At 63.3% G+C, this 56498-nt stretch carries 50 protein-coding genes and 1 tRNA gene; 21 read left to right on the top strand and 30 right to left on the bottom strand.

Going from position 1 to position 56498, the window contains the following annotated elements; translation table 11 throughout:
* Window positions 1-51 precede the first annotated feature (51 nt).
* From NKI41_RS00255 to hisS, 4 genes are all read right to left on the bottom strand, one after another.
* Window positions 52-1818 carry an AMP-binding protein gene (locus NKI41_RS00255; RefSeq protein WP_352680855.1) on the bottom strand — a complete coding sequence of 589 codons (1767 nt, stop codon included), beginning with the start codon at window positions 1816-1818 and terminating at the stop codon, window positions 52-54.
* Window positions 1819-2219: 401 nt separating this feature from the next.
* Entirely contained in the window at window positions 2220-2921 is a 702-nt protein-coding gene (hisG, locus tag NKI41_RS00250) for an ATP phosphoribosyltransferase (RefSeq protein ID WP_352618466.1), read from the bottom strand.
* Entirely contained in the window at window positions 2918-4036 is a 1119-nt protein-coding gene (locus NKI41_RS00245) for an ATP phosphoribosyltransferase regulatory subunit (protein WP_352680853.1), read from the bottom strand. The genes hisG and NKI41_RS00245 overlap by 4 nt, the downstream gene beginning before the upstream one ends.
* Before the next feature lie 171 nt (window positions 4037-4207).
* Window positions 4208-5767 carry a histidine--tRNA ligase gene (gene hisS / locus NKI41_RS00240; protein ID WP_352680851.1) on the bottom strand — a complete coding sequence of 520 codons (1560 nt, stop codon included), beginning with the start codon at window positions 5765-5767 and terminating at the stop codon, window positions 4208-4210.
* Between the two features lie 336 nt (window positions 5768-6103).
* Here hisS and NKI41_RS00235 point away from each other — a divergent pair, with 336 nt between their 5' ends.
* The gene (locus NKI41_RS00235; RefSeq protein WP_352502096.1) at window positions 6104-6355 is read left to right on the top strand and encodes a hypothetical protein; all 252 of its coding nucleotides are present in this window, start codon (window positions 6104-6106) and stop codon (window positions 6353-6355) included.
* A gap of 4 nt (window positions 6356-6359) precedes the next feature.
* Here NKI41_RS00235 and NKI41_RS00230 read toward each other — a convergent pair whose 3' ends face one another.
* Window positions 6360-6995, bottom strand: a complete 636-nt coding sequence (locus NKI41_RS00230) for a DNA-3-methyladenine glycosylase I (RefSeq protein WP_352472682.1) — start codon at window positions 6993-6995, stop codon at window positions 6360-6362.
* A gap of 222 nt (window positions 6996-7217) precedes the next feature.
* On the opposite strand from NKI41_RS00230, the gene NKI41_RS00225 reads away from it, so the two are divergent.
* A complete protein-coding gene (locus NKI41_RS00225) occupies window positions 7218-7952 on the top strand; it encodes a L,D-transpeptidase (protein WP_352472683.1) in 735 nt (244 codons plus the stop codon).
* A 261-nt stretch (window positions 7953-8213) separates the two neighbouring features.
* A complete protein-coding gene (locus NKI41_RS00220; RefSeq protein ID WP_352618472.1) occupies window positions 8214-9134 on the top strand; it encodes a bifunctional 5,10-methylenetetrahydrofolate dehydrogenase/5,10-methenyltetrahydrofolate cyclohydrolase in 921 nt (306 codons plus the stop codon).
* 9 nt (window positions 9135-9143) lie between these two features.
* On the opposite strand, the gene NKI41_RS00215 is transcribed toward NKI41_RS00220, so the two are convergent.
* The 6 genes from NKI41_RS00215 to NKI41_RS00190 form a co-directional block, all read right to left on the bottom strand.
* The gene (locus NKI41_RS00215; protein ID WP_352680849.1) at window positions 9144-10151 is read right to left on the bottom strand and encodes a hypothetical protein; all 1008 of its coding nucleotides are present in this window, start codon (window positions 10149-10151) and stop codon (window positions 9144-9146) included.
* Window positions 10152-10182: 31 nt separating this feature from the next.
* Window positions 10183-11484, bottom strand: coding sequence for a glycolate oxidase subunit GlcF (gene glcF, locus NKI41_RS00210; RefSeq protein ID WP_352502093.1), 1302 nt, complete (start codon window positions 11482-11484; stop codon window positions 10183-10185).
* Between the two features lie 68 nt (window positions 11485-11552).
* Window positions 11553-11936, bottom strand: a complete 384-nt coding sequence (locus NKI41_RS00205) for a DUF4870 family protein (RefSeq protein WP_352502092.1) — start codon at window positions 11934-11936, stop codon at window positions 11553-11555.
* On the bottom strand, window positions 11933-13189 hold the full coding sequence (locus NKI41_RS00200) for an FAD-binding protein (protein ID WP_352680847.1): 1257 nt from the start codon (window positions 13187-13189) through the stop codon (window positions 11933-11935). The genes NKI41_RS00205 and NKI41_RS00200 overlap by 4 nt, the downstream gene beginning before the upstream one ends.
* Before the next feature lie 224 nt (window positions 13190-13413).
* Complete coding sequence (locus tag NKI41_RS00195; RefSeq protein WP_352680845.1) at window positions 13414-14910, bottom strand: FAD-linked oxidase C-terminal domain-containing protein; 1497 nt, start codon at window positions 14908-14910, stop codon at window positions 13414-13416.
* A 136-nt stretch (window positions 14911-15046) separates the two neighbouring features.
* Complete coding sequence (locus NKI41_RS00190; RefSeq protein WP_352680843.1) at window positions 15047-16381, bottom strand: DUF3422 family protein; 1335 nt, start codon at window positions 16379-16381, stop codon at window positions 15047-15049.
* A gap of 212 nt (window positions 16382-16593) precedes the next feature.
* Here NKI41_RS00190 and NKI41_RS00185 point away from each other — a divergent pair, with 212 nt between their 5' ends.
* From NKI41_RS00185 to NKI41_RS00175, 3 genes are read left to right on the top strand one after another with little or no spacing between them, the layout of a single operon-like run.
* Window positions 16594-17397 (top strand): FadR/GntR family transcriptional regulator, encoded by an 804-nt coding sequence (locus tag NKI41_RS00185; protein WP_352680841.1) that lies wholly within the window; start codon window positions 16594-16596, stop codon window positions 17395-17397.
* 56 nt (window positions 17398-17453) lie between these two features.
* Window positions 17454-18590, top strand: coding sequence for an alpha-hydroxy acid oxidase (locus NKI41_RS00180; RefSeq protein WP_352680839.1), 1137 nt, complete (start codon window positions 17454-17456; stop codon window positions 18588-18590).
* Window positions 18591-18628: 38 nt separating this feature from the next.
* Complete coding sequence (locus NKI41_RS00175; protein WP_352681198.1) at window positions 18629-19399, top strand: metallophosphoesterase; 771 nt, start codon at window positions 18629-18631, stop codon at window positions 19397-19399.
* A 28-nt stretch (window positions 19400-19427) separates the two neighbouring features.
* Here the strand turns inward: NKI41_RS00175 and NKI41_RS00170 are convergent, their stop codons facing one another.
* Window positions 19428-19568, bottom strand: coding sequence for a hypothetical protein (locus tag NKI41_RS00170; protein ID WP_292664785.1), 141 nt, complete (start codon window positions 19566-19568; stop codon window positions 19428-19430).
* Between the two features lie 292 nt (window positions 19569-19860).
* Window positions 19861-20559: a type 1 glutamine amidotransferase gene (locus tag NKI41_RS00165; protein ID WP_352680837.1), complete on the bottom strand. Its 699-nt coding sequence runs from the start codon at window positions 20557-20559 to the stop codon at window positions 19861-19863.
* A gap of 74 nt (window positions 20560-20633) precedes the next feature.
* Here NKI41_RS00165 and NKI41_RS00160 point away from each other — a divergent pair, with 74 nt between their 5' ends.
* The 4 genes from NKI41_RS00160 (at window position 20634) to NKI41_RS00145 (ending at window position 24764) form a co-directional block, all read left to right on the top strand.
* Entirely contained in the window at window positions 20634-21281 is a 648-nt protein-coding gene (locus NKI41_RS00160; protein WP_352680835.1) for a hypothetical protein, read from the top strand.
* Between the two features lie 31 nt (window positions 21282-21312).
* Window positions 21313-22047, top strand: coding sequence for a 16S rRNA (uracil(1498)-N(3))-methyltransferase (locus NKI41_RS00155; protein ID WP_352681196.1), 735 nt, complete (start codon window positions 21313-21315; stop codon window positions 22045-22047).
* Between the two features lie 185 nt (window positions 22048-22232).
* The gene (locus NKI41_RS00150; protein ID WP_352541776.1) at window positions 22233-23606 is read left to right on the top strand and encodes a glutamate--cysteine ligase; all 1374 of its coding nucleotides are present in this window, start codon (window positions 22233-22235) and stop codon (window positions 23604-23606) included.
* 102 nt (window positions 23607-23708) lie between these two features.
* On the top strand, window positions 23709-24764 hold the full coding sequence (locus tag NKI41_RS00145) for a DUF937 domain-containing protein (RefSeq protein WP_352680833.1): 1056 nt from the start codon (window positions 23709-23711) through the stop codon (window positions 24762-24764).
* A 175-nt stretch (window positions 24765-24939) separates the two neighbouring features.
* Here the strand turns inward: NKI41_RS00145 and NKI41_RS00140 are convergent, their stop codons facing one another.
* Window positions 24940-25230: a DUF1127 domain-containing protein gene (locus NKI41_RS00140; protein ID WP_352450947.1), complete on the bottom strand. Its 291-nt coding sequence runs from the start codon at window positions 25228-25230 to the stop codon at window positions 24940-24942.
* Window positions 25231-25464: 234 nt separating this feature from the next.
* Between NKI41_RS00140 and NKI41_RS00135 the strand changes: the two genes are divergently transcribed.
* From NKI41_RS00135 to NKI41_RS00125, 3 genes are all read left to right on the top strand, one after another.
* Window positions 25465-26421: a LysR substrate-binding domain-containing protein gene (locus tag NKI41_RS00135; RefSeq protein WP_023680469.1), complete on the top strand. Its 957-nt coding sequence runs from the start codon at window positions 25465-25467 to the stop codon at window positions 26419-26421.
* 70 nt (window positions 26422-26491) lie between these two features.
* Complete coding sequence (gene xseA / locus NKI41_RS00130) at window positions 26492-28057, top strand: exodeoxyribonuclease VII large subunit (protein ID WP_352472698.1); 1566 nt, start codon at window positions 26492-26494, stop codon at window positions 28055-28057.
* A 7-nt stretch (window positions 28058-28064) separates the two neighbouring features.
* Window positions 28065-29192: a DmpA family aminopeptidase gene (locus NKI41_RS00125; protein WP_352680830.1), complete on the top strand. Its 1128-nt coding sequence runs from the start codon at window positions 28065-28067 to the stop codon at window positions 29190-29192.
* 63 nt (window positions 29193-29255) lie between these two features.
* On the opposite strand, the gene NKI41_RS00120 is transcribed toward NKI41_RS00125, so the two are convergent.
* The 4 genes from NKI41_RS00120 to NKI41_RS00105 form a co-directional block, all read right to left on the bottom strand.
* Window positions 29256-29510 carry a DUF768 domain-containing protein gene (locus NKI41_RS00120; protein WP_023677464.1) on the bottom strand — a complete coding sequence of 85 codons (255 nt, stop codon included), beginning with the start codon at window positions 29508-29510 and terminating at the stop codon, window positions 29256-29258.
* Between the two features lie 508 nt (window positions 29511-30018).
* Complete coding sequence (locus NKI41_RS00115) at window positions 30019-30363, bottom strand: Atu4866 domain-containing protein (RefSeq protein ID WP_352680829.1); 345 nt, start codon at window positions 30361-30363, stop codon at window positions 30019-30021.
* Entirely contained in the window at window positions 30363-31091 is a 729-nt protein-coding gene (locus NKI41_RS00110; RefSeq protein WP_352680827.1) for an SDR family oxidoreductase, read from the bottom strand. Before NKI41_RS00110 ends, NKI41_RS00115 begins: the two co-directional genes overlap by 1 nt.
* Window positions 31092-31183: 92 nt before the next feature.
* Window positions 31184-31936 (bottom strand): SDR family NAD(P)-dependent oxidoreductase, encoded by a 753-nt coding sequence (locus NKI41_RS00105; protein ID WP_352680825.1) that lies wholly within the window; start codon window positions 31934-31936, stop codon window positions 31184-31186.
* 136 nt (window positions 31937-32072) lie between these two features.
* Between NKI41_RS00105 and NKI41_RS00100 the strand changes: the two genes are divergently transcribed.
* Entirely contained in the window at window positions 32073-32981 is a 909-nt protein-coding gene (locus NKI41_RS00100) for a LysR family transcriptional regulator (RefSeq protein ID WP_352680823.1), read from the top strand.
* Between the two features lie 60 nt (window positions 32982-33041).
* Here NKI41_RS00100 and NKI41_RS00095 read toward each other — a convergent pair.
* A tRNA-His gene (locus NKI41_RS00095) sits at window positions 33042-33118 on the bottom strand.
* A 339-nt stretch (window positions 33119-33457) separates the two neighbouring features.
* Window positions 33458-33916: a phasin gene (locus NKI41_RS00090; RefSeq protein ID WP_352680821.1), complete on the bottom strand. Its 459-nt coding sequence runs from the start codon at window positions 33914-33916 to the stop codon at window positions 33458-33460.
* Window positions 33917-34169: 253 nt separating this feature from the next.
* Here NKI41_RS00090 and NKI41_RS00085 point away from each other — a divergent pair, with 253 nt between their 5' ends.
* Complete coding sequence (locus NKI41_RS00085; protein ID WP_352680819.1) at window positions 34170-37916, top strand: PAS domain S-box protein; 3747 nt, start codon at window positions 34170-34172, stop codon at window positions 37914-37916.
* Between the two features lie 281 nt (window positions 37917-38197).
* Here NKI41_RS00085 and NKI41_RS00080 read toward each other — a convergent pair whose 3' ends face one another.
* Complete coding sequence (locus tag NKI41_RS00080) at window positions 38198-40156, bottom strand: acetoacetate--CoA ligase (RefSeq protein ID WP_352680817.1); 1959 nt, start codon at window positions 40154-40156, stop codon at window positions 38198-38200.
* Between the two features lie 283 nt (window positions 40157-40439).
* On the opposite strand from NKI41_RS00080, the gene NKI41_RS00075 reads away from it, so the two are divergent.
* The gene (locus NKI41_RS00075; RefSeq protein ID WP_352680815.1) at window positions 40440-42290 is read left to right on the top strand and encodes an AsmA family protein; all 1851 of its coding nucleotides are present in this window, start codon (window positions 40440-40442) and stop codon (window positions 42288-42290) included.
* 9 nt (window positions 42291-42299) lie between these two features.
* On the opposite strand, the gene NKI41_RS00070 is transcribed toward NKI41_RS00075, so the two are convergent.
* The 7 genes from NKI41_RS00070 to NKI41_RS00040 all read right to left on the bottom strand — a co-directional run bounded on the left by NKI41_RS00070 (window position 42300) and on the right by NKI41_RS00040 (window position 50438).
* On the bottom strand, window positions 42300-43118 hold the full coding sequence (locus tag NKI41_RS00070; RefSeq protein WP_023677454.1) for an ABC transporter permease: 819 nt from the start codon (window positions 43116-43118) through the stop codon (window positions 42300-42302).
* Entirely contained in the window at window positions 43115-44083 is a 969-nt protein-coding gene (locus NKI41_RS00065; protein ID WP_352502073.1) for an ABC transporter permease subunit, read from the bottom strand. The genes NKI41_RS00070 and NKI41_RS00065 overlap by 4 nt, the downstream gene beginning before the upstream one ends.
* Before the next feature lie 9 nt (window positions 44084-44092).
* Window positions 44093-45232 (bottom strand): ABC transporter ATP-binding protein, encoded by a 1140-nt coding sequence (locus tag NKI41_RS00060; RefSeq protein ID WP_023677452.1) that lies wholly within the window; start codon window positions 45230-45232, stop codon window positions 44093-44095.
* Between the two features lie 73 nt (window positions 45233-45305).
* On the bottom strand, window positions 45306-46403 hold the full coding sequence (locus NKI41_RS00055) for a polyamine ABC transporter substrate-binding protein (protein ID WP_352472707.1): 1098 nt from the start codon (window positions 46401-46403) through the stop codon (window positions 45306-45308).
* Window positions 46404-46755: 352 nt separating this feature from the next.
* The gene (locus NKI41_RS00050) at window positions 46756-47709 is read right to left on the bottom strand and encodes a DMT family transporter (RefSeq protein ID WP_352680813.1); all 954 of its coding nucleotides are present in this window, start codon (window positions 47707-47709) and stop codon (window positions 46756-46758) included.
* A 268-nt stretch (window positions 47710-47977) separates the two neighbouring features.
* Window positions 47978-48790, bottom strand: a complete 813-nt coding sequence (locus NKI41_RS00045) for a DUF2167 domain-containing protein (protein WP_352680812.1) — start codon at window positions 48788-48790, stop codon at window positions 47978-47980.
* A 196-nt stretch (window positions 48791-48986) separates the two neighbouring features.
* Window positions 48987-50438 (bottom strand): helix-turn-helix domain-containing protein, encoded by a 1452-nt coding sequence (locus tag NKI41_RS00040; protein WP_352680810.1) that lies wholly within the window; start codon window positions 50436-50438, stop codon window positions 48987-48989.
* Between the two features lie 238 nt (window positions 50439-50676).
* On the opposite strand from NKI41_RS00040, the gene aceA reads away from it, so the two are divergent.
* Both aceA and NKI41_RS00030 read left to right on the top strand, forming a co-directional pair.
* Window positions 50677-51966, top strand: a complete 1290-nt coding sequence (gene aceA, locus NKI41_RS00035; RefSeq protein WP_352680808.1) for an isocitrate lyase — start codon at window positions 50677-50679, stop codon at window positions 51964-51966.
* 78 nt (window positions 51967-52044) lie between these two features.
* On the top strand, window positions 52045-52287 hold the full coding sequence (locus NKI41_RS00030; RefSeq protein ID WP_023719402.1) for an SMc00767 family acetate metabolism repressor: 243 nt from the start codon (window positions 52045-52047) through the stop codon (window positions 52285-52287).
* 65 nt (window positions 52288-52352) lie between these two features.
* Here the strand turns inward: NKI41_RS00030 and NKI41_RS00025 are convergent, their stop codons facing one another.
* Window positions 52353-52814 (bottom strand): RidA family protein, encoded by a 462-nt coding sequence (locus tag NKI41_RS00025; RefSeq protein WP_352472712.1) that lies wholly within the window; start codon window positions 52812-52814, stop codon window positions 52353-52355.
* Window positions 52815-53241: 427 nt separating this feature from the next.
* On the opposite strand from NKI41_RS00025, the gene NKI41_RS00020 reads away from it, so the two are divergent.
* Window positions 53242-53631, top strand: coding sequence for an ANTAR domain-containing protein (locus NKI41_RS00020; RefSeq protein WP_245274728.1), 390 nt, complete (start codon window positions 53242-53244; stop codon window positions 53629-53631).
* A 32-nt stretch (window positions 53632-53663) separates the two neighbouring features.
* On the opposite strand, the gene NKI41_RS00015 is transcribed toward NKI41_RS00020, so the two are convergent.
* Entirely contained in the window at window positions 53664-54380 is a 717-nt protein-coding gene (locus NKI41_RS00015; protein WP_352472713.1) for an HAD family hydrolase, read from the bottom strand.
* Between the two features lie 169 nt (window positions 54381-54549).
* On the opposite strand from NKI41_RS00015, the gene NKI41_RS00010 reads away from it, so the two are divergent.
* A complete protein-coding gene (locus tag NKI41_RS00010) occupies window positions 54550-55983 on the top strand; it encodes a glutamine synthetase family protein (RefSeq protein ID WP_352457076.1) in 1434 nt (477 codons plus the stop codon).
* Window positions 55984-56041: 58 nt separating this feature from the next.
* The gene (locus NKI41_RS00005; protein ID WP_352502066.1) at window positions 56042-56410 is read left to right on the top strand and encodes a four helix bundle protein; all 369 of its coding nucleotides are present in this window, start codon (window positions 56042-56044) and stop codon (window positions 56408-56410) included.
* The last annotated feature ends 88 nt before the right edge of the window (window positions 56411-56498 follow it).

Genomic DNA, 56498 nt, shown 5'->3' with positions numbered 1-56498 from the left:
ATGTTGCCCAAACAACGCCTCCGTCACGCGTAGGCACAAACGGAAGCCTTTTCACGCCGTCTTCTGCGTCACCAGTCCCAGCTCGTCGACCATCGCCTGACGCATCAGGAATTTCTGCGGCTTGCCGGTCACCGTCATCGGCAATTCGGTGCGGAAGCGGATGTAGCGCGGGATCTTGAAATGGGCGATCTGGCCGGCGCAGAACGCCTTGATCTCCTGCTCCGTGGTGATCTGGCCGGGCTTCAGCACGATCCAGGCGCACAGCTCCTCGCCATATTTCGGGTCGGGAATGCCGAACACCTGCACCTCCTTGACCTTGGGGTGGCGATAGAGAAACTCCTCGACCTCGCGCGGATAGACGTTCTCGCCGCCGCGGATGACCATGTCCTTGACCCGGCCGACGATGTTGCAATAGCCCTCGGCATCGATGGTGGCGAGGTCGCCGGTGTGCATCCAGCCGTCGGCGTCGATGGCCTCGCGGGTCTTCTGCTCGTCGTCCCAATATCCCTTCATCACGGAATAGCCGCGCGTGCAGAGCTCGCCCGGCGCGCCGACCGCGACGGTGGCACCTTCGGCGTCGACGGCCTTGACCTCGACATGCGGATGGACGCGGCCGACGGTCGAGACGCGCTTTTCCAGGGGGTCGTCGACGCTGCTCTGGAACGACACCGGGCTGGTCTCGGTCATGCCGTAGGCGATGGTCACCTCCGCCATATGCATCAGCGACACCACCTTCTTCATCACCTCGATCGGGCATGGCGAGCCGGCCATGATGCCGGTGCGCAGGCTGGTGAGATCGAAGGAGGCGAACTCCGGATGGTCGAGCAGGCCGACGAACATGGTCGGCACGCCGTAGAGCGCGGTGCAGCGTTCCGTTGCCACCGCCCTCAGCGTGGCGCCGGCATCGAACCCCTCGCTGGGGAAAACCATGGTCGCGCCCTTGGTGACGCAGCCCATCGTGCCCATCGACATGCCGAAGCAATGATAGAGCGGCACCGGGATGCACAGCAGGTCGTCGACGGTGAGCCGGATTGCCGCGGTGACGAAATTGCCGTTGTTGACGATGTTGTTGTGGGTCAGGGTCGCGCCCTTGGGCGCACCTGTCGTGCCGCTGGTGAACTGGATGTTGATGGCGTCGTCCGGTTTCAGCCCCGCTGAAATCCGGTCGAGCTTGTCATGCTCGTCGCGGCCGGCCATCGCCAGCACGTCGGCGAAATTGAACATGCCCGGCGAATTCTCCTCGTCCATGCGGATGACGATCTTCAGTGCCGGCAGCTTGTTGGCGTCGAGCTTGCCCGGCGCAGCGTTGGCGATCTCCGGCGCCAGCGTTTCGACCATGCCGAGATAGTCGGAACTCTTGAATGTGGCGGCGGTGACCAGCGCTCGGCAAGCGACCTTGTTCAAGGCATATTCCAGTTCGACCAGCCGGTAGGCCGGGTTGATGTTGACCAGGACCAGGCCGATGCGGGCGGTGGCGAATTGCGTCACCAGCCATTCCCAGCGGTTCGGCGACCAGATGCCGACGCGATCGCCTTTCTCGAGGCCGAGCGCCAGGAAACCGGCGGCGAGCGCATCGACAGTCTCGGACAGTTCCTCCCAGGTAAAGCGCTTGTCCTGCTCGACGAAGACGGCGGCATCGAGCGTGCCGTATTTGCCGACCGTATCGGCAAACAGCGCCGGGATGGTCAGGTTGAGCAGCGGCACGCTGCGCTCGCCCGCCACATGCGCCGTGCCGTCGACCGGCGCAATGAACGAGCCGCCATCGCGCTTGGAGCGCAAATTGCTGGCATTCTTCAACTCGTCGAGATTGATCGGCATCGCCGTGTCCTCCGCAGACAGGCCGAGCCTATCAGCCCGGCAGGGTGGTGGAAATCCCGTCGATGGTGGGGCTGGGTGGGAACTCGCCTGTAAAGGCGAAAATAAAAAACTCGCCTCGGCGGGCGGGTCTTCGGGGCCAATTGGCACCATAGCGAAATTAGTAGCATAGCTGCCGGCACAAAGCAAGAACAAAATTGCTGTACGTCAAGAAAATCGCTTCAGGTTGGCACTGCGGCCAAGCTGCCAATCTCCCTTCTTGAGGGGGAGATGGCCGGCAGGCCAGAGGGGGTCGTCTCGCGTGGAGCACCAGCCTGCCGTTAGGAGAGTCGCGTCAAGACGTACCCACCCCCTCTGTCGCCTTCGGCGACATCTCCCCCTCAAGGGGGGAGATCGGCTGGTCGTCAGCCTGCGTTCACCGATGCCATCCTGCCCGCAATATCGCGCAACACGGCCTCGTCCGTCGCCGAACGCATCTTCCTCGACGCGACGAGACAGGCCTGCGAGCGCAGGATGACGCCGTCGGCCAGCACCTTGAGATGGTTGGCGCGCAGCGTCGCGCCTGACGTGGTGATGTCGACGACGATATCGGCCAATCCGGCCGCCGGCGCGCCTTCGGTGGCGCCAAGGCTTTCGACGATGCGGTAGACCTGGATGCCGTGCTTTTGCGAAAAGAACTGCTGGGTCAGGCGCCAGTATTTGGTGGCGATCCTGAGCCGGCGGCCGTGGCGCTGGCGGAAATCGGCGGCGACGTCGTCGAGGTCGGCCATGGTGTCGACATCGAGCCAGATGTCGGGCACGGCGACGACGACATCGGCATTGCCGAAACCGAGGCGGGCGATGATTTCGGCGCGCGTCTCGCAATCGGCGAGGTTTTCGCGCAAAAGGTCCTCGCCGGTGATGCCGAGATCGACCGACCCCTGGCCGATTTCGCCTGATATCTCCGAGGCAGACAGGAATGCTATCTCGACGCCGTCAAGGCCGTCGATGCGGGCGCGATATTTGCGCTCGTCGCCGGGCAGGCTGACGGCAAGCCCGGCCTTGGCCAGCACCTCCAGCGCCTGCTCCTTGAGCCGGCCTTTCGACGGGATCGCCAGCGTGATCATGGCGCCGTCTCCCGCAGCGCCTCGATGCGGTCGAGCCAGACGGAAAAACCGACGCCGGGGATCGGCGTTTTGGCGCCGAGCAGCGTCAGCAGCCGGTCGTAGCGGCCGCCACCGGCGAGCGGCCGGTCGCCATCCTGGGCCGCGATCTCGAAGACCAGGCCGGTGTAGTAATCGAGCGGCCGGCCGAAGGCGGCGTCGTAGCTGATTTCAGACATCGGCAGGCCGAGGCTTTCTATGGCCGCGGCGCGGGCTGCGAAATTCTCCAGCGCAGCCCCCAGTGAAAGCCCGGCATCGGCTGCAAAACGTTCGAGCGCCCCGGCGGCGCTGTCGAGCGGCACGTCGATGGCCAAAAAGCTCTTCAGCGCCGCAAACGCCTCGTTCGACAGCCGCACGCTGCGCAGTTCAGCCTTCTCGATCAGGCGCCGCGCAATCTCGGACGGCGAACGCCCGGCCGTTGCCGACAGGCCAGCCTCTTCCATGCCACCGGCGACATGCGCCGAAAGACCGTCAAGATCGCCGTCGAGGACAAGGGCGGCGACCGCGCCGGCAAGCTGGCTGTTGCGCGGCGGATTGGCGAGGTCGGCAAGGGCCGCCTCAAGCATCGGCGCCGAGCCGAAGGCGCGCGCCAGCCTCATGCGCCAGCCGCGCGGCAGGCCAAGCGCTGCCAGCACCGCCTCGAAAATGGTCTGGTCGCCGAGCGTCACCGCCAGTTGCCGGCCGGGCAGCACCAGCGACAGCAGCGCATGCGCATCGGCCAGCGAGCGGGCGTCGGCGGCGGCTGTGTCGCGGTCGCCGAGATCCTCGATGCCGGCCTGGAAGAACTCGTTGCCGCCCTCGCGCCGCTGGCGAAACACCTCGCCGAGATAGGAATAGCGGCGCGGCGTGCCGGCCTGGCTGGCGATGTGGTCGAGGCAGACCGGAATGGTGAATTCCGGCCGCAGGCAAAGCGTCTGCCCGGTCTCGTTTTCGGTGAGAAAGATGCGGCGCCGCAAATCCTCGCCGGCCATGTCGAGGAACGGATCGGCCGGCTGCAGCACAGCAACCTCGACCGCATGGGTGTCGCGCGCGGCGAAGAGCTTGGTGATGTCGGATGCGATGGCGGGGCGCGAGGTCATGGCAGGCGCCCTTCCCTTCTCCCCCTGTGGGAGAAGGTGGATTGGCGCGAAGCGCCAAGACGGATGAGGGGTGCCGGAAGAAATGAGGCGTCGGCGTTCCCTGGAACACCCCTCATCCGACCGAGCTTCGCTCGGCCACCTTCTCCCCCAGGGGGAGAAGGAAGCGGCGCCCTACTTGCCACGCGCCCGCTCCTCGGCCTGCGCCGCCAGTATCTTCTTCACCTCGGCGACCAGATCGCCTTGCGACACGGTCACCTGCGCCGGTCGTGCGGCGCGCCATTCGGCGTTGTCGGCGATCTCGGCCGACATTTTCGCGCCTTCGATCAGGTCCTTGATCTGCACCTCGCCCTTGGCGCGCTCGTCGCCGCCCTGGATGACGGCGACCGGGCTGCCGCGGCGGTCGGCATATTTCAACTGCGCCTTCATGCCGGCGCCGCCGAGATACATTTCCGAGCGGATGCCGGCGGCGCGCAGCTCGGCCACCATCTTCTGGTAGCGGCCGAGGCTTTCCGTGTCCTTGTCCATGGTCAGCACGACGACCGGCGCGATGACATCGGAAGTATCGAGCTTGCCGAGGTTCTTCAGCGCCGTCATCAGCCGCGAGACGCCGATCGAAAAACCGGTCGCCGGCACCGGCTCGCCACGAAAGCGCGAGACGAGGCCGTCATAACGTCCGCCGCCGCCAACCGAGCCGAAGCGCACGATCTGGCCGTCCTCGTTGGGGATTTCGGCCAGCAGCTCGGCCTCGTAGACCGGGCCGGTGTAATATTCGAGGCCACGCACAACGGAGGGATCGATGCGAATGCGATCCTCACCGTAGCCGCTTTGTGCGACCATGGTTCTTATCTGCTCCAGCTCTGCGAGACCCTCGACAAACGAGGCGTTCGTGATGCCGAGATGTTCGAGTTTCCTTTCCTCGACAAGATTGCTGAGCCCTGGGGTGATAGATCCCAGTGTCTGGACAATTTGTTCGGGATCATGCTGCGCCATGACTGTGAAATAGCTGATCACAACATCGATTTGCGCGTTACCCAGCCCGGCACCTTTGGTGAAATCACCGCTCTCGTCCTTGCGCCCCGCGCCCAAAAGCAGGCGCACGCCCTCGACGCCCAGCTTGTCCAGCTTGTCGATCGCCCGCAGCACCTGCAGCCGGCGGCCAGCGTTCTCGTCGCCGCCGAGGCCGATCGCCTCGAGCACGCCGTCGAGCACTTTGCGGTTGTTGACGCGGACGACGTAATCACCGCGCTTGATGCCGAGCGCCTCCATCACGTCGGCCATCATCATCGCCATCTCGGCATCGGCGGCGACACCCGGCGTGCCTACCGTGTCGGCGTCGAACTGCATGAACTGGCGGAAGCGGCCGGGACCGGGCTTCTCGTTGCGGAACACCCAGCCGGAGCGATAGCTGCGATAGGGTTTCGGCAGGCGCTCGAAATTCTCGGCGACAAAGCGCGCCATCGGCGCGGTCAGGTCGTAGCGCAGCGACAGCCATTGATCGTCGTCGTCCTGGAACGAGAACACGCCCTCGTTCGGCCGGTCCTGGTCGGGCAGGAACTTGCCGAGCGCGTCGGTGTATTCGATCAGCGGCTGGTCGACCGGCTCGAAACCGTAGAGCTCAAAGACCGAGCGGATCGTCGCCATCATCTTCTCGACGGCGCGCAGATCGTCGGCGCCGCGGTCGACAAAGCCGCGCGGCAGCCGCGCTTTCATCTTTTCGGATTTGTCGGCCATGGGATGGGTACTTTGCTATGTAAACGGTGACTTATTTCGGGTCGGCGTGTCCTACCGATGCAGCCCGGAGAAGGCAAGGGTTTGCGGCTCTCCTTCTCCCCTTGTGGGAGAAGGTGGCCGAGCGAAGCTCGGTCGGATGAGGGGTGTTCCAGGGAACGCCGACGCCTCATTTCTTCCAACACCCCTCAACCGTCTCGGCGCTGCGCGCCGAGCCACCTTCTCCCACAAGGGGAGAAGGAAAGGCGAAAAAGAAGCTGAAACAATTGTGCCATGCGCGCGGCATCGTGCCGACACAATCCGGGCCGATAAGCGCGCCGAAACAAGGGGTTCGGGGCCATGGCCACGCTACAGAAGTTCGACATCATCGATAGCGGCGCACGCGACGCCTCGGTCCGGCTGCGGCCGGCCGATGGTTATGCGCCGAATACGAAGCAAATCGCCGGACCGTTCGAGATCGCGGCGCAACAGCGCAGCGGACCGACGATGCGCGACGTGCTGATGACCGGACTGCTGGTGATCTATCCGGTGTTCGCCGCGCTGGCGGCCATCCTTGCCGGGTTTTTCCTCGCCGGCGCCGGCGGCGCCTGAGCCGCTATTTCGGCCGCTTGAACGCTTTCCGTTCCGCCTCGACCGGTTCGCGGCAGACGCAGCCCTCGAGATGGTCGTTGACCAGCCCCATCGCCTGCATGAAGGCGTAGACGGTGGTCGGGCCGACAAAGCTCCAGCCGCGCTTCTTCAGCTCTTTCGAAATGCGGACCGAGACGGCCGTCGTCGGATTGGCGCGCAAATGCGCGAGGTCGACGATCTCGGGCCGCTCGTGCGGGCCGGGCTCGAACTTCCAGAACCAGGCGGCCAGCGAGCCGGCCTCGTCGATGAGTTCGCGGGCGCGCTTGGCGTTGTTGATGGTCGAGACGATCTTGCCGCGATGGCGGATGATGCCGGCATTGCCGAGCAGGCGATCGACATCGGCGTCGGTGAAGGCGGCGATCTTGTCGACATCGAAGCCGGCAAACGCCTCGCGGAAATTGTCGCGCTTGCGCAATATGGTCAGCCAGGACAGGCCCGACTGAAAACCTTCGAGGCAGATCTTCTCGAACAGGCGGCGGTCGTCGGCGACCGGCCGGCCCCATTCGTGGTCGTGGTAGTGCAGATAATCCGGCAGGTTGCCGTGCCAGAAGCAGCGGGCGATGCCGTCGGGACCGGCAAGCAGACCTGTCTTTTCATCCATGGCGGAATTCCGTTCGTATCTTGGCGTTAACGCGTTTTGACGCGGCCTTTACCGCGGCTTTACCAGATTCCTGAACCGGGCGGTAACCACACCAAAAGCTTTACTGACAGATCGGCATTTTACACATTCCGATTCATGTTTCGGTTGCCGCTTCGCGCCCAATGTCGGCGAAATCGGGGAGGCTTTGCACCCCGGCATGTTCGACGATCAAGGTGCGTTGCGATGAAGACATTCTTGTTCCCACTGTTCGGCGCCGCGGCCGTACTTGCTGCCGGCGCCGCCAATGCCAACGACCGCTATGCGGAGAGGCCGCCGGTGGTGGTCAGCCCGGATCTTTCGGCACCCTGGGTGCTGCAGCTCGGCCATGCCCCGGGCATCGTGCGGCAGAGCCGGCAAGAGGCGCAGCCGCAACGGCGCTACCGGCGGCTGGCCGAACCCGATCAGCTGCGCACCGCAGCGGTGCAGGCGCCGGCCAAGCGCATGGTGATGCGGCCGCAGATCGACCCGATCTATCTGCCGCAGGAAGTCGCCTATGACGGCCCGCAGAAGCCGGGCACGATCGTCATCGATACGCGAGAGAATTTCCTCTATCTGGTCGGGAAGAACGGTAAGGCGCGGCGTTATGGCGTCGGCACCGGCAAGCCGGGCTTCGAATGGTCCGGCACCCACAAGATCACCAACAAGCGCGTCTGGCCGGATTGGCGGCCGCCGGCGGTGATGATCGCCCGCGAAGCCGCCAAGGGCCGTTATCTGCCGACCTATCTCGCCGGCGGCATGGAAAACCCGCTCGGCGCACGCGCGCTCTATCTCGGCTCGACCGAGTACCGTATCCACGGCACCAATCAGCCCTGGACGATCGGCGGCGCGGTGTCGTCGGGCTGCATCCGCATGCGCAACGAGGACGTGGTCGACCTTTACGAGCGGGTCAATGTTGGCACGACGGTTGTAGTCATGTAATCTGCGGTTGACCTCATCGATGATTCTGCTCAGAAGCCTCGGGAGCATTGAATAACGGGGGACGGGCCGTGTGGGGATGCGGCCAGTCACGAAAGGGCAGCGCGGCAAGCCGTGCTGCCCTTTTTGTTTCCGCCAGCAGGAATTGACGGGAAGATTTTGCCGGCACGTCGCGCGACCGGCATGGCGGTTCGCTTTTCGCGCTGCCTTTTCGCGGTTGCTTTGCTATGTGGCGGCTAAAATCCAGCTAAAGGCCCCATCCCGATGTCCCTTTCCGACGACAGCCGCTATCTCAGAGGCGGCCCGGTTGCTCAACGCATCATCGCCGGCGTGCGCGAGGACGCGGCGATCGCCACCGCCGAAGGCTTTCCGCCCAAGCTGGTGTCGGTCACCGTCGGCGATACCGCCGCAGTCGACGTCTATGTCCGCAACCAGCGCGCCAAGGCCGGGTTGGCCGGCATCGGCTTCGAGGAAAGGCGCTTTCGCGCCGACATCACCGCCGGCGAGCTGGAAGCGGCAATCCACGGGCTTAACGCCGACCCGCGCGTCACCGGCATCATCATCCAGCGGCCGGTGCCGGTGCACATTCCGATCAAGACGCTGCAGGCGGCGGTGCATCCGCTCAAGGATGTCGAGGGCATGCATCCGGCCTCGATCGGCAACATCGTCTACAACCAGCTCGACCTGGCGCCCTGCACCGCCGCCGCTTCGGTCGAACTGCTCAGGGAAACCGGCCTCGACCTCAAGGGGCTCGAGGTGGTGGTCGTCGGCCATTCCGAGATCGTCGGCAAGCCGATCGCGTTCCTCTTGATGAGCGAAGGCGCGACGGTGACCGTCTGTCACCACATGACGCGTTCGGTGGCGGCACACGCACGCCGCGCCGACGCACTGTTCGTCGCGGTCGGCAAACCGCGGCTGATCAAGGCCGACATGGTCAAGCCGGGCGCCGCCGTCATCGATATCGGCATCAATTCGGAAATCGGGCCGGACGGCGAGAGCCGCATCGTCGGCGACGTCGATGCCGAGAGCGTCAGGCATGTCGCGTCGTGGATCACGCCGGTGCCGGGCGGCGTCGGCCCGATCACGGTGGCGATCCTGCTGCGCAACACGATGGTGGCCCTCAGCCGGCAGCGTGCCCGCTATCAGGCAACCTACGGCACGGCAGACCGGCTGGCGGCGGAGTAGGCGCCTTCGTCACGTGCATTGCGGCACATGGCAGGTGATCCGGGACTCGTCATCCCAGAAGACGTAGAGCACGCCGCCGCTGCCCCAGAAGAAACCGGCGAGTGAATCGAACTGAAGAAGAAATTTCATTTCCCGGTCCGTTCCGGGAACGACTGGAAACTGCGGTCCCTGAATCCATGACGGCAGCCCACCAAGCCGAAACAGGTTTTGCCTTGAATTGCTTATCCCGTACGACTGCCTGAGCCACCGTTTAGGCGTCGGTGCCAACCGAACAGTTCTTTTCTCGGCGGCTTTTGCAGGCCTCTCAATGTAGGGCGAATGCAGAGGCGCGATCGGCGTCGGCACACCGGCAGCGTCGTGGGAATAATAGGTCGGTTCGAGAGAATTCGTACAGGTCTCGATACGGAGTCTGGGAAGAGGCATCGTCAGCTCATTCCCAAGATCGTCCAGCGTAATCAGATGTATCAGTCGCTCTCGACAGGTCGGGCACACTGCCGATCCTTCGCCGCCGACCGTAAGTGGCCTGCCAGTCGCCGGCAGATGCCAGGTAGGATGATGGCGATGCGTCGGAAAAGACATGTCGCTCGGAGCGCCTTCCTCAAAGCTGAAATGATGACATGCCGGCGGCGAACGAGGATCATCATGCGTCAGCCAGTCTGCGAAATCGGGAATGTCGCCCAAGGTACTGTCTGGAAACAATTCCGGCGCCTGCAAGGCGACGTGAGCCAGCAGATCCTCCACGTCTATTCCGCGTTTCACTTCCTCTTGCAGGAAAAATGCCAGACGAGCCAAATGCGCGTCGTCGAGAAACGAAACGGCGTCGATAATCAGATTGTCTTGCTGGACGTCGGCTTCTACCGCTGCCTTTATGAGCGCAAACAGGAATTCGGACCCATCCTTGAGATGACGAGCGATGATTGTCTGGCATTCGCCATAGCTGGCCTGGAACGTCGCCGGCGATCTGTCCGACAGCAGCCGAACGACGGTTCCAATCTCTTCGGACTTTGGGTTGGGCATCTCGGCAGTCTCATCGGCAGGTGCGCAGCAATCAAACCAATTTTGGCGGCTCGCCGCCATAGGCCCAGTCGAGCAGCTTTATCGTATGCACCACCGGCAGCTTGGCGGCGGAAGCGATCTGGGTGATGCAGCCGATATTGCCGGTGGCGACGATTTCAGCACCGGTCGCCTCGATATTCCTGACCTTGCGGTCGCGCAACGTCGCCGAAATCTCGGGCTGCAGGATGTTGTAGGTGCCGGCCGAACCGCAGCACAAATGCCCTTCGCGCGGCTCGCGCACGACGAAGCCGGCTCTGGCCAGAAGCTCCTTCGGCTGGCGGGTGATCTTCTGGCCGTGCTGCATCGAGCAGGCTGAGTGATAGGCGACGATGGTGCCCGGCTTGCGGACCGGCTCGGGCAGGTCGAGGCTTCCCAGATATTCGGTGATGTCCCTGGCCAGCGCCGAGACCCGCGCAGCCTTGTCGGCATAGGCCGGATCGAGGCGCAGCATGAAGCCGTAATCCTTGATGGTGGTGCCGCACCCGGATGCGGTGATGACGATGGCGTCGAGTCCGCCCTGCTCGATGGCGCGCGTCCAGGCGTCGACGTTCCGTCGGGCCGACGCCAAGGCAGCGTCCTCGCGCCCCATATGATGCACCAGCGCGCCGCAGCAGCCCTCGCCCTCGGCCACCACGACCTCAACGCCAAGCCGGGTCAGCAGCGAAATCGTCGTGTCGTTGATGCCGGGATCGAGCACGGATTGCGCGCAGCCGGTGAGGATGGCGACGCGGCCATTTTTCTTCGCGCCCTGCCCGGCATGGACGCCCGGCGAGGCCATCGGCGAGACTGCCGGGACCGACGCCGGGGCCAGCTTCAACATCGCGCCCAAAGGCTTCAATGCCTGGATTTTCTCAAACAGGCCGGCGAATGGCTGGCCGAGCTTCGCCAGCTTGAGCGCCGCGCGGAAACGCGAGGGGTAGGGCAGCACGAAGGCCAGCATGGCGCGTGTCAGGCGATCGGCCAGCGGACGCTTGTAGGTCTCCTCGATATGGACGCGGGCGTGGTCGACCAGATGCATGTAGTTGACGCCCGACGGGCAGGTGGTCATGCAGGCGAGGCAGGACAGGCAGCGGTCGATATGGGTGACGATCTGCTTGTCGGCCGGCCGTCCGTTTTCCAGCATGTCCTTGATCAGATAAATCCGGCCGCGCGGCGAATCCAGTTCGTTGCCGAGCGTCACATAGGTCGGGCAGGTGGCGGTGCAGAAGCCGCAATGCACGCATTTGCGCAGGATCTTCTCCGATTCCGCGACATGCGGATCGGCGAGCTGGGCAGCTGAGAAATTGGTCTGCACGTAAACGAATCCCTACCGTTTGAGCATGATCCTTTCCCAAAACCGGTACCCAGTTTTGGGGATCATGCTCATAATCCCAGAAGCCAGCTTTCCGGGTTCTTGACCGCCTCGCCGCGCTGCAGCGCCTGCAGGCCGAGAATGCAGCGGGCGATGAACCAGACGGCAACGGCAACCATCAGCACGACACCGATGACCACGATCATCAGCAGCGCCGAGATCAGTGCATAGAGCAGGCCGATCCAGAAGGTGCGGATCAGGAATGTGTAATGGCTTTCGACGAAGCCGCCGGCCTTGCCGCGATTGATATAGGCCAGGACGATGCCGACAATGCCGCTGACGCCGATGGCCAGGCCGGCGAGATAGAGGATGTAGATGACCAGCGCGTTGGTCGGGCCGGGCTCCAGCCAGCGGTCGGTCTGGCGTGACGTACCGTTTTGGCCTGGATCGCTCATTGTGCTCCTCCCTCGGTTGCCGGCGCGAGAGTAGCAGAGCTTGCGCCCGGCGCCATACGGCCGGGATTGAGGATATTCTTCGGGTCGAATTCGGCCTTCAGCCGCGCCGACAGTGCTGCCAGTTGCGGCGCTTGCGGTTCGAACACCGGTACGGCGGCGCGGTGCGAAGGGGTTGCGCGCACCAGCGTCGCATGGCCGCCGCCATGTCTTCTGATCAGGCCGCGCAACAGGCCAGCCTCGGGATCGTCCTGCTGCATGCGCAGCCAGATCAGCCCGCCCTGCCAATCATAGAAGGCTTCGACCGGGGCCTGCATGCGCAGCGCCAGCACCATCTGGTGGCCCCGCGACGGCGCCATCGAGACGCGCCACACCGGCCTTTCGCTGCCATCGGCGAACGGCGCGCAGTCGCGGACACCGCGCCAGACCGAGTACGAGACCGAACCGGAAATCTCCTGCAGCGGCCCAGCGTTTTTCAGCAGGTCTTTCAGCGCGGCAATGCGGTAAGCGACCGACGGGCCGAAGCCCTCGATGCGCAGCAGCGTCGCGGCATCGCTGCCGAGACTGCCGCCGGCGACCCTGGCTGCGACCCGTTCGGGAAGATGGGCAGCACTCGACACTTCGGCGCTGGAACCCAGCGCCAGCGCCATGGCGGCGGCGGCGTGATCGTCGAGCAGGCCGCGGATGGCAAGCGTGACTTCGGTCTCGGCAGCAGGCAGCACCTTGAAGGTGACGTCCGTGAGCACCGCCAGCGTGCCCCAGCTGTTGGCCATCAGCTTGGACAGATCGTAGCCGGTGACGTTCTTGACGACGCGGCCGCCCGACTTGAAGGCCTCGCCGCGCCCGGAAACGGCCGCTATGCCGAGGATATGGTCGCGCGCAGCACCCACCTTCAGCCGGCGCGGGCCGGAAAGGTTCGCGGCGAGTGCGCCGCCGATCGTGCCTCGCGCTGGCTCACCGCCGAGCAGCGGGCCGTAATCCATCGGTTCGAAGGCAAGTTGCTGGCCGTTTTCGGCAAGCAGGCTTTCGATTTCGGCCAGCGGCGTGCCGGCTTTTGCCGACAGCACCAGTTCGGCCGGCTCGTAAAGCATGACGCCGGAGAGTTTGGAAAGGTCGAGCGTATGCTCGCTCTGCTGCGGCCGGCCGATACCGCGCTTGGAGCCGTGGCCGAGGATTTCGAGCGGCGAGTCTTCCGCGGCCGCCCAAGCGACGGTGGATACGGTTTCCGCGGCTGTTGACGGGGTGAAGGTGGTCATAGAACGGACGCGGCATTTGCAAATGCGGGAACGTCGTGTTCCTTCGCGCCCCCCTCTGTCCTGCGGGACATCTCCCCCTCAAGGGGGGAGATCGGATGCTGCGTCGGGCTTCGCCAATCTCCAGTGTTAACGGGAGGGCGAGGCGCCGAAGCTGCCAATCTCCCCCCTTGAGGGGGAGAAGTCCGGCAGGACAGAGGGGGGTGTTCAAGCGCTAACATACGCGCTCAAAACCTCGGAATGTCCGGAAACGCCACTTGGCCGCGATGCACGTGCATCCGCCCGAGCTCGGCGCATCGCCTCAATTGCGGGAAGACCTTGCCGGGATTCAAAAGATGGTTGGGGTCGAAGGCGCATTTGACGCGCATCTGCTGGTCGAGGTCGATCTGGTTGAACATTTCCGGCATCAGGTCGCGCTTCTCGATGCCGACCCCGTGCTCTCCGGTCAGCACGCCACCGACCTTGACGCAGAGCCGCAATATGTCGGCGCCGAAACTCTCCGCCTTGTCGAGTTCGCCCGGCACGTTGGCGTCATAGAGGATGAGCGGGTGCAGATTGCCGTCGCCGGCGTGGAAGACATTGGCGACGCCGAGCCCGTATTTCTGCGACAGTTCGCGCATGCCGGCGAGCACGCGCGGCAGTTCCTTGCGCGGGATGGTGCCGTCCATGCAGTAGTAGTCGGGCGAGATGCGGCCGACCGCCGGGAACGCCGCCTTGCGGCCGGCCCAGAAGCTCAGCCGCTCCTGTTCCGACTGCGACGTGCGGCATGTGGTCGAGCCGTTCCTATAGGCGATGGCTTCGACCAGGCCGATCAGATGGTCGACCTCGACACCCGGCCCGTCCAGCTCGACGATCAGCAGCGCCTCGACGTCCAGGGGATAGCCGGCCTGGACGAAATCCTCGGCGGCGTGGATGGCCGGACGGTCCATCATCTCCATGCCGCCCGGAATGATGCCGGCGCCGATGATGTCGGCAACGCATTGGCCGGCCTGCTCGCTGGTCGGGAAACCGATCAGCAGGGCACGCGCCGTCTCCGGCTTCTTCAGGATGCGTACGGTGACCTCGGTTACGACGCCGAGCAGTCCTTCGGAGCCGGTCATGACGCCGAGCAGGTCGTAGCCTTCCGCGTCGAGATGGCTGCCGCCGAGGCGCACCACCTCGCCATTCATCAGCACCATCTCGATGCCGAGCACATTGTTGGCGGTGAGACCGTATTTCAGGCAGTGCACGCCGCCGGAATTTTCCGCGACATTGCCGCCGATCGAGCAGGCGATCTGGGAGGATGGATCGGGGGCGTAATAGAAGCCCTCCTGCTCGACGGCGGTGGTGATGCCGAGATTGGTGACGCCGGGCTGGGCGACGACGACGCGGTTCTGAAAATCGATCTCGAGGATGCGGTTGAAGCGGCTCATCACCAGCAGCACCGCGTCTTCGAGCGGCAGCGCACCGCCGGAGAGCGAGGTGCCGGAGCCGCGCGGCACGACGCGGATGTTGCGGTCGCTGCAATATTTCAGCACCCGCGACACCTGGGCCACGGTTTGCGGCAGTACAACGACGAGCGGCAATTGCCGGTAGGCGGTGAGCCCGTCGCTCTCGAAGGCGCGCATGGCATTGGCGGCGTCGACGACGCCCTCGCCCGGCACCATGATGCGCATATCGGCGACGATCTCGTCGCGCCGGCGCATCGTGGCGTCGTCTGGTTTCGGCATGGCAAGGCCGGACATCGACAGCCTCCTTCGATCGACTGGTAAAAATCTTTTACCAGCGACAGTGGTCGCTTGCAAATGCCGCGTTGGCCGGGATGAGAGGCCTATGGCCGGGACAGCCTTCCGCAGCGGCAATCTGCCGCTGCACCCCACATTACTCGCCCGGCTGCTTGCCTGGTTCGGAGTGCATGCGGCGGACGCGGCGCACGCCCCACCAGACGAGCACGACGGCGAGCGGCACCGAGGCGGCGGTGACCATTTCCGGCGCGAAGGCATGGCCGAAGATCGAGGCGCCCTTGGCGACGTAGCCGATGAGGCCGACGACATAGTAGGAAACCGCGGCGACCGAGAGCCCCTCCACCGTCTGCTGCAGCCGCAATTGCAGGCGGGCGCGATTGTTCATCGACGCCAAAAGATCGCGGTTCTGCTTCTCGACCTCGACGTCGACCCAGGTGCGCAGCAGTGTGGTGGCACGGGTGAGCTTCGTCGACAGATTGGCCTGACGCTCCTCGACCGAACGGCAGGTACGCATCGCCGGCGCCACGCGGCGCTGCAGAAAACCGCCCCAGGTGTCGTAGCCGGGCACCGCCTCTTCGTCGAGCGCCTCCAGCCGTTCGCGCACGATGCCGTCATAGGCGCGGCTGGCGCCGAAGCGGTAGAGGCTGGAGGCGGCATCGGCCTCCAGCTCGGCGGCCAGTTCGGTCAAGTCGGCAAGCAGCGTCTGGCTGTCGCGGGTCTCGGCGACCTTCATTTCCAACGTGGTCTGGGCCAGCCTGTCTTCGATGCGGCGGGCCCGACCGGACAGCGTCAGGGCCAGCGGCAGCCCAAGCATGGCCAGCGTGCGGTAGGTCTCGATGTCGATCAGCCGCTGCGACAGTGCCCCGGTGCGCGCCGGGGTCAGGCCGCGGTCGAGCACCAGCATTCGGGTCAAGCCGTCGCCATCCTGACGGAAATCGGTGACGATGGCCGCGTTGCCGCGCTCGACCAGCGAATAGCACAGGCTGGTCGGGTCGAAGCCGGCGATCAGTTTTTCGTTCGCCGGCGTCCATTTGCGGATCTCCAGCCTGATGCCGGAAATCACCGTGCCCGGCGGCGAAAACCCGTTGCCGAAGGGTGTGTCCTCTTGCCCCCTGCCGTTTTCGCCGAGCGGGCCTTCCCAGAGATAGGTCGAGAATTCCGTGTGGCGTTCCCAGCGCAGCGAGCCCTTGCCCCATTTCATCGCGTGGTGGCGGGCGTGAGGGTCGGGCGCGGCGATGCCGAGGCGTCGCGACAATTCGGAAAGCACGGCCTGATCGATCCCGGATCCAGCTTCGGTCATGAAGGAAAGCTGCACCAGCACGCGCGGCTTTTCGACCAGCGGCTGCGGCCGGGCGTGGACCTCGCCGAGCGCGCCCGGCCGACCTTCATGCGCCGGAAAGCCCATGACGGTGCCGCCCACGGCTTTGGCGCGCAGCTGGAATTCGAGGTTGGAAGGCTCGGCGTCTGGCACGGCTGGTCCCCCGGGCTTCTGTGAGCCCTTTGGCAATGATGTCCCTCTAGAGGCAATCGCCAGGGGACGCAAACGCCCAATTTAGCTGAAGATGATATGGCGCCGCGGCTGTGAAGCGGACCCGGCCCCCGGCGAATTGGATAAATAATTTGACCAGTTGGCGACGCCGGCTTTATCTTGCGCGACATCGGTTCAACCCCCAGGCATCCCGTTTGAGCGACATTTTCTCCCGGATCGAGCATTCGCGCACCGCCGACGAGGTGGTGCAGCAGATCGAGAGCCTGATCCTCGAAGGCGTCCTGCGCACCGGCGACCGGCTGCCGGGCGAGCGCGAACTGGCGCGCCAGTTCGAGGTGTCGCGGCCGATCCTGCGCGATGCCTTGAAAGCCTTGGAAGGGCGCGGGCTGTTGACGACACGGCCGGGCGGCGGCACCCATGTCGCCGATGTCATCGGCCAGCTGTTCACCAAGCCGGTGACCGACCTGATCTCGATGCACCGCAAGGCGGTGACCGACTATCTGGAGTACCGCCGCGAGATCGAGGCGGTGGCGGCGGAATATGCGGCGCGGCGTGCCACATCGGACGATCTGGCGCTGCTCGACCGCATCATGGCACGTATGGACGAGGCGCACCGGACCGGCAATTTCGACGACGAGGCGGAAATCGATGTCGAGTTCCACCACGCGATCTGCGAATGCGCGCACAACATCATCCTGCTGCACACGCTGCGCTCCTGCTATCGGCTGCTGTCGGAAGGCGTATTCCAGAACCGGCGGCTGGTGTTCAACGTGCCGGGCGCGCGCGAGGCGCTGCTTTCGCAGCACCGGGCAATCTATGCGGCGGTTAAGGCCGGCGATCCGGCTGCGGCGCGGCAGGCGGCGATGGACCACATCTCCTACGTCGAACGATCGATGGCCGAGGCCGAGCGCAGCGGCGACTGGCAGCGCGTGTCGCGGCTGAGGCTCAGGCAGCGCTCCGAGCCCGGTGACGGCGAGGCGGCAAGAAAACAGCCGTAGGCCCCGCCCAGAAAAATTCAACGACGAACCAGCGAAGAACCAGCGGAAAGAGATCCATGAGCAGCATTCTCACCATCGCCGACCTCAAGGACCTGGCACGCCGCCGCGTGCCGAAGATGTTCTTCGACTACGCCGATTCCGGCGCCTGGACCGAAAGCACCTACCGGGCCAACGAGGAAGATTTCCAGAAGATCAAGTTCCGCCAGCGCGTGCTGGTCGACATGGATAACCGCTCGCTGGAATCGACCATGATCGGCGAGAAGGTGACGATGCCAGTGGCGCTGGCGCCGACCGGGATGACCGGCATGCAGCATCCGGACGGCGAGATGCTGGCGGCCCAGGCGGCGGAAGAATTCGGTGTGCCGTTCACGCTGTCGACAATGAGCATCTGCTCGATCGAGGATGTCGCGTCGGTGACCAGGAAGCCGTTCTGGTTCCAGCTCTATGTGCTGCGCGACAAGGATTTCGTCTTCGATTTGATCGACCGCGCAAAGGCGGCGAAATGTTCGGCGCTGGTGCTGACGCTCGACCTGCAGATCCTCGGTCAGCGCCACAAGGATATCCGCAACGGGCTTTCGGCGCCGCCGCGGATGACGCCGAAGCACCTGTGGCAGATGGCGACCAGGCCGCGCTGGTGCGTCGGCATGGCCGGGACCAAGCGCCGGAGCTTCCGCAACATCGTCGGCCATGCCAAGGGCGTCGGCGACCTCGCCTCGCTGTCGTCGTGGACGAAGGAGCAGTTCGATCCGCATCTGTCGTGGAAGGACGTCGCCTGGATCAAGGAGCGCTGGGGCGGCAAGCTGATCCTGAAAGGCATACTCGACAAGGAGGATGCGCTGATGGCGGCCAGGACAGGCGCCGACGCGATCATCGTTTCCAACCATGGCGGCCGCCAGCTCGACGGCGCCTCGTCGTCGATCATGGCGCTCGAAGAGATCGCCGACGCCGTCGGCGACGCGATCGAGGTGCATATGGACGGCGGCATCCGTTCCGGCCAGGACGTGCTCAAGGCACTGTGCCTCGGCGCCAAGGGCACCTATATCGGCCGGCCTTTCCTGTACGGCCTCGGCGCACTCGGCAAGGAAGGGGTTACCAAGGCGCTGGAAATCATCCGCAAGGAGATGGACATAACGCTGGCTCTGTGCGGAAAGCGCCTGGTCACCGACATGGGCAAGGATCAGCTTCGGCGCTAAAGTCCCGTGACGGCATGACCACGGAGGCGACGCAGGCATTGACGGAGCCCGGCATCAGTTTCTACGAGGCGCGCGGACCGCAAGGCATGCGCCTTTACGCGATCGGCGATGTGCACGGCCGGCTCGATTTGCTGACCGCCATGCACCGGCGGATCGAGGCGGAGCTCGGTCAAAGGCCGTCGGCCGATTGGCGCGTGATCCATCTCGGCGACTATGTCGATCGCGGCCCGGACTCCAGGGGCGTCATCGATTTCCTGATCGACGCGCAAAGACGCGATCCGCGTCACCTGATGCTCGCCGGAAATCATGATCTCGGCTTTCTCGATTTTCTCGATGTCCCCGATCCGGACGGGCTGTTCATGCGCTATGGCGGCATCCAGACGGCGCTATCCTATGGCGTGTCGCTCGGTGGGAGCAGCGCCTGGTTTGGCCGCGCCGATGCGGCACTGCGGCAAGGGCACGCCGCACTGGTCGAGGCGGTGCCGCAGAACCATGTCGAGTTCCTGCGCTCGCTGCCCTTCTCAGTGACGTTCGACGACTTCTTCTTCTGCCATGCCGGCATCCGGCCCGGCGTTGCGCTGGAAAGCCAGAGCCGGCAGGACCTGATCTGGATCCGCGAGGTCTTCCACGACCACACCGGCCTTCATCCGAAGATCGTGGTGCACGGTCATACGCCGGTGCCCAAGGCCGAAATCACCGGCAACCGCGTCAATGTCGACACCCTCGCCTGGCAGTCGGGAAACCTCACCGCGCTCGTGGTGGACGGCGCGGACAAGCATATCCTGACAGTGACGGGTGAGCGAGCGTAGGAAACGCGTGGGATTATGAGCAGAGAGGCTAGCGAAGCGCGGCGGTGACGCCGTAGCCGTCAACGGCATTGTGGTCGTTGGCCGCGTCGGCGGAATAAATGCCGAGGCCGCACAAGACGATAGCCGACAACATGACAAAGGACAAAAAGGCTGCTTTCACGGACGTCATCTCTTGTTGAGCTTCCTGCATCTATGCACGAGCGGGTTACCAATGCGTTGAAACGCAAAATACGTCGCAAATGTCGGACGGTTTCGCGCTTCTAGGCATGTTCTGTATCGGTGGTGTGTCGCGCGGGTCACAGGAAAGGTTCATCGCGGTTGCACGCGAGATGCAGAGCGCGCGCCTTTTAGGCTGGCGGACAGACACAGGCCAAGGATGAAACGCGTTATCCCCGGCGGATTTGCCGCCGCGTGCCAAATATGCAACGTCGCCAAATAGGCAACGTTGGCTGTATGAGCCGTCAGATCGTCGCCACCCAGGCGCGGGCGATGGCCAGGCCGGCGGCATCGGCTTGCGGTCCGTTGCGGGCCATTTCGTCGTCGAGCCGGACGGCCCAATCCGGATGGCGTTCGGCGATCAGCGGTGCGAAGGACGTGCTCCAGTCGCGAACCATCGGCCGGTCGGCCTCGAAATGGAACTGAAAGCCATAGACGGCGCGGCCGATGCGGAACGCCTGGTTCTCGGCGACGGCGTTGCCGGCCAGCCGCACGGCAGTCTCGGGCAAGACAAAGGTGTCGTCGTGCCATTCGAAGATCGGGAATTTTTCAGGCAAGGCGGCGAGCACCGGATCGGCCTGCGCCGCCGCGGTGAGCGCGACCTCGTGCCAGCCGAACTCCGACGCGCCGCCGATCTGGTTCTCGCCGCCAAAGGCGCGCGCGACCAACTGGCTGCCGAGGCAGATACCAAGCACCGCGCGATCCCTCTCGGCAAAGTCGCGCGTCAGGTCGAGCAGGCCAGGAAAATAAGGACAGAGCTCGTCGTCCAGCGCATTCTGCGCGCCGCCGAGCACCACCATGGCGTCATGCCCGCCGCTATCTTGCGGCAGCGCGTCGCCGCAGTAGGGACGGCGCAGGTCGACATCGACGCCCGCCTCGACAAGCGCCGCGCCGATCTGGCCAAGGCCCTCATTGTCGAAGTTCTGGACAACCAAGACCCGCATCGAAACCTGCTGACATGAAATTGATGCAACGAGCGATATCATGGCGCCAGCATTGCAGCCAACAGGGAACGCCTATGCCACTGCAAAACCGGGTCGACCCGTTCGGCGCCATCCATGCCGTGCCGGAGCGCGGCCTGTTCATGGGCAATCGCGGCATCATTCACGACCCCGAGACGAGAACGCTGTTGAAGAAGCGCTGGGCGCTGCAAGCCTGGATCATCTGCGTCTGCGAATTCGGCAACGTGCGGCGCGAGCCGATGGGGCGCAACCGGGCTGGCGGCAAGGCCGGCTGGACCGAGCTGTTTTTCCTCGACGAGGTGACGGCACTTGCCGCCGGCCACCGTCCCTGCTTCTTCTGCCGGCGCGAGCGGGCCAGGGATTTTGTCCGGCGTTTCGGCGACGCCTTCGGCATTGCCGAGTCACGCGCGCCGCAGCTCGACAAGCGCCTGCACAAGGAGCGCCTGGCATCGGGCGGGCGGGCGACGAGACTGGAACCGGAAGCGCTTGCGGACTTGCCGGACGGCACGATGATCTCGTCAGCAAACAGGGCGTACGCCCTGTTTGACGGCGCCGCGCTGCCCTGGAGTTTCGGCGGTTATGGCGAACCGGTGGGGTTCGGCGGTTTTACCGACGGTCCAATCGGCATGCTCACGCCGGCGACAACTGTTTCCGTGCTGAAGCGTGGCTACAGACCTGTCTGGCACGCCAGCGCGGAGGCTTGACGCCGGCGATGGCCTCGCCCATTCCTCGGCGATGCGCGCCAATTACAAGATGCAGCGGCTGTTCGTGCCGGACGGGCTTGGACCGGACATCGAGTTCGACGTCGGCCCGCAGCAGAGCCATTATCTCTCGCACGTGCTGCGGCTCGGCGAAGGCGCCGAAATTCTGGTCTTCAACGGCCGCGACGGCGAATGGTCGGCGGCGATCGCCACGAAGTCGAAGAAGGCGTTGCGCCTGAGGTTGCTGGCATTGCAGCGGCCGCAGCCGCCGTTGCCCGATCTCGTCTATTGCTTCGCGCCGCTGAAGCAGGGGCGGCTCGACTACCTCGTGCAAAAGGCGGTCGAGATGGGCGCTGGCATCCTGCAGCCGGTCATCACCCAGCATACGCAGGTGGCAAAACCCGGCATCGAGCGCCTGCGCGCCAATGTCGTCGAGGCGGCCGAGCAATGCGGCATATTGGCGGTGCCAGAGCTGCGCGAAGCGGAAAAATTCGAGCGCCTGCTCAGCAACTGGGACGGCGAGCGGCGGCTGATCTTCTGCGACGAGGATGCATCGACCAACAATCCCCTGCCGGCATTGCAGGCGGTGCGGGAGAGAAAGCTCGGCCTGCTGGTCGGACCGGAGGGCGGCTTTTCCGACGAGGAACGCAAGATGCTGAGAGCGCTGCCTTTCGTTACCGCGATTCCGCTCGGGCCGCGCATCCTGCGAGCGGATACGGCGGCGGTGGCGGCACTGGCGCTGATCCAGGCGACAATCGGCGATTGGTGATCAATTCCAATTACCCGCTGGCTCAGGATTTTTCGCTTGATCGGCTACTGACATTTCGTCCATCTAGCGCCGGCAGCGGCCGCGTGTCCTTTCGGGCGCGCAAAGGACGCTGTAGCATTTGATTGGGCACCTGATCCGTTCCGAAAATCGAAGCCGATTTTCAGGGTCATGTGCGGAGGGCTCCTATGGCGCGCGATACAACCGATTTCCGGCCGATAGAAAGCGTCGACGAACTCGTCGAGCACCTGGCCGAAGGCAACAAGCCGCGCGACAAATGGCGCATCGGCACCGAGCACGAGAAATTCCCGTTCTATGTCGACGGCAATGCGCCGGTGCCCTATGGCGGCGAGCGCGGCATCCGCGCCATCCTCGAAGGCATGCAGGACAAACTCGGCTGGGACCCGATCATGGATGCCGGCCGCATCATCGGCCTGGTCGAGCCGACCGGCCAGGGCGCGATCTCGCTGGAGCCCGGCGGCCAGTTCGAGCTGTCCGGCGCGCCGCTGGAGACGATCCACCAGACCTGCCGCGAAGGCAATGCGCATCTGGCGCAGGTGCGCGAGATCGCCGAACCGATGGGCATTCGTTTTCTCGGCCTTGGCGGCAGCCCGAAATGGTCACTGGCCGAGACGCCGAAGATGCCGAAATCGCGCTACGAGATCATGACCCGCTACATGCCCAAGGTCGGCACCAAAGGTCTCGACATGATGTACCGGACCTGCACGATCCAGGTGAACCTCGACTTCGAAAGCGAAGCCGACATGCGCCGCAAGATGCAGGTGTCGCTGAAGCTGCAGCCGCTGTCGACGGCGCTGTTTGCCAACTCGCCCTTCACCGAAAGCCGGCCGAACGGCCTGCAGAGCTGGCGCGGCGAGATCTGGCGCGACACCGACAATCAGCGCTCCGGCCTGCTCGAATTCTGCTTCTCGCCCGATTTCGGCTTTGCCGATTATGTCGAATGGGCGCTCGACGTGCCGATGTATTTCGTCATCCGCGATGGCCAATACCACGACATGACGCACATCACCTTCCGCCAGTTCATGGCGGGTGCTGCCCGCAACGACCTGCCGGACGGGCTGCCGACGATGGGCGACTGGGCGAACCATCTCTCGACGCTGTTCCCGGATGTGCGGCTGAAGCGCTTTCTCGAAATGCGCGGCGCCGATGGCGGGCCGTGGCGGCGCATCTGCGCGCTGCCGGCCTTCTGGGTCGGGCTGCTCTATGATGCGGCTGCGCTCGACGCGGCCGAGGCGCTGACCTCGAGCTGGAGCTACGACGAAGTGCTGGCAATGCGCAACGCGGTGCCGGAACAGGGCATTTCGGCGCCCTTCCGCAACACGACATTGCGCGAGATAGCCCGTGACGTGCTCGTCATCTCGCGCATGGGACTGAAGAACCGCGGCCGCAAGAACCGCGACGGCTATGACGAGACCTCGTTCCTCAACACGCTGGACGAGGTCGTCGCGCGTGGCACCACCAGCGCCGAAGAGATGCTCTCGGCCTACCACACGCGCTGGGGCGGCTCGATCGAGCCCGTGTTCATGGAATACGCGTATTAACGCTTCGCTATCCGCTTGGCCGACGCTCCGGCAAATTCGCTTCAATCAGTGATGGAAACGAATTAGGCTTCTCCAACGAGGATTTTCCCGGAGGAGAAAACAATGCCTTCATTGTTCGATATTCTGGCACAGGCCCAGAACGGCAACGGCATGCAGGCGCTGGCCCAGCAGTTCGGGCTTTCGCAGCAGCAGACGCAGGCGGCGGTCGCGGCGCTGCTGCCGGCCTTTTCGCAGGGGCTGAAGCGCAACACTTCCGACCCTTATGGGCTCGGCTCCTTCATGACGGCGATGGCCAGCGGCCAGCACGCCAAATATTTCGAGGATGCAAGCCGGGCCTTCTCGCCGCAGGGCCTCGATGAAGGCAACGGCATTCTCGGCCATTTGTTCGGCTCGAAGGACCTGTCGCGGGCCGTCGCCAACCAGGCCGCGCAGGCGAGCGGCGTCAGCCAGCAGGTGTTGCAGCAGATGCTGCCGGCAATCGCCTCGATGATGATGGGCGGGCTGTTCAAGCAGACCACCAACCAGCTGGGCGGGCAGATGCATGCGGCAGGCGGCGGCAATCCGCTTGGCGAGCTCATCGAGCAGATGATGCGGCAGGCGGGCGGCGGCGGCCAGGCGCCGGCCCCTCAGCCTGCAGGCCCCACGGATAACCCGCTCGGCAAGGTGCTGCAGGATATGTTCGGCGGGCAGCAGCCGCAACAGACGCAGAGCCCTTACGGCGACAATCCGCTGGGCAAGGTGCTGCAGGACATGTTCGGCGGCGGGCAGCAGCCGCAAAGCCAGCCGCAGCAGACACAGAACCCTTATGGTGACAATCCGCTCGGCAAGGTGCTGCAGGATATGTTCGGCGGCGGTGCACCACAGCCACAGCAGCCGCAGAACCAACCCCAGCAGACACAGAACCCTTATGGTGACAATCCGCTCGGCAAGGTGCTGCAGGACATGTTCGGCGGTGGCGCACAACAGTCTCAGCCGCGTCAGGCGCCGCAGCAACCCCAGGCGCCGCAGCCGCAGGCCAATCCGAGCGGCAGGCCGAGAAATCCGTTTGACGACCTGTTCGGCAAGATGTTCGAGACAGGCGCCCAGCAGCGCGACGACTACCAGAAAGGCATGGAGTCGATCTTCGACCAGTTCAAGCAGGGCATGGGCCGGCGCTAGACCAGACACCGGCAACCAATCATCAGTGCCGCCCAAAAAAGAAAGCCCGGTCCTGGGAGGACCGGGCAGCGCGCAGGCTGGCCGGGGGGATCCGGCAGGGAGTGGGGAGCCTGCGTAACTTAGTGGCGTCGTGCCTCAAAAAGGTTCAACGCGCCCGAACGGCGAAACCACGCGATCACGCCACCTTGCGGGCAATATCCTCGATCGTTTCGGCGCGCTCGATCGCGATAACGCGAAGCCTTTCGGTCGGATCGCGGCCAAAGGGTACACCGACAGCGACGTGCAGGTCGGCGCGGGTCAGGCCGATGTCGGCGAGCTCGGCATCCGACATCTCGCCGAGGCGATAAAAGGCGCGGCGGTTTTTCCAGGCGCGGTAAACATTGGCAGCGGCGTTGGCCACGCGCGTCGCAACGGCCGGACGCGAAGTGATGCGCGAGGTCTCGGTAGCGAAATCAAACGTAGCCATGTCGGTCTCCTTCACATTCGAACGGGCGAAACCGGTCGATCGGGCGCTGGCGACAGCGGCCGTTCCGGCTTCGATTCATCTAAGATGATGCATGTCGTCGCCCCAAAACCGGTGCCCACTTTTGGGCGACATGCATTCGCTTCATGTGGACAATCGGAATTTGCCATGGCCCGATTGATTAATCCAACGAATGTTTCTAATCTTTAGCATCAGCATCAATGATGGATTAGGCCAATGAAAGCGCCGCTCGATCTCGATCAGTTGCAGACCTTCATCTCGATTGTCGACACCGGCAGCTTTACCCGCGCGGCGGAAGCGGTGCATCGGACCCAGTCTGCGGTGTCGATGCAGATGCGGCGGCTGGAGGAACGGATCGGCAAGCCGCTGTTCGAAAAAGACGGCCGCACCAACAGGCTGACCGAGGAAGGCGACAGACTGCTCTCCTACGCAAGGCGGCTGCTCTATCTCAACAAGGAAACACTGGCCGCCTTCGACGACCGCCGGCTCGAAGGCACCATCCGCATCGGCACGCCGGACGATTATGCCGATCGCTTCTTGCCAGAGATCATGGCGCGGTTTGCCCGTTCCAACCCGCATGTCGAACTGACCGTTATCTGCGAACCGACGCCGGGACTGGTCGAACACATCAAGCGCGGCAATCTCGACCTGGCGCTGGTGACGCACAACGACGCGCGCGGCCAGTCGGAAGTGGTGCGGCGCGAACCGCTGCTGTGGGTTACCTCGGCCAACCATGCGACGCATGAGCAGCCGATCCTGCCGATGGCCTTCGGCCGGCCGAACTGCATCTGGCGGCGGGCCGCCGCCGATGTGCTCGATCAGCAGAGCCGCGACTATCGCATCCTGTTCACCAGCTTCTCTGCCACCGTCATCGCCGCCGCGGTGCTCTCCGGTCTGGCGATCTCGGTGCTGCCGGAATGCGCCCTGCGGCCCGGCATGCGGGTGCTGGGCGAGGCCGATGGTTTCGGCGCCCTGCCCGATTGCCGCATCGGCATCATGCGCGGTCAGACCTCGCGGCCGGAGATCGTCGACGCGCTTGCGCGCCACATTTCGGAGAGCCTCGACAATATTTCCGTGCCACTCGGCGAGGAGACCGGCACGTTCGATTTCGCCGCCCTCGCCTTCGCCAAGATGAAGCGGACCAAGCCTAACCAGATCCTGCCGGGCTGGTGATCGCGCGATTGAGGCCGACATCGAACACGGCCGCCTTGACGGCGGCCAACAACCGTCCCCCAATCGGCCGATGAGCGACGCAGCATCCGAATCACGCACCAACGCCACCGAATATACGGTGAGCGAGATTTCCGGCGCGCTGAAGCGTACGGTCGAGGACGTCTTCGGCAATGTACGGGTGCGCGGCGAGATTTCCGGCTATCGCGGACCGCATTCCTCCGGCCATGCCTATTTCTGCCTGAAGGACGATCGCGCGCGGCTCGACGCCGTGGTGTGGAAGACCACGATGAGCCGGCTGAAATTCCGTCCAGAGGAAGGCATGGAGGTGATCGCCACCGGCCGGCTCACCACCTATCCCGGAAAATCCACCTACCAGATCGTCATCGACAATCTCGAGCCCGCCGGTGCCGGTGCGCTGATGGCGCTGCTGGACGAGCGCAAGCGCCGGCTGCAGGCCGAAGGCCTGTTCGACGCGGCGCGCAAGCGCAGGCTGCCGTTCATGCCCTGCGTCATCGGCGTCGTCACCTCGCCGACAGGCGCCGTCATCCGCGACATCATCCACCGCATCAAGGATCGGTTTCCACTGCACGTGCTGGTCTGGCCGGTGCGGGTGCAGGGCGAGACGGCGGGTGCGGAAGTGACCGCTGCCGTCAACGGCTTCAACGCACTGCCATGGGACGGCGCCATCGCGCGGCCCGATCTGTTGATCGTGGCACGCGGCGGCGGCAGCCTGGAGGATCTGTGGGGCTTCAACGACGAAGCGCTCGCCCGGGCCGTCGCCGCTTCGGGTATTCCGGTGATTTCCGCGGTCGGCCACGAGACCGACTGGACATTGATCGATCTGGCTGCGGATGTGCGGGCGCCGACGCCGACAGGCGCCGCCGAGATCGCCGTGCCGGTCAAGGTCGACCTCGAAGCGACGCTTGCCGGCCTTGGCGCGCGGTTGAAGACCGCACTGTCGCGCAATTTCGAACGCAAGCGGCAGGCGGCACGCGCGGCCGCCCGGGCGCTGCCCTCGCCCGACCAGTTGCTGGCGCTGCCGCGGCGGCGCTTCGACGAGGCGACGAGCCGGCTCGGCCGGGCGCTGTCGGTCAGCGTCGAGCGCAAGCGAGCCAGGCTTCTGGGGCAGCGGCTGACGCCGGCGACCTTGTCGCGGCGCATGAACGAAGCCCGCACTCTGACCCGCCGCGACCTCGCCCGTGCGCAAGCGGCTTTCTTCGCCATCGTGCGCGAGCGTCGGGCGCGGTTTTCACGCACGGCGACCAGACTGTCACCGGCGCCGATCGCCAGACGGCAGAAACTGCAAGGCGATGCACTGCTGGCACTGACACGGCGGCAGGACCAGGCGATTTCAAGACGGCTGGACCGCCTGCGTGGAAAACTGACGCAGGCCGACCGGCTGCTGGCGACGCTCTCGCACAAGGCCGTGCTGGCGCGAGGCTTCGCGCTGGTCAAGGATGCGGACGGCGCCGTGGTCAAGCATGCGGCGGAAGTGGTGTCGGGAATGGCGCTTTCGCTGGAGTTCGCCGACGGCACCGCCGATGCAGTCGCCATCAGTGGCACGGCGCGGCCGAAGACGGTTGCCAAGCCCGCGGCCAAGCTCAAGGCGCCGGGCGGCCAAGGTTCGCTTTTCTGAGGAAGAAATGACCGACCCGCATCTTGCGACGCCCTCGGGCAAACTGCGCGCCCGTGCCTTCGCGATCCCATTCGAGGGCGCGGCAGGCCGCTTCAATGCCATCACCGATGTGCCTGGCGTGATGGTCGGCTATACCACGCTGATCTCAGGGGATGGGCCGCTCCTCGTCGGCAAGGGTCCGGTACGCACCGGCGTGACCGCGATCCTGCCACGGCCCAGAGGCGAGTTGGCCGTCCCGGCGTTCGCCGGGATGTTCAGCGCCAATGGCAATGGCGAACTGACCGGCTCGCATCTGATAGAGGAACTTGGAGCGTTCAATCTTCCCATCACCATCACCAACACGCATTCCTGCGGCGTCAGCCGCGACGCAACGTTGCGCTGGATGCAGGCGGTGCTGCCGCAATCGCTCGACAGCGCCTGGGCGCTGCCGGTGGCGGGCGAGACTTACGACGGCTTCCTGAACGATATCAACGGCCACCATGTGAGCTTCGAGCACGTGTTTTCCGCGCTCGAAACGGCTGAAAGCGGGCCGATCGAAGAGGGCAGCGTCGGCGGCGGCGCAGGCATGATCACCTTCGGCTTCAAGGCAGGGTCCGGCACATCCTCGCGCAGCGTCGACTGGAATGGAGAGCGTTTCACGATCGGCTGCTTCGTCCAGTCGAATTTCGGTGCACGGCGGAACCTCGTGATCCGTGGCATCAGAGCCGGAGCGGAACTCGCCGAACCGGCGACCCGGGACAACACGCCGCCAGCGGAAAAGAGCTCGATCATCGCGATCGTCGCCACCGACGCGCCATTCATGCCGCACCAGTTGAAACGGCTGGCGAAACGCGTGCCGCTCGGCGTCGCGCTGACCGGCGGCTATGGATACAATTCATCCGGCGATATTTTTCTGGCCTTCAGCACGGCCAATGCCGATGCGGCGCGCGGCGCGGCCGGCAAGCTGGTCAGCGCCGGCTATATACCGGATGCCGACATCAACCCGTTCTTCGACGCCGTTGTTCAGAGCGTGGAAGAAGCCATCCTTAATGCTCTGGTCGCCAATGAAGACATGACCGGGCGCGACGGCAATTTCGTGCCGGCGTTGCCGGAAGCATGGCTCGAGGAGAGATTTGGCAAAGCTGCGCGGCGATAAGACCGCGCAACTGCATCAGACAGGCAATGTTCGCCCGGCAGGTTTTGCCGGGGGGGCGGTCCGTCAGCCGGCAGGCTTGTTGGAATTCCGCTCGTCCTGATCGGCCTCGGCCGCCTCTTCGAGCCTCGAAGCAATGAGCTCCTGAATGTCGCCGACCTCTTCCTGGATATCCTCCAGGGGTATGCCGGCTTCGGCGGCCTTGGCCGCACATTCCCTGGCGAGGGTCTCGGCCTGCTTCTCGATCCTGGCTGGCGAGGGCTGGCAGTGGACTTTTTCGCCAATCCACCCGCGCAAGAACTCGATTGCGTGTTCACTCATACTGCTGTTTCCCTAGCGGCTATGCCGGTTGGTAATCATAAACGTCGGCATCTTCGAAAGATGCGTGCTGCCATTCGAGCCGAGTCGGCTTCGCCCGGCAAGCCGAACTTGTCCGAGGTCCACAGAGCCGAAGGGAATGGAGGGTTCAAGGAGCACGTTCTAGTTCTTGAGGACTGATTCTCTCGAGGAAACTCGTTCGACCCGCGCTATTGTTTCTATTTGCTTTTTGTCGGTTTTCAAGCCGTTTTAGATCACAATAGATGTCACAATAGCTAGCAGATTTACCGCGCTCTCGCCGGCACCATGTAAGAGGCGAGCCGTCAAAGCCGCCGCTATATAGTGATAACCATTTGCAATGTCGACTCTGCTTGCGGTCCTGCTTCTTTCCGCCGCGCTTGCTGGGAGATATGTGGTGTGGCGAGGCTTGCGGTGCAAACTGCCGAGCGCCTCATGCAAGGCGTGCAATAGCATCTTGTGGAACCCTGAAGTGCTTGCCTAGGGTGGCTCTCTACCGCTGGCGGTAAAGGATCATGCCGGCATGATAGAGGACGCCTTCGACGAACTCACCATCCGCGGTGAAGCCCGCATCGTCCCAGTATTCTATGTGGTTGCCGTGCACGTCATAGCGTCCCCGGTAGGCGCTTTCGCGGTCACCGCGCGCTTCGTCATAACGGCCGTTCGCCAGGAGTTCGTGCCTGATATGGCGATCCTCGGTGACCCACATTCCGACATAGGGATGATCTTGGTGCGTCATTGGTTCCTCCGCAAGGATTGGAGTTGCAGGAAGGGTCAGGCCGGTTGGAGCTACAGCAACGGCAATACCCGTAAGCACTGCGGCCAAAGTGGATCGCATCAATGCGCCGCCTTCGTCGGACGCACGACTATCTCGTTGACGTCGACATCGTCGGGCTGTTCGATTGCATAGCGCACTGCCCTGGCGATGGCATCGGGTTGCAGGGCAATAGCACGCCAGGTTTTCATGGCGGCGGCAGCGGCTTCGTCGGAGATCGTGTTCGCCAGCTCGCTTTCCACCACGCCAGGATGAATGCAGGTTACGCGGATATCGTCACTCTCCTGGCGGAGCCCATCGGAAATCGCGCGGACAGCGTATTTCGTTGCGCAATAGACGGCAGCCGTGGGCGAGACGGCCAGTGCGCCAATGGAACCGATATTGATGATGTGACCGGAGCCGCGTGCCGTCATCTCGGGCAGAACCGCCGCGACGCCGTACAGAACACCCTTGATGTTGACGTCCACCATCAGCTCCCACTCGTCGACCTTCATGGCTGCCATGGCCGACAGCGGCATGACGCCCGCATTGTTGACGATGACATCGACCTGGCCCCATTCGGCCCGGGCTGCCTCGGCGAATGCTGCGACATCCGCCCTCCTGGTGACGTCGAGCGCTCGCACGCGAACCGTTCCACCAGATGCCTCGATTTCGGCCGCAAGCGCTTCAAGGCGGTCGGTGCGGCGTGCGCCGAGCATCAGCTTCGCACCTGCCGCGCCAAGCTCGCGGGCAATGCCAGCGCCGATGCCGCTGGAGGCACCGGTGATCAGAACAACTCTGTTCATGGTCATCGAGATGGTCCTTTTGGTCTGTGATTATTTTCACGATGTGAAGGGATTGGGTGCGGGTGAGCTCCCGCGGCGCGCCGGCCCTATTGGGGGGCTCACTGGGCGGTGTAGCCGCCATCGACCAGAAGCAAGGCCCCGGTGATGAAACTGGATGCCGGCGAGGCAAGAAAGGCGATGGCCTCGGCAACTTCTTGCGGCTGGCCGATCCGGCCGATTGGATGCGCGCCGCCGAAGCTGCGCAGCATCTCCCGGCCATTCTCCACCACGCCTTCCATGATGTCGGTTTCGATCACGCCAGGGGCAACGGCGTTGCAGCGAATGCCCATGCGCCCGTATTCGATCGCGATCACCTTGGTCAGCTGTGCGACAGCCGCCTTGGACGAGGCATAGGCCGCCTGCGTCTCGAAGGCCGCAACCGCCGAGATCGACGAGACATTGACGATCGCGCCGCCACCGCCGGCGGCCATCAGTTCCACAGCGGCACGGGCAGTGACGAAGCTGCCGCGCGCGTTGATCTGCAGAATGCGGTCATAGTCGTCGACCGAGGTCTCAGTCAGTCGTTTGTTGAGCGTGCGACCGGCATTGTTCACGACGATATCCAGTCGTCCGAAGCGCTTCGCGGCGAGTTCGACCGAGCGTCTGGCCAGGTCCTCGTCGGCGACATCGCCGACCAGCGTTGCCACATCCTCGGCTTCCAACTCGCATACGCTGTCGCTGAGATCGCTTGCCACGATCCGGGCGCCCCGCGCCCGCAGCAGTTCCGCCGTGCAGCGGCCGATGCCGCGTGCCGCGCCGGTCACGAGGGCGACTTTTCCATCCAGGTCCCAGGAGGAAGGGAGTGATGTCATGGGATATCTCCTTGTCGGTCGGCTTCGGCTTGGATCGGGAGGATCAAGCCTTCTTGCCGTTGCGACAGAGATAGAGCCGTGGCATTGTCGCGATAACCCGCCCGCCGTTAACCTCGATGGTAAGTTTGGCTAACCAATGGATATCGATCTCAATGCAATTGCCGTCTTCGTCGCGGTGGCCGAGGAACGCAATTTTCGTGCTGCGGCAGGCCGGCTGGGCGTGACGCGCTCGGCGGTCAGCCAGAGCATCCTCAGGCTTGAACAGCGCCTTGGCATCGCATTGCTGCAGCGCACGACACGCAGCGTCAACCTGACCGAAGCGGGCGAGCGCCTGCTGGCGAGCGTCGCACCGGCGATCGCCGACGTGAACGCGGCAATCGAAGCCACCACGGAGTTGCTGGACCGCCCGCGCGGCCGCCTGCGGATCGCGGTTTCGTCTATCGCAGAGGCCTTTCTGTCAGGACCGTTGCTGGCGTCCTTCGCAGAAAGGTTTCCCGAGGTGCATCTGGATATTGTGGTCACCGACGAGGAATTCGACATCGTTGCCGAAGGCTATGATGCGGGAGTGAGGCTCGGCGAAGTGATCGAGCAGGACATGATTGCCGTGCCGGTATCGGGCGATCAGCGACAGATGGCCGTCTGCGCCCCGCGCTATCTCGAAAAGTTCGGAGCACCCGTCCATCCGCGTGAGCTTGTGGCTCATCGCTGTATCGGCTGGCGGCCGGCGCCGGGAGTTTCGCCCTATCGCTGGGAGTTCGGCGAGGACGGGCGCGAGTTCGACGTGGCAGTCGCGCCCGAGATCACGACCAACGACATGTGGCTGATGATCCGGCTGGCCGTTGCGGGCGCCGGGATCACGTTCGGCATGGCCGATACATTCCGCCCCTGGCTCGACCGCGGCGAGCTCGTGCCAATCCTCGACGGCTATTTTCCGCCGTTTGCGGGTTTCTATCTCTATTTCCCAAGCCGACGGAATATCGCGCCGAAGCTGAGAGCCCTCGTGGATCACCTGCGCGGCGCGCGCCAGGCGCGGGATCGCAGGTAACCGCAACCGGATCGTAGAGATCGCTTGCGCTATTGGTCAGAAGCCTGGCTGAAAGCTGAATGGTACCGTTGGCTGGGATCGAACCAGCGACCTCCGGATCCACAATCCGGCGCTCTAACCATCTGAGCTACAACGGCACGTTTGCCTGAGCGGGATCGAGATGAAACGTTCGGGACCCGCTCTGTCGTTCGGCGATGCGTCCATACGGGCTATCGGAGTTTAATTCAAGGCTTTTGGCAAGGCAAAAGCTCGCTCCGGCATCGAGTCATTTTCCGCCGGACAAAAGAAAAGGCCGGCGGGAGGAGGTGCCGGCCTTTTCCTGTTACGAGCCAGCGGGAGGAGGTGCTGGCTGGTCACCCCGGTGAGCAGAGGGAGGAGGTTCCACCCGCCGGGTATTCACTTAAACCACTATATCGCACATCTATTTGTCTGACGAAATGCGACCTTTTGATGCATCGTCAAACTGTGCGCAAATATTAGGCGATCTTGATTTCTTTCACGGCCTTCTCGAAGGCGGTCTTGATCGGCTTGGATACGTCCTCGGCCGCCTTGGCAGCAACCGCCTGGAAGTCCTTAGCCTGCTCGACGGTTATTTCGACGCGCTTGCGCAGGAAAGCGGTCTGCAACTCGACGACTTCCGACAGCGACTTGGCGCCGATCAGCGCTTCGAAATGCGAGAAGCCGGCTTCGGCATTGGCGCGCAGGGCGGCGATGGTCTTGAGCGACAGGTCGCTGGAAACGGACTTGGCGGTCTCATAGGTCGACTCCAGAGCCTTCTGGGTCTCCTCGGCGCCGGTCTTCAGCTTGGCGTAGGCCTCTTTCGACTGCTCAACGCCCTTTTCGGCGAAGGCACGTATCTGGTCGGTGGCCTTCGAAGCGTCGAAGCTCGGGAATTCAACGTTTTCGATCGTTTCAGCGGTCTTGGTCCTGGACATTTTCCATCCTTTTCAGCGGCAGCGGCTTTGACAAAATGCCGTCTCGTTCATCTATCATGGCAATATAAAGGCAAATTTTGTGCATTGCAACATGTTTGTTGCATCGCACCATAAAATATTTGGTTCGCAGCGTTAACCACGCGCCTAGAGATTCCGCTGGTTGCACGCTATGACTTGTGGACCTTCGCGCCGTCGGCTTTTATTAACAAAGCGTTAACCGCAAATTGCCCGCTCTGTGAGGGTCGCCAAGCGCATGCCGGCTGAAAACTACTCCTTCCTTGACGTCGCCGTGCTCGACGCCGTCCGCCTGCGCTTCGCCGCAGGCGACGCGATCGCCATTCTGTCGGCAGATCTCGAGCAGGTGATCTGGGCCAACGGGCCCGGCGCGGCGGTATTCGGCTATCCGGACATCGGCGCTATCATCGGCGCCTCGGCAGGGTTGCCGCTGATCGCCCGGCGCCAGATCATGGCAACCAGCGGTTTTCCGCAGATCGGCCGCGACCGTGCCATCACGGTCCGGCTGGCGACCGGCCTGACCAGCCGCGCCGTCGGTTTCCTGGCCAGCGCAGTGACCATGCCTGATGGCGAGGAAGCCATCATGCTGGCCTTGCCGGCGGCGCAGACCGGCTCGCGAAGCGCCGCCGAGATCGCCGACCGCGCCATCGGTGGCTTTACGGAAGACGGCCACTACATCGCCTTTGTCGATGCCAAGGGCAATATCGACGCCGCATCGGACGGCTTTTCGGCGCTCGGCATCCGGCCTGAGACGCTGGCCGCGCTTGTCGCCGACGTGGCGAACGAGAGCGACCGCATCGTCAAGCGCCTGGTTCCGGGTGGGTCCAGCTCCTATCCCGCGGGCCTTGCCCGGCTGACGGACGAGCGGCACCTGCTGGTGGTGATCGACGAGGACCGGCTTGACGGCGAGGCTCCCGGTGGCGAGCGCGCCGGCGGGGAAACCGAGGCGGCAACGGCACTGAGCGGTGGCGATCTCCCCCAGCCAGCGGACCAGGACAACGAGCAGCCAATCGCCAGCAGCGGCGCGGCGGAGATCGACCTTGCAGCGATGCAAGGCACCTCGGCATCGGCGGAGCACGAACCTGCCGACGCGACCGACGATCACCGCACGGTTGGCAACGCGCCGACGCAGCATGACCATTGGTACTTCAATGCCGGCGACGACGCGCACGTCCCGCCCGGGGCAGCTGCGTCCGGCAAAGTCGAGACCAGCCCGGACGCTTCGCAGGCCGGCGCGGATACTTCGCCGGAAAGCGCCGCAAAAGCCACCAAAGCCGCCTCCCCGGCCGAACACCGCGCTTCGGCGATCGATCGCACCGCCGCGCCCATGCGTTTCGTCTGGCGTACCGACGCGGAGGGCCGGTTCAGTGCCCTGTCGCCGGAATTTGCCGAGCTCGTCGGCAAGCCTGCCGCCGACGTGATCGGCCGCCGCTTCGAGGATGTTTCGGCCGCCTATGGCCTCGATGCTTCTGGCGAGATTGCCGGCCTGCTCGAACGGCGCGACACCTGGTCCGGCCGCTCCGTGCTGTGGCCGGTCGCCGGCACCGATCTGAAGATACCCGTCGATCTGGCGGCGCTCCCGGTTTACAGCCGCAGCCGCGTTTTCGAAGGTTTTCGCGGTTTCGGCGTGGCCAGGAGCGGCGATGCGGTGGTCGATCCGGATGCCGTCGGCATGGCCCTTGTCGCCGAGGAGAAACCTGCCGCGACCATCGGGCCGAAAGCCGTCGAACCTCTCCCCGAGACACCTAAACCCGCCGATCCGTTCAGGGGCGAAGTGCCGGCATTGACCATCGTGCCAAAACCCGAGCGGCGCTTTGCCGACAAGGTGATCCGGCTGGCCGAGCACCGGCAGCCGGCCAACGACAAGGGCCTGTCGACGCTGGAACGCAGCGCGTTTCGCGAGATTGGCGAGCGTCTCAAGAAGGACAGCACCCCGGCCGAAGAACAGCCCAGCGCCGGAAAGCAGAAGCCGGTTGCGAAAGTCGAGGCAGCCGGCAAGGCCGACGAGCCAAAGCTGAAAGAAGCCGGGCTGGCGGACAAGGGTGAGATGCCGGAACCAGGTCCGGAAAGCGAGGCGGCTGCCGCCGAACCGCCCGAGGCCGATGCCGAGGACCAGAAGGACCTCGCCCGACTTGACGGCGAGCAGCCGGATGAGGTGGAAGCAGAGGCGCAAGCCGGCGAACCCGTCACACGCCCTGTTTCCGGATCGCTGCTCGACTATGCCGACCGCGAACCCAGCGATGAGGCGCAGGAAGGCGTTGAGCCCAGCACGAACCGTCGAACGATCGTCGCCGAAGCGCCGCGGGATGGCGACGACGACAGCATGACGGCCGAAGACTTCCGTGACGCCGAGGACAGCGAGGATTGGTCCGAGGACAGCGCAGCCGCAGCCGACGCTGCCGGCCAGGTGCCGCCCGTCGAGCGGCCGCAGGCACCACCGCTCAAACTCGACGGCTTCGTGCCGTCGGCGTTTGCCGGAGAGGACAACACGGGGCCGGATACCTCGATCCTCGGCAAGCTGCCAGTGCCGGTGCTTATCCATTCCGGCGACCAGCTGCATTACGCGAACGACGAATTCCTCGGCTTGACCGGCTATGCGACGCTCAATGCCCTGGACGAGGCTGGCGGGCTCGGCGCGCTGTTTGCCGACCCTTATGCCGACGACGGCAGTTCGGATGGCGGCGACCGCGCTCTGCGGCTGAAAACGCGCGAAGGTCAGGAGTTTCCGATCGATGCGATTTTACGCTCCGTGCCCTGGGGAAACGGCAAGGCGCTGATGCTGGTCGTACGTCGTTCCGGCGACGACGAGGCAGCAGCCATTCCACATGGCGCCGCCGAAGACCAAACGCAGCCGGATGTTTCCGAGCTCAAGGCACGTATTGCCGAAATGCGCACTATCATCGACACCGCCACCGACGGCGTCGTGCTGATCGGCCGCAACGGAACGATCCGTTCAATTAGCCGTCCGGCGGAAGCGCTGTTCGGCTTCGACAGCGACGAGGTGACCGGCAAACCGTTCGTCTCGCTGTTTGCGATCGAAAGCCAGCGCGCGGCGCGTGACTATCTCGAGGGGTTGTCGGAGCCCGGCGTTGCAAGCGTGATGAACGATGGCCGCGAGGTGATCGGGCGCGAGGCGCAGGGGCGTTTCATTCCGCTGTTCATGACCATCGGCAGGCTGCCCAACGACAGCGGCTTCTGTGCGGTGGTGCGCGATATCACCCAGTGGAAGCGGGCCGAAGAGGACTTGACCCAGGCGCGCGCAGTCGCCGAACGCGCTTCGTCGCAGAAGACCGATTTTCTGGCCCGCATCAGCCACGAGATCCGCACGCCGCTCAACGCCATAATCGGCTTTTCCGAGCTGATGGTCGACGAGAAATTCGGGCCGGTGGCCAATGACCGTTATCGCGACTATCTGCGCGACATCAACCGTTCGGGCAACCACGTTCTCGACCTGGTCAACGACCTGCTCGACATTTCGAAAATCGAGGCCGGCCAGCAGGAGATGGCCTATGAGGCGGTGTCGCTTAACGACACACTGGCCGAAACCGTGGCGATGATGCAGCCGCAAGCGAACCGGGAACGCGTCATCATCCGCTCCAGCTTCGCCTCGCGGCTGCCGGAAGTGGTGGCCGATCTGCGCAGCGTGCGGCAGATCGCGCTCAACATCCTGTCGAACGCCGTCCGCTACACGCAGGCTGGCGGCCAGGTGATCGTGTCGACGGCTTACGAGATCTCCGGCGATGTCGTCATGCGCGTGCGCGATACCGGCATCGGCATGAGCCAGTCCGAGATCGAGCAGGCGCTGAAGCCGTTCAAGCAGATCAACGCGCTGAAGCGCGGCCGTGGCGACGGCACGGGTCTTGGGCTGCCGCTGACCAAGGCGATGGTCGAAGCGAACCGGGCCCGGTTCACCATCAACTCGACGCCCGGCGAGGGAACCCTGGTCGAAGTCGCCTTTCCCTCGACCCGCGTGCTCGCCGGTTAGCTATGGTTGCGCAAGAAAAAAGGCGTCCAACAGGACGCCTTGAGAAATTGGAATTGCTGTCACAACGGGGCTTGAGCGAATCAGATCCTCTCGGGGCTAAGAGGAACGGGATTTCTCCCTCAAGTTACGCACGACTATTGATGCCGGGCCTTAACAAATCCTTACCGGCACGCCGGAAAATTTACCAATGTGTACCACTCATGAAATCTAGGTAAATTCCGAAGAGATAATTTGTTAACGATACCTGAGACCTCAAAACAGCGCCACCTTGGATCCCGGGGTCAGTCGGCAAGCTGCGGCAGGCTGCGGAACAGCTCGAGCGCTTCGGGATTGGCGAGCGCTTCCTTGTTCTTGATGGCGCGGCCGTGCACCATGTCGCGTACCGCGAGCTCGGTGATCTTGCCCGATTTGGTTCGCGGAATATCGCTGACGGCGACGATCTTGGCCGGCACATGGCGCAGGCTCGCCCCGCTGCGGATTTTCGCGCGGATGCGTTTTTCCAGCTCGGCGTCGAGCTCAACGCCGGCCGCCAGCCGCACGAACAGCACGACGCGCACGTCATTGTCGAAATCCTGGCCGATGCATAGCGCTTCGAGGATTTCCGGCATCTGCTCGACCTGATTGTAGATCTCCGCCGTGCCGATCCTGACACCGCCCGGATTGAGCGTGGCGTCGGAACGGCCATGGATGATCAGGCCGCCATGGACGGTCCATTCGGCGAAATCGCCGTGGCACCAGACATCGTCGAAACGTTCGAAATAGGCGGCTTTGTATTTCCTGCCGTCAGGGTCGTTCCAGAAGCCGATCGGCATTGCCGGAAACGCCTTGGTGCAGACGAGCTCGCCCTTCTCCTGGCGGAGCGGGCGGCCGTCATCGTCCCAGACATCGACGGCAAGGCCGAGCCCGGGCCCTTGGATCTCGCCGGTCCATACCGGTTCGATCGGCACGCCGAGCACGAAGCAGGAAACGATATCGGTGCCGCCGGAAATCGAAGCCAGATGCACGTCCTTCTTGATGCCTTCATAGACGAAGCGGAAATCTTCCGGCGATAGCGGCGAGCCGGTCGATGAGATGGTGCGCACGCTGGAAAGATCATGCGTGCGGATCGGCTTCAGGCCGGCCTTGCGCACGGAATCGATGAATTTGGCCGAGGTGCCGAAATAGGTCATCTTTTCGGCATCGGCGAAGTCGAACAGCGCATTGCCGTCCGGGTAGAACGGCGAGCCGTCGTAGAGCAGCAAGGTGGCGCCCGATGCCAGGCCCGACACCAGCCAGTTCCACATCATCCAGCCGCAGGTGGTGAAGTAGAAGAAGCGGTCGCCGTCGAGCAGGCCGGCATGCAGCCGTTCTTCCTTGACGTGCTGGATCAGCGTTCCGCCGGCCGAATGGACAATGCATTTGGGAATGCCGGTCGTGCCCGATGAAAACAGGATGTACAGCGGATGCGAAAACGGCAGCCTTTCGTAGGCGACAGGCCTTGCGGCAAAGGGTGACAGCGCCTCTTCCAGCGCAGCCGCCTTGCCGATGGTCGCGGCGACGTCGAGCGAGGTGCCGAGATAGTCGACAATGAGGACTTTGCGGACGGTGGCGAGCTTGCCCGCCACGGCCGCGATCTTGTCGGCGACTTCGATCGCCTTGCCATTGTACCAGTAGCCGTCCGGCGCGATGAACACGACAGGCTCGATCTGGCCGAACCGGTCGAGAACCCCCTGCTCGCCGAAATCTGGGGAGCAGGACGACCAGACCGCGCCGATCGAGGCGGCCGCCAGCATCGCAGCAACGGTCTCCGGCATGCTGGGCATCATCGCGGCGATGCGGTCGCCCTTCTTCACCTTGAGTGACAGCAAAAGCTGCTGCAGGCGCGAGGTCAGCGCATGCAGCTCGTTCCAGGACAGCCGCCGCTCGACCTTGTCCTCGCCGCGAAAGACGATTGCGTCGCCAAGCCCGGTTTTCTTGAGGAGATTCTCGGCGAAGTTCAGCTTTGCCTCAGGAAAGAAGGTCGCGCCGGGCATCTTGTTGCCATCGACCAGCACGCGTTCGCCCTTGTCGCCGACGATGCCACAAAAGTCCCAGACCAGGCTCCAGAAGGTCTCGCGATCATCGATCGACCAGCGATGCAGGTCGGCATAGGAGGAGAAAACCTTGCCGGCCATGTTCGCCGCGGCGTTCATGAAGGCGGTCATCGGCGCCGCGTCGATCTGCTCTTGCGTCGGGATCCAGAGCGGTGCGTCGTCAGCCATCTTTGTTCCTCCTCAAAGCACGTCACGTTTGAAGAGATTCACGCGACGCGCTTTAAACTTTTGTCTTTATACATGTCGTTTATCCCAAAACCGCTGGGCACTTTTGGGCGACATGCATTGGCATCGCTTATGCATATCGCGATGCAGCAGAGCAAGATTTTGTTGGACCGCGCCGGTCAGGGTGTGCGCAAATGCCATCGCCGGGCCATAAAGACTTGAAATGCGTCAGCCGTCGGTTACACCCGTCGGGCGATTTTGTCGGAATGGAAGCATACGGGGCGATATGCCATCACCTTTGATCCGACGCGGAATATGGGCGATCGGCGCAGCCGTCATCGTCATCGCGCTGGTTGTCGCAGCCTTGCCGTTGATCGCCTCGACCCGCATCGTACGCGACCGTATCGCGTGGGAAATGAGCGCGTGGAGCGGTTTCCGGGTCACCATCGACGGCGCGCCGCGTATCGAGGTCTGGCCGAATTTCCGGGCGATCCTGAGCGACGTGACGCTGTCGCAATGGACAGAGACGGATGCGCCGCCCGTGGTCGAGGCCGAACGGGTCGAGGTCGACCTCTCAGCGATGGCGGCGCTGCGTGGCGATGTGGTGTTTTCGACGGCGCGGCTGGTACGACCGACGATCCGGGTTCAGCGTACCGCTAGCGGGTTTTTCCTGCCTGCGATTCCCAGCGGTGGGCGCATTACGCGTTCGATCGATGCTGCCCGCGCGGTGATCAACACAAATCCCGCCAAGCCGGATCTCGGCAAGCTGCCGACAGATCCGTTCGGCACAGTCGAGTTCAGGGACGGCCGCGTAGTGGCCGCCATCGGCGGCAAGGACCAGGAGATATTGAGCAGCCTGAGCGGCCAGGCGAACTGGGCCGCGATGAACAGCAATGCGACGCTGTCGGCGACCGGGATATGGCGCGGCGAAAGTGTTGCCATCGACGCAGCATCGCCGAACCCGCTCGTGCTGTTTGGTGGCGGCACAGCACCGGCCACATTTTCCTTCAAGGCGGCACCGGCCAGTTTTTCGTTCGACGGCCGCGCCAGCATGTCGGAGAACGGCTATTTCGACGGCCAGGCGAAATTCGCCGCACCTTCGCTCCGACGCGTGCTCGAATGGTCGCAGGCCGGCATCGCGCCCGGTGCCGCAATCGGCTCGATCTCGGTTTCAAGCAAGATCACGGCGACGGCCGGGCGCGTCAAATTTGAAAACACGGCCCTGACCCTCGACAACAACCCGGGAATGGGTGCGCTGGACTTCACCTATGGTGAGGCACTGCCGGTGATCTCCGGCACACTTGCCTTCGATACGCTCGACCTCAGATCATTTCTCTCCGCCTTTACGCCGGTACCATCCGCCGGCGGCACCGGCCCGGGCGAGATCGACACAAGCTTCGCCGACCGGATCAATCTCGATCTCAGGCTGTCGGCGGCGCATGCCACCGCCGGCGCCATCCAGCTTGCCGACGTCGCTGCCACTGCCCAGGTCAAGAACGGCCTTGCCGTCTTCGACATCTCGGATGCATCCGCCTTTGGCGGCAACGTCCAGAGCAGCGTCCGTTTCGACCGCAAGCCCGCCGGCACGGAAGTCGAGATCCGGCTGCTTGCTTCCGATATCGACGGCGGCGCTTTCGGCACCGCGGCCGGGATGACGCGGCTGGTGCCGATCGGCACTGGAACCGTTTCGGTCATCCTCAAAGGACCTGGCAGAACCTGGGACTCGATTTTCGAAAACGCCAATGGCTCGCTGTCCGCGACGTTCGGCGCAGGTGCGCTGAGCCGGCTTAACCTGCCGGCGTTCCTCAAGCACACCGAACAGGGCGGATTCTTCGCGCTGGAGGACGTCTCGGACGGAACGCTGCCGATCGACGGGGCCGAGCTCAAGGCGAGCATTTCGAACGGCGTGGCGCGCATCGACAAGGCCGAGGTGAATTCCGCGCAATACAAGATCTGGCTTTCCGGCATCGCATCCTATGCCGGACGCGGGCTGGCGCTGTCCGGCGGCATCGTCCAGCCGAGCCAGGCTGCCACGCAGACGAACGGCCAGGGACCCAATCAGTCGTCCTTCTTCGTCGGCGGCACCTGGAGCACGCCGTTCATCTCGCCGATAAGCCGCGGCGTTTCGGGAGAGTAAGCAGCAGCTTCAACCGCGCTGCGCGGCCTGCTCGTCGCGCTGGCGCTGCACCTCGCGGCGTTTGTTTGCGAGCGAAGCGATGATCACGCCAACTGCGACGACCGCGATCAAGATGGTGCAGGCTGCGTTGATTTCCGGCGTCACGCCAAGGCGGACCTGGCTGTAGATCTTCATCGGCAGCGTCGTGGCGCCGGGTCCCGAGGTGAAGCTGGCAATAACCAAATCATCGAGCGACAGCGTGAAGGCCAGCATCCAGCCGGAGACGATAGCCGGCATGATAACCGGCAGCGTGATCTGGAAGAAGGTCTTCACCGGTGGCGCACCGAGGTCCATCGCGGCCTCTTCCAGCGAACGATCGAACGTGATCAGGCGCGATTGAACCACCACCGCAACGAAGCACATGGTTAGCGTGGTGTGGGCAAGCGTCACCGTCAGAAAGCCGCGGTCGAGGCCGACGGCGACGAAGAGCAGCAGCAGCGACAGGCCGGTGATGACTTCCGGCATGACCAGCGGCGCAAACACCATGCCGGAAAACAGAAGCCGGCCGCGAAAGCGCGTGTAGCGTGTCAAGGTGAGCGCCGCCAGCGTGCCGAGCACGGTCGCCACGCTTGCCGAGATGACGCCGACGCGGGCCGTCACCCAGGTGGCGTCCATCAGACCCCGGTTGTGGAACAGCGACACGTACCATTTCGTCGAGAAGCCACCCCAGACGGTGACCAGCTTCGATTCGTTGAAAGAGAACACGACGAGCAGGACGATCGGCAGGTAAAGAAAGGCAAAGCCGAGCACGATCGAAATGATGTTGAAGCGGCTCCAGGTCGCGTTCATTGGTCCTGCTCCTGGGCGCGCGCCTGGGCTCGCTGGAAGAGCATGATCGGCACGATCAGCAGCAGCAGCAAGATAACGGCGACGGCGGAGGACACCGGCCAGTCACGGTTGGCGAAGAACTCGTTCCACAGCGTTCTGCCGATCATCAGCGTCTGCGAGCCGCCGAGCAGGTCGGGAATGACGAACTCGCCGACGGCGGGAATGAACACCAGCAGGCAGCCAGCGATGACGCCGGGCAGCGACAGGGGGAAGGTGATCTTCCAAAAGGCGCTGGTCGGCGGACAGCCGAGATCCTTGGCGGCCTCGATCAGAGAATGGTCCATCTTCTCCAAGGACGAATAGAGCGGCAGCACCATGAACGGCAGATAGGAGTAGACGATGCCGATGAAGATCGCCGTATAGGTGTTGAGGATGATCAGCGGTTGGCTGATGATGCCGGTGGCGAGCAGCAGCTGGTTGAGCAGGCCCTCGGGCTTAAGGATGCCGATCCAGGCGTAGACACGGATCAGGAACGAGGTCCAGAACGGCAGGATCACCAGCATCAGCAAGGTCGGGCGAATCGTCGCTGGGGCGCGCGCCATGCCATAGGCTATGGGATAGCCGACCAGCAATGTCAGGACCGTCGAGATGGCGGCGACGATGACGCTCGTCACATAGGCATTGAAGTAAAGCGCATCCTGCGTCAGCCAGGTATAGTTGTCGAAATTGAGCGCGCCGAATTCCGAGATAAACCCGGAAATGCCGCTGCGGAAATCGAGCACCGGCGTGTAGGGCGGCATGGCGATCGCAGTCTGCGACAGCGAAATCTTGAAGACGATGATGAAAGGCACGAGAAAGAAGAACAGCAGCCAGAGGTAGGGGATGATGATGACGAGCTGGCTAACGAAGGCGGCTCCCAGCCTGACCAAGGCGGATTTGCCGGCAGCGCTTGCCGGAGAGCTTGTTGCGGCGGTGACAGCGGACATGATCAGTCCCTACCGTGTCAGGACGACGCCGGCGTCGGGGCGGAAAGAAACCCAGGCGCGGTCGTTCCAGGTCAATGGGTCCTCGGTGAGGCGTGCCGCGTTCATGGTGCTCGCCCGCACCACCTGACCGTCGTCCAGCCTGACGTGATAGACGGTCATGTCGCCGAGATAGGCTATATCGTAGACCTCGCCTTCGATGGCGTTGACGGCACCGGCCGGTTTCGTGGAGGACACCTTTATCTTCTCCGGCCTGATGGCGAAGGTAACCGATGTTCCGGCGGCGGCACTGCCGGCATTTTCGGTCCGGATGGTGATGCCGTTGCCGGCATCGATGCTCGCGCTGCCGGCCTCGCCAGCCGCGATCTTGCCGTCGAACATATTCACATTGCCGACGAAGCCGGCGACGAAGCGGGAACCCGGCGCTTCGTAGACCTCGGCCGGCGTCGCCACCTGCATCACCTCGCCCTTGTCGATGATGGCGATGCGGTCGGCCATCGTCATCGCCTCTTCCTGATCATGGGTGACGACGACGAAGGTGAGGCCGAGGTTCTGCTGCAGGTCCATCAGCTCGAACTGGGTCTCCTCGCGCAGCTTCTTGTCCAGCGCGCCAAGCGGCTCGTCGAGCAGCAGGACTTTCGGCCGCTTTGCCACCGAGCGCGCGAGTGCGACGCGCTGGCGCTGGCCGCCCGACAATTGGTGCGGTTTGCGCTTGGCGAACTGCTCGAGCTTGACCAGCTTCAGCATCTCGGCGACGCGCTTGTCGATGTCGGCCTTGGCCATGCCTTCCTGCTTGAGGCCGAAGGCGATATTGTTCTCGACCGTCATGTGCGGAAACAAGGCGTAGGACTGGAACATCATGTTGACCGGCCGCCGGTAGGGCGGAATGCCGCGCAGATCCTGGCCGTCGAGCAGGATGCGGCCGGCGGTCGGCTCCTCGAAGCCCGCAAGCATCCTGAGCAGTGTCGATTTCCCGCAGCCTGAGGCCCCCAGCAAGGCAAAGAATTCGCGTTCGAAAATGGTCAGCGACAGGTTGTTGACCGCTGTGAACTCACCGAATTTCTTGGTGACGTTGTCGAACTGGATGTATGGCTTGGCGTTCGGATCGTTCCATGGCGCAAAATCCCTGCGGATGCTGCCAAGCGATTTCATGTCCCACTCCGTCCTGCTGCTTGCCCCATGAGAAAGCGGCTCCGGCAACGGCTGCCGGAGCCTGGTCAGATTGCTATTGGCCGGTGACGATCTTGGTCCAGGTGCGGGTGATGATGCGCTGGGTCTTGGGATCGTAAGGCGATACGGTGTAGAGCTTCTGCAAGGTGGCTGCATCCGGATAGATCGCCGGATCTTCCAGGATCGCCTTGTCGATGAACTGCTGCGAAGCCTTGTTGCCGTTGGCATAGAGCACATAGTTCGACGATTTGGCGATCACTTCGGGCTTCATCATGTAGTTCAGGAACTCATGCGCTTCGGCGACATGCGCTGCACCGGCCGGGATCGCCATCTGGTCGAACCACATCTGGGCACCTTCCTTCGGCACCGAGTAGCCGATCTCGACACCCTGCTTGGCTTCGTCCGCGCGGTTGCGGGCCTGGAAGACGTCACCCGACCAGCCGACCGCCAGGCAGATGTCGCCATTGGCCAGGGCGTTGATGTATTCGGAGGAGTGGAACTTGCGGATATAGGGCCGGACCTTCAGCAAGGTTTCTTCGGCCTTGGCAATCTCATCGGGCGACGTGCTGTTCGGATCGAGGCCCAGATATTTCAGTGCCGCCGGTATGATGTCGGCCGGCGAATCCAGTACATAGACGCCGCAGTCCTTCAATTTGGCCAGGCTTTCGGGATTGAAGAACACGTCCCAGCTGTCGATCTTGTCGGTGCCGAGCGCTGCCTGCACCTTCTTGATGTTGTAGCCGATGCCGACCGTACCCCACATGTAGTTGATCGAATATTCGTTGCCGGGATCATATTTGGCGGTCCGTTCCATGACCGTGTCCCACATATTTGAAATGTTCGGCAGTTTCGACTTGTCGAGCTTCTGGAACACACCCGCCTGGATCTGGCGTGCAAGGAAATTGCCGCTGGGCACGACGACATCGTAGCCGCTGCCGCCGGCGAGCAGTTTCGTTTCCAGGATCTCGTTGGAATCGAAAGTGTCGTAGACGACCTTGATGCCGGTTTCCTTGGTGAAGTCGTCGATGATCGAACTGTCGATATAGTCCGACCAGTTGAAGACGTTGACGACGCGATCCTCGGCATGCGCGCCAAAGGTAAAAACTGCCAGAAACGCCGAAGTCGCCGAAAGCCAGAGCGCTTTGCGGGTCATGCTATTCTCCTTTGATGAGTGTTCCATCGCCAGCTCGTCGCGGCGTCCGCGCGGCTGGGCATTTGCTTCAAGGTATTGGGCTTGCAGGCAGGCGACAAGCGCGAATTGCCGGCGCCATTATGGTTCGGCGGCGAGCCGACAGCGAAGACCTGGCGTGGCGTTGGTGGAGTTCCGACGCCGTCGGAAGCTTTCGCTACGGCGCGGGCAGGGAGACGACGATATTGTCCGGCCTCAATGCGGCCGGCATGGAGACTTGGCAAGATACGCCTGTCTTGTTGTTGCCGTGATCGCAGCCTGCCCGCGCGGCTGCGACGTTGTCAATGGTTCATCTCGCTTTGACGCGCGCACTGCATCAATTAGGTGACGGCACACCGATGACGCCCGCTCGCGCGGGCCGCGTCTGGCGCTTGAACTCGAGCCCGATATGGACGAGGAGCGCGGTGACGACGACGGCACCGCCGACGATGGTACGCGCCGACGGCACCTCGGAATGAATGAGCCAGACCCAGATCGGGCCAAGGATCGGTTCGAACGTGCCGAGCAGCGCCGCCACAGCGGCCGGAACAAGCCGGGCACCGGTGGCGAAGAAGGCGAGACCGAGTCCCAGATTGATCACGCCAAAGGCAAAGAGGAAGCCCATATCGTGGCTGGAGACGCCCAGCGCCGACGCCTGCGATGCCGCAAAGGCGGCCGCCAGCATCGTGCCGAGGCAGGTCGCCGGCGTCATGCGCACATGGGCAAAGCGGCGCGTGATGACGGTGGCGATCGAGAACATGACAGCGATGAGCAGCGCCAGCCCGTCGCCGATTGGCGACACCGCGCCATCGAGCGATTCCGACACCATGATGGCGACGCCGACAATAACGGCGGCGATCGCCACCCAGGTCGCCACCGCCACCCGTTCGCGAAACAGCGCCCAGGCAAACAGCGCCGCCAGAAGCGGCACACCGGCCTGCATCAACAGGATGTTGGCGACGGTGGTATAGGCAAGCGCCACGACGAAAGAGGTCGACGCCGTGGCGAAGCAGAACGCCACCGCAAGGCCGGCCAGGCCCATGCCGCGAAACAGCTTCAGCGTGCCACGCCAGCCATCGCGCCAGACCATGAAGCAGAGCAGGAAGGCGGCGGCCCAGACCGAGCGCCAGAACACCACCGTCCAGCTGTCGGCGTTGTCGATGAAGCGCGCAATGCTGCCGCCGAAGCTCCACATCAACGCCGACAGGAATACCAGCAGGAAGCCGACGCGTTCGCCTTGCGGCGACACGATCGGCGAAGCGGCAACCGGAGATGATGCGGTATCGGTCATGGGTATGACTGTCGGCGAATTCGGAGCAGCACGATGTGCAATGGACGACAGAGACGTGCCTCATTCGCGTAACGCAAAGCAGAAGGCCGGGCGTGATCCAGTTCGATGTTCCGTTTGGCGCACTGATGAGGGCGCATCGCCCTCGCCCGGCGATGATCCGAGGCGACCTGTCGACGATGGCTTTACGACGTGCCCCTATTGCCGCGGATAAAGCGCCAGAGACCGGCCAGCGGAACCAGCAGGAGCAGGCCAAACTTTTTCAGCGCGATCAGCGCCACGACCAGAAACCTGCTTTCGCCGCCAGCTTGCCGGCAATCAGGCCACCGACGCCAATCGCCGCAACTGTATCGACGCCCGGCACGAAATCGGCGTATGTCTTGCCGGTATTGAAGTCCGCGAGGCCAAGCACTTCATCCAGGCTTTGCCTTATCTCCGGCAATTGTTCCACCGTCGCGATATAGCTCATCACGAAGACGCCCTCCCTGCCAAGGAAACGGACGTCGTAGTTGAGCGTATGGGCGGCATCGTTGCCAAATTGCAGCTCCTTGGCCCAGTGCAGGCGCTTGTGGGCCGCGTCATAAACCGGCGGCGACGCCCAGCCGATCAGCGTAATGGGCGCATAGCCATCCTTTACCCTCTGATCGTTGCCGGACAGAGTGTCTGACTGCATGTTGCGCAGCAGTTCATTGTAATCGATGGACGCGGCGTCGCTGTCGTCGACGTAACCGATCTTTTCCCAGCGCAGCTCTATCCCCCAATTGTTGTCGGCAATGGGATCATGGGAGACTGGAAAGATCATGCCGAGGGCATCGGAACCAGAGTCGGGCGGATTGCCCCAGGCTTCGGTGAGGACGGAGAGCGTGTCCTTCTTGTCCAGAAAATAGAACTTGTCCTTGAGGTCGAGATGGATGCCTTCGGCAAGATTTATCGCGCCGGTCTTCGGATCGATCTTGTCCAGGAACGCCTTGCCGGCATCATTATACTGTTGATAGGACTTGAAGAAATCCGAGGACTTTTCAGCCAATGCGGGATCGGCGGAAAACGCGAGCGCCAAGCCAAGCCAAAAAACTGTCCTGCCCATCATTGATCCCCCGACCGTTGCGCAGTTCTTTTTTTTGATACCGTACCGTCAATGCTGAATCAATATTCGGCTGAATCAATATTTTGGCCGAACCAATATTTTGGCCGGCAACCGCGAACCAGCTTACTGGTTGCCGCCGCAGGAACAGATGAGGTCCTTTGGTCGAAGATTCAGCCGCAATATTGCTGGAGCCGAATCACTGGAAATCGAACGCCGACAGTCCCGTGACCATCTCGTCGAGGCCGAGCGGACGTGTAACGGGTGGCTCGGCGCGGGCGAGGCAGCCGATGCGTTCGCACAGCCGGCAGGCAGGGCCGACCGGCGTAGCCAGCGCAGCGGCGCTCTGTCCGGTCTTGCCGATGGCGGCCGGCCCCGGCAATGCCGCTCCATAGACGACCTCGTCGCGAAAACCGATGTCGCAGCCGAGCAACAGCGCCGTGCGCCGCGGGCGCTCGGCAAACGAGCCCTGCGGCCCCTCGAGCGTGCGGGCAATGCAGAGAAACGCTGCGCCATCTGGCATTTCCACTGCCTCGACCAGGATCTGGCCGGGCTGAGCGAAGGCGGCATGGACCGGCAGCTTCGGACAGCCGCCGCCGAAGCGGCTTTGCGGAAAGCCGTGGCTGCCCGCCTTGCGGAAGCGATTGCCGGCATTGTCGATCTCGAGCATGAAGAACGGCACAGCCAGCGCACCCGGCCGCTGCAGGGTGGTCAGCCGGTTGGCCGCCTGCTCGAACGAAACGCCGAAGCGCGACCGCAACATGTCGATGTCATAGCGGGCGCGGACCGCCGCCGCGTGAAAAGGCTGATAGGGCATCATCAGCGCGTGCGCGGCATAGCGGCCGAGCTCGAAACGCGCCAGCCGGCGGGCTTCGTCGGTGGTCAGCTTCAGCACCTGGATCTCGGCGGCGACAGCGACGCTCATGCGGATCAGGCAGGCCTCCATCGCCACCTCGCGCAGTTGATCGAATGGCGACAGCCGCTCGGACAGGAACAGGCGCTGCGAGTGACGGTCATAGCGACGCCGCCAGTTGGGCATGGTGGCGACCGGCAGTACCTTGACGACGATGCCGAATTCACGCCGCAGCCAGGCCTTCAACGCACTGAACAGATCGTCGCCGGGATCGAGCACCGACGTGAATGCCTCGGCTTCCTCTTCGAGCGCGGCAAAATGGTTCGGCCGGCGTTCGAAAATCTCATGCACCTCGTCGATCGGCAGCCTGGCACCGGAGAGGGCGGTGGCCTTGCCGTCACGCGCGAGCAGTTCGTTGAGATCGGATAGCCGCTCGGCCTGCTCGCGATAGGCGCGAAACAGCTTTATGACGGCAGCGGAGGCGTTGGGCGCCGCCTCGGCAAGCTCGATGAGTTCCTGGTCGCCCGGCAGTTCGCCGGCCAGCAACGGATCTGAAAACACTTCCTTCAAGTCGGCAACCGACCCCCTCGCCTCGCCTTGCAATTCGTGCGGGTTGACCTTGTAGACAGTTGCCAGTCTCAGGATCAGTTGCACCGTCAGCGGCCGCTGGTTGCGCTCGATGAGATTGAGATAGGACGGCGAGATGCCGAGCCCTTCGGCCATCGCCGTCTGGGTCAGCCCCTTGGCGTTGCGGATGCGACGAATGCGCGGCCCGGCAAAGATTTTGTGGTCGGCCAATCGACTGCCCTTGACAGAAATTTACATCCGCTGATGGCATGGCGGCGTTTTACAATCATGACAAATTTACAGCTCACATCAGTCAAACACAACACAGGTTTTCTCTTATTTTCTGGCTAACCTGGAGGTTTACCTCGCTTGCGTCGTGCCGGCATGTAAATGATGTCACACATGGCGCACGCATTTTTCCTCTGCGACGCCTTCCGAAAACCGGCATCAAAACCGCCTGGAGTGACCAATGACCGACTTTTACAACCTTGTCCCGTCGGCGCCGCAAGGCCGCTTTGATGGCATCGAACGGCCCTATTCGCCGGAGGAGGTGAAGCGGCTGCGCGGCTCGGTGCAGATCCGGCAGAGCCTCGCCGAAATGGGGGCAAACCGGCTGTGGCAGCTCATCCATGAAGAGGATTTCGTCAACGCGCTGGGTGCCATGTCGGGCAACCAGGCGATGCAGCAGGTGCGGGCGGGGCTGAAAGCGATCTATCTGTCGGGATGGCAGGTCGCCGCAGATGCCAACACCGCTTCCGCGATGTACCCGGACCAGTCGCTCTATCCCGCCAATGCGGCGCCCGAGCTGGTCAAGCGCATCAACCGCACCTTACAGCGCGCCGACCAGATCGAGACTTCGGAAGGCAAGGGGCTGTCGGTCGACACCTGGTTCGCGCCGATCGTCGCCGATGCCGAAGCCGGCTTCGGCGGGCCGCTCAACGCCTTCGAGATCATGAAGGCGTTCATCGAGGCGGGTGCGGCCGGTGTCCATTACGAGGACCAGCTGGCTTCGGAGAAGAAATGCGGCCATCTCGGCGGCAAAGTACTGATCCCGACCGCCGCACACATCCGCAACCTCAACGCGGCGCGGCTTGCCGCCGACGTCATGGGCACGCCGACGCTGGTCGTGGCGCGCACCGACGCTGAAGCGGCAAAGCTCTTGACCTCCGACATCGACGAACGCGACCGGCCCTTCGTCGATTATGGCGCCGGCCGCACGGCGGAGGGCTTCTACCATGTCAGCAACGGCATCGAGCCCTGCATCGCTCGCGCCGTCGCCTATGCGCCCTATGCGGACCTGATCTGGTGTGAGACTTCCAAGCCCGATCTGGCGCAGGCCAGGACGTTTGCCGAGGGCGTGCGCAAGCATCATCCAGGCAAGCTGCTTGCCTATAATTGCTCGCCGTCTTTCAACTGGAAGAAGAATCTCGATGACGCGACGATTGCGAAATTCCAGAAGGAACTCGGCGCCATGGGTTACAAGTTCCAGTTCATTACGCTGGCCGGTTTCCACCAGCTCAATTTCGGCATGTTCGAGCTCGCCCGCGGCTACAAGGAGCGGCAGATGGCAGCCTATTCGGAACTGCAGGAGGCGGAATTCGCCGCGGAAGCCAATGGCTACACCGCCACCAAGCACCAGCGCGAGGTCGGCACCGGCTATTTCGACGCCGTCTCAATGGCGATCACCGGTGGCCAGTCCTCGACCACGGCCATGCATGGATCGACCGAGCACGCCCAATTCAGGCCGGCGGCGGAATAGCGGAACAGCAGACAAACAGAGGGAACGCCCAAGCGGGCATGGCAACACAACAGGCAAGGCAACACAGGGAGAAGACCAATGGCATCGATAAGCCGCGTCAAGGAACGGGCCGAAGAGCAGGCCACCAGCATGAATGTCGACCAGCAGGCGACCATCCGCATGCTGGCGAACGATCTGCACAGGCTCAATCAGTCGGTAATGAAGGCGGTCGAGGCCGGCGTCTCGGTCGAACTGGTGCGCTCGGCACGGCACCATGGCGGCGATGGCAACTGGGGCGATCTGCTGATCCCGGTCATCGTCACGCAACGGAGCCACGACTGATGAATTCTACCGCACCGCGCCTTTTTTGAGCGCATGTTATCGCACCCCGCACGCCGCGGCTCTGCCTAGTTCGGCAGAGCCGCTAGTGCAACGATTTCAATGACAAGATCAGGCTGCGCAAGTGCTGCAACGCCGATAACTTCCGAGGGCGGCGGGTTGTTGTAGCTGCAGTGCTTCGGGCAGTGCTCGGCAAAGAATTCGTCCAAGACGTCCAGGCGAAAATTAGGAGAGCTCAGAACGCCGCCATCGGGAAATGGCCCCTTAACAAAGAAGGTCAGCCGGATGAGATGCTCGAGCGCAGTGCCAAGCTCTTCCAGATCTGATTTGATGTTGGTGAGAATTGCGCGCCACTGCGCGGCCGCACCGCCGACCGCGCCGCCGCCGCTTTTGCCGATCGGATCGTAGTCCTCGGCGGTCGCGGTGTTTCCGGAAAGGTAGACAAACCCCTTCGCGCCGGTAACGACCGTACCCTTTCCCCATGGCATCAACCGGCCATTTTTGAATTTCTTGTGAGTCACGAGTTCCATTGTCATCTCCCGTCGATCAAAGAGACGTAGCCAACGAGGAAGGGTAGTCCGGCGAGGCGATGCGACAAGCTCGCGACAGACTTGCCTCGACTTCATCCAACCTTTCGTCAATCTGGCTATAGCTGCTAGTTGACGCGTTCGCGCTGCACAGCCAAACTTAGCTGAGCCTGCCCGGTTGTGGTGGCGACTTCTCCTTTCGAGCGGCGGCAAAGAAAAGCACTTAATTTTAATTTTAATGTTTCTTGAGATATTCTCCTGATACGCCATTTGAGCTTGACATGAGCAGTGATCTCACGCCAATTACCTCTCGAGTTTCAACCCTGCATTGAAACATTGAACAACGGCCTGCCCCGCCATGTGCCCTGCGAATCGCGACATCGAGACTGCAAAACAGCTGCCTTTCGTCAGCCGGGACGTAGAGACGCGGATGCTCCCGGATTTCTCGCGGGTGCTGGTGGTCGGAAAATCACCGATCAACCGCGTCGTGGTTTCAAAAATCGTGGAGCGGTCCGGCCTCAAACCGATCTCGGAAACTCCCGAAACCGCGGCAAAGGCCTTGCACGCGCTGATTCCCGGGACTGTCGTTCTCGACGGCGGTGCGGAGAACGGGGACTGCGACGCCTTGCTGTCGGGTATCGATGCACTGCGAAGGGCGTCAGGCAGATCGCTTCCGTCGGTGATCCTGCTTTCAGTCAAGACCGGCACGCCGGAGAGCCTGGGCCTGTCCAGCGTCATCGACGCAGTGGTCGTCAAGCCGATCACCACCGAACGGCTGCAGCCGGTGATCGACCGGCTGATCGCAATTAGCCGCAATTGACGCCTACCGTGATGCCTCGGCTGCAGACCTGATCAATCAATCTCGCCGATACGCTCGATCAAGCCCGGCAGTTCACCGAGATTGGCTATCTGGCGAAAGCGTGGTGCCGAGACCGGCGGCTCGACATGTTCCAGCACCCAGGTCAGATCATGCGGAACGTGGATGCCCCAACTGCCGGCTTCGATGGCCGGCACGACGTCCGATTTGAGCGAGTTGCCGACCATCATGCCCTTTTCCGGGCCGTCGCCGTGGCGGGTGAAAATGCGGCTATAGGTGGCCGCGCTCTTGTCGCTGACGATCTCGACGGCATCAAACAGCTCGCCCAGCCCGGATTGCGCGAGCTTGCGTTCCTGGTCGAACAGGTCGCCCTTGGTGATCAGCACCAGGCGGTAGGCGCCGGCCAGCTTTTCCACGGTTTCGCGCGCATGCGGAAGCGGCTCGATCGGATGGCTGAGCATCTCGCGGCCCGCGGCGAGAATTTCGGCGATAGTCGAGGCCCGCACCTGGCCGTCGGTGACGTCGATCGCCGTCTCGATCATCGACAGCGTGAACCCCTTGATGCCGAAGCCGTAGACCGCGAGGTTGCGCTTCTCGGCCTCCAGCAATCTTGCTGAAATCCGGTCCTCCTCGGCGTGATCGGCGAGCAGTGCGGCAAAGCGCTTCTCGGTCACGCGGAAGAACTGTTCGTTCTGCCACAGCGTGTCGTCGGCATCGAAGCCGATCGTTGTCAGTTTGCGGCTGTGTTGCATTCGACGTCTTCAATTGCGGCGTTGCGGGACGCCGACCCTAGACCAGGATGTTTTTATCCGGAAGTCGTTGTGTTTCCCCGGCTAGTCGAGGCGGACGCCAGCCGGCTCCCCTTCCCTTTCGTCGCCGGCAACGGCTATACTCCACAATCTGCAACAAATCTGGTGATTGATGCCGCCTGCAAAAAAGGAAGTCCGTCCGTCGAGCCGCGGAGGACGCGCCCGCACGCCTGCCTTCGTGAAAAACCAACGTGGCGTCAAGAACTGGAAGGAAGTCAGCGCCTGGCTGGAATGGCGCGGCATCGAAGATATCGAATGCATCACACCCGACCAGGCCGGGGTTGCGCGCGGCAAGATGATGCCATCGAAGAAGTTCACCTCCAACACCTCGCTGGCGCTGCCTTCGGCGGTGTTCATGACAACGATTTCCGGCGGCTATCCGGAGGACGGCAACGGCTTCCACTATCCGGAGGACGACGGCGACCTCAAGCTGATGCCTGACCTCTCGACGCTGACGGTGGTGCCGTGGGAGGAGGACCCTACCGCGGCGGTTATCTGCGACCTCGTCCACCAGGACGGCCGCTCGGTCGAGTTCACGCCGCGCAACGTGCTGAAGCGCGTGCTTGCCGCCTATGACAAGCGTGGGCTGAGGCCGGTCGTGGCACCCGAGATCGAGTTCTACCTGGTGCGCAAGAACCCCGATCCGGACTATCCGCTGACCCCGCCAGTAGGTCGATCGGGACGGCCGATCGGCGGCGGCGCCGGCTATTCGATCGCCGGGGTTAACGAATTCGACGAATTGATCGACGACATCTACCATTTCTCCGAAAGCCAGGGCCTGGAGATCGACACGCTGATCCACGAGGAGGGCGCCGGCCAGCTCGAAATCAATCTGCGTCACGGCGATCCGATCGAGCTCGCCGACCAGGTGTTCATGTTCAAGCGAACCATCCGCGAGGCGGCGCTCAAGCACGAGATCTACGCCACGTTTATGGCCAAGCCGATCCAAGGGCAGCCCGGTTCGGCCATGCATATCCATCAGTCGATCATCGACAAGAAGACCGGCAAGAACGTCTTTTCGGCGGAGGACGGCTCGGAGACCGAGGCCTTCTTCCACTTCATCGGCGGCATGCAGAAACATGTGCCCAACGCGCTGGTGATGTTTGCGCCCTATGTCAATTCCTACCGGCGGCTGACGCAGTCGGCCTCGGCGCCGGTCAACAACAAATGGGGCTACGACAACCGCACCACGGCCTTCCGCGTGCCTCGCTCCGACCCGGCGGCGCGGCGCGTCGAAAACCGCATCCCCTCCTCCGACGCCAACCCCTATCTGGCGCTGGCGGCATCGCTTGCCTGCGGACTGATCGGCATGACCAACAAGATCAAGGCCGAGCCGCCGGTTCTGACGACCGCCAACGAGGACCAGATCGACCTGCCGCGCAGCCTGCTCGAAGCCGTCGACCTGTTCGAGGCAGACGAAGAACTCGGCGCGCTGCTCGGCAAGTCATTTGCCGCCACCTATGCGGCGATCAAGCGAGCGGAATTCGAAACCTTCATGGAAGTGATCAGCCCGTGGGAGAGGGAGTATTTGCTGCTGAATGTGTAGTAGGGGAGTAGGGGAGTAGGGCAATATGGCAGTAGGGCAGTAGGGCAGTAGGGCAAGGATGACGGACAAGATCGCATCTTACAGGGATCTGATCGTTTGGCAGCAAGCCATGGACCTAACAGTTGCAATCTACCAGGTGACAAGGACTTGGCCGAAAGACGAGATCTACGGGCTGACGGGTCAGGTGCGTCGGGCAGCAACGTCGGTGCCCGCCAACATCGCCGAGGGTTACGGCCGAGAAAGCCGAGCTTCCTACCAGCAGTTTCTCAGGATCGCCCAGGGATCACTCAAGGAACTGGAGACACACCTTTTAATCGCGCAAAGGGTTGGAATTACCTCTCGCGAGGCCGTCGAGTCACTGATGCCCCACAGCGAGAGCGTAGGAAAGCTCTTGCGGCTTCTGATCCGCAAGCTGTCGGCTGAATAGACACCTACTGCCCTACTGCCCTACTGCCCTACTGCCAAAAAGGGCTATACCCGTACACACGGACACCCCTACGCCCCAGCTCCCGGAG

This window comes from Mesorhizobium sp. M0601 (assembly GCF_040320845.1).
Taxonomy (GTDB): Bacteria; Pseudomonadota; Alphaproteobacteria; order Rhizobiales; family Rhizobiaceae; genus Mesorhizobium.
This window is presented reverse-complemented; position numbering and strand designations above follow the sequence as displayed.

Bases quoted from the DNA above. Each gene is read 5' to 3' on its own strand.
- NKI41_RS00255 (WP_352680855.1), bottom strand. From the start codon at position 1,818: ATGCCGATCAATCTCGACGAGTTGAAGAATGCCAGCAATTTGCGCTCC.
- hisG (WP_352618466.1), bottom strand. From the start codon at position 2,921: ATGATCACGCTGGCGATCCCGTCGAAAGGCCGGCTCAAGGAGCAGGCG.
- NKI41_RS00245 (WP_352680853.1), bottom strand. From the start codon at position 4,036: ATGACCTCGCGCCCCGCCATCGCATCCGACATCACCAAGCTCTTCGCC.
- hisS (WP_352680851.1), bottom strand. From the start codon at position 5,767: ATGGCCGACAAATCCGAAAAGATGAAAGCGCGGCTGCCGCGCGGCTTT.
- NKI41_RS00235 (WP_352502096.1), top strand. From the start codon at position 6,104: ATGGCCACGCTACAGAAGTTCGACATCATCGATAGCGGCGCACGCGAC.
- NKI41_RS00230 (WP_352472682.1), bottom strand. From the start codon at position 6,995: ATGGATGAAAAGACAGGTCTGCTTGCCGGTCCCGACGGCATCGCCCGC.
- NKI41_RS00225 (WP_352472683.1), top strand. From the start codon at position 7,218: ATGAAGACATTCTTGTTCCCACTGTTCGGCGCCGCGGCCGTACTTGCT.
- NKI41_RS00220 (WP_352618472.1), top strand. From the start codon at position 8,214: ATGTCCCTTTCCGACGACAGCCGCTATCTCAGAGGCGGCCCGGTTGCT.
- NKI41_RS00215 (WP_352680849.1), bottom strand. From the start codon at position 10,151: ATGCCCAACCCAAAGTCCGAAGAGATTGGAACCGTCGTTCGGCTGCTG.
- NKI41_RS00205 (WP_352502092.1), bottom strand. From the start codon at position 11,936: ATGAGCGATCCAGGCCAAAACGGTACGTCACGCCAGACCGACCGCTGG.
- NKI41_RS00200 (WP_352680847.1), bottom strand. From the start codon at position 13,189: ATGACCACCTTCACCCCGTCAACAGCCGCGGAAACCGTATCCACCGTC.
- NKI41_RS00195 (WP_352680845.1), bottom strand. From the start codon at position 14,910: ATGTCCGGCCTTGCCATGCCGAAACCAGACGACGCCACGATGCGCCGG.
- NKI41_RS00180 (WP_352680839.1), top strand. From the start codon at position 17,454: ATGAGCAGCATTCTCACCATCGCCGACCTCAAGGACCTGGCACGCCGC.
- NKI41_RS00170 (WP_292664785.1), bottom strand. From the start codon at position 19,568: ATGACGTCCGTGAAAGCAGCCTTTTTGTCCTTTGTCATGTTGTCGGCT.
- NKI41_RS00165 (WP_352680837.1), bottom strand. From the start codon at position 20,559: ATGCGGGTCTTGGTTGTCCAGAACTTCGACAATGAGGGCCTTGGCCAG.
- NKI41_RS00160 (WP_352680835.1), top strand. From the start codon at position 20,634: ATGCCACTGCAAAACCGGGTCGACCCGTTCGGCGCCATCCATGCCGTG.
- NKI41_RS00155 (WP_352681196.1), top strand. From the start codon at position 21,313: ATGCGCGCCAATTACAAGATGCAGCGGCTGTTCGTGCCGGACGGGCTT.
- NKI41_RS00150 (WP_352541776.1), top strand. From the start codon at position 22,233: ATGGCGCGCGATACAACCGATTTCCGGCCGATAGAAAGCGTCGACGAA.
- NKI41_RS00145 (WP_352680833.1), top strand. From the start codon at position 23,709: ATGCCTTCATTGTTCGATATTCTGGCACAGGCCCAGAACGGCAACGGC.
- NKI41_RS00140 (WP_352450947.1), bottom strand. From the start codon at position 25,230: ATGGCTACGTTTGATTTCGCTACCGAGACCTCGCGCATCACTTCGCGT.
- NKI41_RS00135 (WP_023680469.1), top strand. From the start codon at position 25,465: ATGAAAGCGCCGCTCGATCTCGATCAGTTGCAGACCTTCATCTCGATT.
- xseA (WP_352472698.1), top strand. From the start codon at position 26,492: ATGAGCGACGCAGCATCCGAATCACGCACCAACGCCACCGAATATACG.
- NKI41_RS00125 (WP_352680830.1), top strand. From the start codon at position 28,065: ATGACCGACCCGCATCTTGCGACGCCCTCGGGCAAACTGCGCGCCCGT.
- NKI41_RS00120 (WP_023677464.1), bottom strand. From the start codon at position 29,510: ATGAGTGAACACGCAATCGAGTTCTTGCGCGGGTGGATTGGCGAAAAA.
- NKI41_RS00115 (WP_352680829.1), bottom strand. From the start codon at position 30,363: ATGCGATCCACTTTGGCCGCAGTGCTTACGGGTATTGCCGTTGCTGTA.
- NKI41_RS00110 (WP_352680827.1), bottom strand. From the start codon at position 31,091: ATGACCATGAACAGAGTTGTTCTGATCACCGGTGCCTCCAGCGGCATC.
- NKI41_RS00105 (WP_352680825.1), bottom strand. From the start codon at position 31,936: ATGACATCACTCCCTTCCTCCTGGGACCTGGATGGAAAAGTCGCCCTC.
- NKI41_RS00100 (WP_352680823.1), top strand. From the start codon at position 32,073: ATGGATATCGATCTCAATGCAATTGCCGTCTTCGTCGCGGTGGCCGAG.
- NKI41_RS00090 (WP_352680821.1), bottom strand. From the start codon at position 33,916: ATGTCCAGGACCAAGACCGCTGAAACGATCGAAAACGTTGAATTCCCG.
- NKI41_RS00085 (WP_352680819.1), top strand. From the start codon at position 34,170: ATGCCGGCTGAAAACTACTCCTTCCTTGACGTCGCCGTGCTCGACGCC.
- NKI41_RS00080 (WP_352680817.1), bottom strand. From the start codon at position 40,156: ATGGCTGACGACGCACCGCTCTGGATCCCGACGCAAGAGCAGATCGAC.
- NKI41_RS00075 (WP_352680815.1), top strand. From the start codon at position 40,440: ATGCCATCACCTTTGATCCGACGCGGAATATGGGCGATCGGCGCAGCC.
- NKI41_RS00070 (WP_023677454.1), bottom strand. From the start codon at position 43,118: ATGAACGCGACCTGGAGCCGCTTCAACATCATTTCGATCGTGCTCGGC.
- NKI41_RS00065 (WP_352502073.1), bottom strand. From the start codon at position 44,083: ATGTCCGCTGTCACCGCCGCAACAAGCTCTCCGGCAAGCGCTGCCGGC.
- NKI41_RS00060 (WP_023677452.1), bottom strand. From the start codon at position 45,232: ATGAAATCGCTTGGCAGCATCCGCAGGGATTTTGCGCCATGGAACGAT.
- NKI41_RS00055 (WP_352472707.1), bottom strand. From the start codon at position 46,403: ATGACCCGCAAAGCGCTCTGGCTTTCGGCGACTTCGGCGTTTCTGGCA.
- NKI41_RS00050 (WP_352680813.1), bottom strand. From the start codon at position 47,709: ATGACCGATACCGCATCATCTCCGGTTGCCGCTTCGCCGATCGTGTCG.
- NKI41_RS00045 (WP_352680812.1), bottom strand. From the start codon at position 48,790: ATGGGCAGGACAGTTTTTTGGCTTGGCTTGGCGCTCGCGTTTTCCGCC.
- aceA (WP_352680808.1), top strand. From the start codon at position 50,677: ATGACCGACTTTTACAACCTTGTCCCGTCGGCGCCGCAAGGCCGCTTT.
- NKI41_RS00030 (WP_023719402.1), top strand. From the start codon at position 52,045: ATGGCATCGATAAGCCGCGTCAAGGAACGGGCCGAAGAGCAGGCCACC.
- NKI41_RS00025 (WP_352472712.1), bottom strand. From the start codon at position 52,814: ATGGAACTCGTGACTCACAAGAAATTCAAAAATGGCCGGTTGATGCCA.
- NKI41_RS00020 (WP_245274728.1), top strand. From the start codon at position 53,242: ATGCTCCCGGATTTCTCGCGGGTGCTGGTGGTCGGAAAATCACCGATC.
- NKI41_RS00015 (WP_352472713.1), bottom strand. From the start codon at position 54,380: ATGCAACACAGCCGCAAACTGACAACGATCGGCTTCGATGCCGACGAC.
- NKI41_RS00010 (WP_352457076.1), top strand. From the start codon at position 54,550: ATGCCGCCTGCAAAAAAGGAAGTCCGTCCGTCGAGCCGCGGAGGACGC.
- NKI41_RS00005 (WP_352502066.1), top strand. From the start codon at position 56,042: ATGACGGACAAGATCGCATCTTACAGGGATCTGATCGTTTGGCAGCAA.